The sequence below is a fragment of the Aquimarina sediminis genome, from assembly GCF_002895435.1.
GTDB classification, from domain to species: Bacteria; Bacteroidota; Bacteroidia; order Flavobacteriales; family Flavobacteriaceae; genus Aquimarina; species Aquimarina sediminis.
Genome location: NZ_POYJ01000003.1, coordinates 288,357 through 346,027, shown reverse-complemented (window position 1 = coordinate 346,027; position 57,671 = coordinate 288,357). Strand labels below are relative to the sequence as shown.

At 33.4% G+C, this 57,671-nt stretch carries 48 protein-coding genes and 1 tRNA gene (2 of these 49 cut by a window edge); 32 read left to right on the top strand and 17 right to left on the bottom strand.

From position 1 onward, the window contains the following. The 13 genes from C1X07_RS10100 to C1X07_RS10035 all read left to right on the top strand — a co-directional run. Positions 1-141 carry the 3' portion of a hypothetical protein gene (locus C1X07_RS10100; RefSeq protein ID WP_103069890.1) on the top strand. Its footprint begins 906 nt before the window's first position, so only the last 141 of its 1,047 coding nucleotides appear in the window; its start codon lies beyond the left edge, outside the window; it ends in the stop codon at positions 139-141. 24 nt (positions 142-165) lie between these two features. Continuing rightward, complete coding sequence (locus C1X07_RS10095; protein WP_103069889.1) at positions 166-882, top strand: hypothetical protein; 717 nt, start codon at positions 166-168, stop codon at positions 880-882. Positions 883-888: 6 nt separating this feature from the next. Further along, positions 889-2,955 carry a flotillin family protein gene (locus C1X07_RS10090; protein ID WP_103069888.1) on the top strand — a complete coding sequence of 689 codons (2,067 nt, stop codon included), beginning with the start codon at positions 889-891 and terminating at the stop codon, positions 2,953-2,955. Positions 2,956-3,091: 136 nt separating this feature from the next. Further along, positions 3,092-3,409 carry a hypothetical protein gene (locus C1X07_RS10085; protein ID WP_103069887.1) on the top strand — a complete coding sequence of 106 codons (318 nt, stop codon included), beginning with the start codon at positions 3,092-3,094 and terminating at the stop codon, positions 3,407-3,409. Between the two features lie 10 nt (positions 3,410-3,419). After that, the gene (locus C1X07_RS10080) at positions 3,420-8,417 is read left to right on the top strand and encodes a DNA repair ATPase (RefSeq protein ID WP_449371670.1); all 4,998 of its coding nucleotides are present in this window, start codon (positions 3,420-3,422) and stop codon (positions 8,415-8,417) included. A gap of 46 nt (positions 8,418-8,463) precedes the next feature. Further along, on the top strand, positions 8,464-9,054 hold the full coding sequence (locus tag C1X07_RS10075; RefSeq protein WP_103069886.1) for a hypothetical protein: 591 nt from the start codon (positions 8,464-8,466) through the stop codon (positions 9,052-9,054). A gap of 93 nt (positions 9,055-9,147) precedes the next feature. Then, positions 9,148-9,630, top strand: coding sequence for a MarR family winged helix-turn-helix transcriptional regulator (locus tag C1X07_RS10070; protein ID WP_103069885.1), 483 nt, complete (start codon positions 9,148-9,150; stop codon positions 9,628-9,630). A 12-nt stretch (positions 9,631-9,642) separates the two neighbouring features. Further along, complete coding sequence (locus C1X07_RS10065; protein WP_103069884.1) at positions 9,643-10,104, top strand: GNAT family N-acetyltransferase; 462 nt, start codon at positions 9,643-9,645, stop codon at positions 10,102-10,104. A gap of 423 nt (positions 10,105-10,527) precedes the next feature. Next, positions 10,528-11,217 carry a hypothetical protein gene (locus C1X07_RS10060; protein ID WP_103069883.1) on the top strand — a complete coding sequence of 230 codons (690 nt, stop codon included), beginning with the start codon at positions 10,528-10,530 and terminating at the stop codon, positions 11,215-11,217. A 637-nt stretch (positions 11,218-11,854) separates the two neighbouring features. Continuing rightward, positions 11,855-12,649: a sensor histidine kinase gene (locus C1X07_RS10050; RefSeq protein WP_103069881.1), complete on the top strand. Its 795-nt coding sequence runs from the start codon at positions 11,855-11,857 to the stop codon at positions 12,647-12,649. A gap of 155 nt (positions 12,650-12,804) precedes the next feature. Then, complete coding sequence (locus C1X07_RS10045; protein WP_103069880.1) at positions 12,805-13,443, top strand: response regulator transcription factor; 639 nt, start codon at positions 12,805-12,807, stop codon at positions 13,441-13,443. A gap of 269 nt (positions 13,444-13,712) precedes the next feature. Continuing rightward, a complete protein-coding gene (rpoN, locus tag C1X07_RS10040; RefSeq protein WP_103069879.1) occupies positions 13,713-15,173 on the top strand; it encodes an RNA polymerase factor sigma-54 in 1,461 nt (486 codons plus the stop codon). After that, positions 15,173-15,778: a hypothetical protein gene (locus tag C1X07_RS10035; RefSeq protein WP_103069878.1), complete on the top strand. Its 606-nt coding sequence runs from the start codon at positions 15,173-15,175 to the stop codon at positions 15,776-15,778. Before rpoN ends, C1X07_RS10035 begins: the two co-directional genes overlap by 1 nt. Here C1X07_RS10035 and C1X07_RS10030 read toward each other — a convergent pair. The 11 genes from C1X07_RS10030 to C1X07_RS09980 form a co-directional block, all read right to left on the bottom strand. Next, the gene (locus C1X07_RS10030; protein WP_103069877.1) at positions 15,773-16,429 is read right to left on the bottom strand and encodes a porin family protein; all 657 of its coding nucleotides are present in this window, start codon (positions 16,427-16,429) and stop codon (positions 15,773-15,775) included. The two genes, C1X07_RS10035 and C1X07_RS10030, sit on opposite strands and share 6 nt — an antisense overlap. A gap of 73 nt (positions 16,430-16,502) precedes the next feature. Further along, the gene (locus C1X07_RS10025) at positions 16,503-18,725 is read right to left on the bottom strand and encodes a response regulator (RefSeq protein ID WP_103069876.1); all 2,223 of its coding nucleotides are present in this window, start codon (positions 18,723-18,725) and stop codon (positions 16,503-16,505) included. A 386-nt stretch (positions 18,726-19,111) separates the two neighbouring features. Further along, positions 19,112-19,585, bottom strand: coding sequence for an ExbD/TolR family protein (locus tag C1X07_RS10020; RefSeq protein WP_103069875.1), 474 nt, complete (start codon positions 19,583-19,585; stop codon positions 19,112-19,114). Positions 19,586-19,599: 14 nt separating this feature from the next. Further along, complete coding sequence (locus tag C1X07_RS10015; RefSeq protein WP_103069874.1) at positions 19,600-20,211, bottom strand: ExbD/TolR family protein; 612 nt, start codon at positions 20,209-20,211, stop codon at positions 19,600-19,602. A gap of 292 nt (positions 20,212-20,503) precedes the next feature. Beyond that, on the bottom strand, positions 20,504-20,986 hold the full coding sequence (locus C1X07_RS10010; RefSeq protein WP_103069873.1) for an ExbD/TolR family protein: 483 nt from the start codon (positions 20,984-20,986) through the stop codon (positions 20,504-20,506). A gap of 23 nt (positions 20,987-21,009) precedes the next feature. Next, positions 21,010-21,618, bottom strand: coding sequence for an ExbD/TolR family protein (locus C1X07_RS10005; RefSeq protein ID WP_103069872.1), 609 nt, complete (start codon positions 21,616-21,618; stop codon positions 21,010-21,012). A 2-nt stretch (positions 21,619-21,620) separates the two neighbouring features. After that, positions 21,621-22,094, bottom strand: a complete 474-nt coding sequence (locus tag C1X07_RS10000) for a hypothetical protein (RefSeq protein WP_103069871.1) — start codon at positions 22,092-22,094, stop codon at positions 21,621-21,623. A gap of 117 nt (positions 22,095-22,211) precedes the next feature. After that, positions 22,212-23,012 (bottom strand): MotA/TolQ/ExbB proton channel family protein, encoded by an 801-nt coding sequence (locus C1X07_RS09995; RefSeq protein WP_103069870.1) that lies wholly within the window; start codon positions 23,010-23,012, stop codon positions 22,212-22,214. Between the two features lie 82 nt (positions 23,013-23,094). Continuing rightward, positions 23,095-23,182 (bottom strand) — tRNA-Ser (locus C1X07_RS09990). A gap of 68 nt (positions 23,183-23,250) precedes the next feature. Continuing rightward, positions 23,251-24,285, bottom strand: coding sequence for an asparaginase (locus C1X07_RS09985; protein WP_103069869.1), 1,035 nt, complete (start codon positions 24,283-24,285; stop codon positions 23,251-23,253). A 38-nt stretch (positions 24,286-24,323) separates the two neighbouring features. Further along, a complete protein-coding gene (locus tag C1X07_RS09980; protein ID WP_103069868.1) occupies positions 24,324-25,112 on the bottom strand; it encodes a TatD family hydrolase in 789 nt (262 codons plus the stop codon). Positions 25,113-25,297: 185 nt separating this feature from the next. On the opposite strand from C1X07_RS09980, the gene C1X07_RS09975 reads away from it, so the two are divergent. The 7 genes from C1X07_RS09975 (at position 25,298) to C1X07_RS09945 (ending at position 35,086) form a co-directional block, all read left to right on the top strand. Next, a complete protein-coding gene (locus C1X07_RS09975) occupies positions 25,298-25,735 on the top strand; it encodes a retropepsin-like aspartic protease (RefSeq protein WP_103069867.1) in 438 nt (145 codons plus the stop codon). Positions 25,736-25,931: 196 nt separating this feature from the next. Further along, the gene (locus C1X07_RS09970; RefSeq protein WP_128755241.1) at positions 25,932-26,519 is read left to right on the top strand and encodes a hypothetical protein; all 588 of its coding nucleotides are present in this window, start codon (positions 25,932-25,934) and stop codon (positions 26,517-26,519) included. Between the two features lie 68 nt (positions 26,520-26,587). Further along, positions 26,588-27,607 carry a methionyl-tRNA formyltransferase gene (locus tag C1X07_RS09965; protein WP_103069865.1) on the top strand — a complete coding sequence of 340 codons (1,020 nt, stop codon included), beginning with the start codon at positions 26,588-26,590 and terminating at the stop codon, positions 27,605-27,607. Between the two features lie 43 nt (positions 27,608-27,650). Further along, positions 27,651-28,205: a phage tail protein gene (locus tag C1X07_RS09960; protein WP_103069864.1), complete on the top strand. Its 555-nt coding sequence runs from the start codon at positions 27,651-27,653 to the stop codon at positions 28,203-28,205. Positions 28,206-28,262: 57 nt separating this feature from the next. Then, on the top strand, positions 28,263-28,817 hold the full coding sequence (locus C1X07_RS09955; RefSeq protein ID WP_103069863.1) for a phage tail protein: 555 nt from the start codon (positions 28,263-28,265) through the stop codon (positions 28,815-28,817). 54 nt (positions 28,818-28,871) lie between these two features. Then, entirely contained in the window at positions 28,872-29,882 is a 1,011-nt protein-coding gene (locus tag C1X07_RS09950; protein WP_103069862.1) for an SAM-dependent methyltransferase, read from the top strand. A gap of 29 nt (positions 29,883-29,911) precedes the next feature. Then, positions 29,912-35,086 (top strand): Ig-like domain-containing protein, encoded by a 5,175-nt coding sequence (locus C1X07_RS09945; RefSeq protein ID WP_103069861.1) that lies wholly within the window; start codon positions 29,912-29,914, stop codon positions 35,084-35,086. Between the two features lie 224 nt (positions 35,087-35,310). Here C1X07_RS09945 and C1X07_RS09940 read toward each other — a convergent pair whose 3' ends face one another. Further along, positions 35,311-36,564: an ABC transporter permease gene (locus C1X07_RS09940; RefSeq protein WP_103069860.1), complete on the bottom strand. Its 1,254-nt coding sequence runs from the start codon at positions 36,562-36,564 to the stop codon at positions 35,311-35,313. 150 nt (positions 36,565-36,714) lie between these two features. Here C1X07_RS09940 and purH point away from each other — a divergent pair, with 150 nt between their 5' ends. From purH to rodA, 6 genes are all read left to right on the top strand, one after another. After that, complete coding sequence (gene purH, locus C1X07_RS09935) at positions 36,715-38,247, top strand: bifunctional phosphoribosylaminoimidazolecarboxamide formyltransferase/IMP cyclohydrolase (protein WP_103069859.1); 1,533 nt, start codon at positions 36,715-36,717, stop codon at positions 38,245-38,247. Between the two features lie 42 nt (positions 38,248-38,289). Then, a complete protein-coding gene (locus tag C1X07_RS09930) occupies positions 38,290-39,318 on the top strand; it encodes a rod shape-determining protein (RefSeq protein ID WP_103069858.1) in 1,029 nt (342 codons plus the stop codon). 134 nt (positions 39,319-39,452) lie between these two features. After that, positions 39,453-40,265: a rod shape-determining protein MreC gene (gene mreC, locus C1X07_RS09925; RefSeq protein WP_103069857.1), complete on the top strand. Its 813-nt coding sequence runs from the start codon at positions 39,453-39,455 to the stop codon at positions 40,263-40,265. A 3-nt stretch (positions 40,266-40,268) separates the two neighbouring features. Continuing rightward, entirely contained in the window at positions 40,269-40,775 is a 507-nt protein-coding gene (gene mreD / locus C1X07_RS09920) for a rod shape-determining protein MreD (protein WP_103069856.1), read from the top strand. Next, positions 40,772-42,643 carry a penicillin-binding protein 2 gene (gene mrdA, locus C1X07_RS09915; protein ID WP_103069855.1) on the top strand — a complete coding sequence of 624 codons (1,872 nt, stop codon included), beginning with the start codon at positions 40,772-40,774 and terminating at the stop codon, positions 42,641-42,643. The genes mreD and mrdA overlap by 4 nt, the downstream gene beginning before the upstream one ends. Further along, entirely contained in the window at positions 42,643-43,896 is a 1,254-nt protein-coding gene (rodA, locus tag C1X07_RS09910) for a rod shape-determining protein RodA (RefSeq protein ID WP_103069854.1), read from the top strand. The genes mrdA and rodA overlap by 1 nt, the downstream gene beginning before the upstream one ends. 8 nt (positions 43,897-43,904) lie before the next feature. On the opposite strand, the gene C1X07_RS09905 is transcribed toward rodA, so the two are convergent. Beyond that, a complete protein-coding gene (locus C1X07_RS09905) occupies positions 43,905-44,708 on the bottom strand; it encodes a DNA/RNA non-specific endonuclease (protein WP_103069853.1) in 804 nt (267 codons plus the stop codon). A 735-nt stretch (positions 44,709-45,443) separates the two neighbouring features. Between C1X07_RS09905 and C1X07_RS09900 the strand changes: the two genes are divergently transcribed. Genes C1X07_RS09900 through C1X07_RS25225 form a run of 3 tightly spaced genes read left to right on the top strand, consistent with a single transcriptional unit; the run spans position 45,444 to position 47,468 of the window. Next, the gene (locus tag C1X07_RS09900; RefSeq protein ID WP_103069852.1) at positions 45,444-47,033 is read left to right on the top strand and encodes a vitamin K epoxide reductase family protein; all 1,590 of its coding nucleotides are present in this window, start codon (positions 45,444-45,446) and stop codon (positions 47,031-47,033) included. A 59-nt stretch (positions 47,034-47,092) separates the two neighbouring features. Next, on the top strand, positions 47,093-47,269 hold the full coding sequence (locus C1X07_RS25015) for a hypothetical protein (protein ID WP_164914136.1): 177 nt from the start codon (positions 47,093-47,095) through the stop codon (positions 47,267-47,269). 31 nt (positions 47,270-47,300) lie between these two features. Beyond that, entirely contained in the window at positions 47,301-47,468 is a 168-nt protein-coding gene (locus C1X07_RS25225; protein WP_206604226.1) for a hypothetical protein, read from the top strand. Positions 47,469-47,548: 80 nt separating this feature from the next. On the opposite strand, the gene C1X07_RS09895 is transcribed toward C1X07_RS25225, so the two are convergent. Next, entirely contained in the window at positions 47,549-48,661 is a 1,113-nt protein-coding gene (locus C1X07_RS09895; RefSeq protein ID WP_103069851.1) for an ABC transporter permease, read from the bottom strand. A 9-nt stretch (positions 48,662-48,670) separates the two neighbouring features. Continuing rightward, positions 48,671-50,806 carry a carboxy terminal-processing peptidase gene (locus tag C1X07_RS09890; RefSeq protein ID WP_103069850.1) on the bottom strand — a complete coding sequence of 712 codons (2,136 nt, stop codon included), beginning with the start codon at positions 50,804-50,806 and terminating at the stop codon, positions 48,671-48,673. A 261-nt stretch (positions 50,807-51,067) separates the two neighbouring features. On the opposite strand from C1X07_RS09890, the gene surE reads away from it, so the two are divergent. The 3 genes from surE (at position 51,068) to lpxB (ending at position 53,335) form a co-directional block, all read left to right on the top strand. Continuing rightward, the gene (gene surE, locus C1X07_RS09885; protein WP_103070006.1) at positions 51,068-51,850 is read left to right on the top strand and encodes a 5'/3'-nucleotidase SurE; all 783 of its coding nucleotides are present in this window, start codon (positions 51,068-51,070) and stop codon (positions 51,848-51,850) included. Continuing rightward, complete coding sequence (locus C1X07_RS09880) at positions 51,843-52,139, top strand: hypothetical protein (protein ID WP_103069849.1); 297 nt, start codon at positions 51,843-51,845, stop codon at positions 52,137-52,139. Before surE ends, C1X07_RS09880 begins: the two co-directional genes overlap by 8 nt. Before the next feature lie 80 nt (positions 52,140-52,219). Further along, the gene (lpxB, locus tag C1X07_RS09875; protein ID WP_103069848.1) at positions 52,220-53,335 is read left to right on the top strand and encodes a lipid-A-disaccharide synthase; all 1,116 of its coding nucleotides are present in this window, start codon (positions 52,220-52,222) and stop codon (positions 53,333-53,335) included. A gap of 4 nt (positions 53,336-53,339) precedes the next feature. On the opposite strand, the gene C1X07_RS09870 is transcribed toward lpxB, so the two are convergent. Together C1X07_RS09870 and C1X07_RS09865 are read right to left on the bottom strand one after the other, a co-directional pair. After that, entirely contained in the window at positions 53,340-55,496 is a 2,157-nt protein-coding gene (locus C1X07_RS09870) for a hybrid sensor histidine kinase/response regulator (RefSeq protein WP_164914135.1), read from the bottom strand. Between the two features lie 379 nt (positions 55,497-55,875). Further along, a protein-coding gene (locus C1X07_RS09865) for a response regulator (RefSeq protein ID WP_103069846.1) crosses the window boundary here: on the bottom strand, positions 55,876-57,671 show its 3' portion. The gene runs 421 nt beyond the window's last position; only the last 1,796 of its 2,217 coding nucleotides appear in the window; its start codon lies off the right edge, out of view; it ends in the stop codon at positions 55,876-55,878.

Sequence of the window (57,671 nt, the reverse complement as noted above, 5' to 3'; positions counted from 1 at the left end):
CCAATGACAATTAATGAATCTGCAGATGACTCATCTAGTTGGTTTGACTTTAGTGACTGGGATACCGATTTTGACTCAAGCTCGTTTGGCTGCTCATCTTGTTCGTCATGCTCGAGTTGTGCTTCATGTGGAGGAGACTAATATTTAACTAATAAAAACATACCATTGAAAGAATTATATGACATAGCGATTTCTATAGTTAACCTGCCATTAACTATTCTTTTTGGACTACTGATCCTTTATTGGATTTTGACCACATTAACTGGGTTAGATTTAGATTTCTTTGATGCCGACATTGATATCGATATAGATGCTGATGCTGACGCCGATTTGGACACAGAATTTGATGCAAGAGCAAATCTGGATATACAAGATATATCAAATACGGAGGTGAAAAAAGAAGATGTAATTAGGCGTCGGGGTAAACTTAATTTTTTTCAAATTTTCCTGATCTATTTCAACTTTGTAGGACTTCCTTTTATGTTCACTTTTTCATTCTATGTACTGTTTTGGTGGGCGATCACAATGACCGGAACATCAATAACACATAGTTATGATAATGATTTTGGCTTTATATTCTTCTTTGGAGGTATTATTCCAGCCTTGTTTTTAACCAAAATATTTACACTCCCTTTTAAAAAGTTTTTTACCAATTTTAATAATAAGGGAGAAAGCGCATTAGAATTGTTAGGAAGACAAGGGGTCTTACAAAGTCCGCTCTCTGGAGAAAAAGTGTCTACTCTAGAAGTAAAAATTAAATCTGATCCTATAAAAGTAATGGTTAAATCCAAAGAAGGAATGAAAATTCCTGCCAACACACCAGTAGAGATCGTAAATCAAGTAAAAAACAAACAACTTTATATCATTCAACCTTTAAATTAATTTTTTATGAGCAATATTGCCAATATAGCCATCATCGTGGTGGTTGCCTTAGTACTTCTAATTGTACTATATTTTATAATCATAGCCATCTTCTACCGAAAGATTCCTCAGGGAGAATCTTTGGTACGTACCGGTTTTGGAGGAACCGCAGTTGCCTTCGACAAAGGTCTGTATGTGATCCCCGTACTTCACAAAGTAGAAATAATGGACATCTCTATCAAAAAAATTGAGATAGAACGTACCGGAGTAAACGGATTAATCTGCAAAGACAATATCCGTGCAGATATCAAAGTAGCTTTCTTTGTGAGAGTCAATAAATCTGTAGAAGATATCATCAATGTTGCTCAAACCATTGGTTGTAATCGTGCTTCAGAAATCGATACCTTACGTAGCCTTTTTGATGCCAAATTCTCTGAAGCTCTTAAAACAGTAGGTAAAAAATTCGAATTTGTAGAATTGTACGAGGCTAGACGAGAGTTTAGAGATGAAATAATAAACATTATAGGAACCGATCTAAATGGGTACATCCTGGATGATTGTGCCATAGATGATCTGGAACAAACTTCCCTTAGCGTACTAAAACCAGACAATATTCTTGATTCTGAAGGGATTAAAAAAATTACAGAATTAACTGCTGCGCAAAACATAAAATCTAATCTTATCAAACGTGATGAAGAAAAAGTTATTCGTAAACAAGATGTAGAAGCCCGCGAAGCAATTTTAGAATTAGATAAGCAACTAGCAGAAAAAGAAGAACAACAAAAACGAGAGATTTCTAATATTAAATCTCGCGAAGAAGCAGAAACTTTGAAAGTAGCAGAAGAAGAACGGTTAAAATCTGAGACCGCCCGTATAGCTACCGAAGAAAAAGTAAAAGTTGCAGAAGAGAATATGGAGCGACAGATTATTGTAGCTGCCAAAAACAAACAACGCACAGATGCCGTAGAAACTGAAAGAGTAGAAAAAGACAGAATGCTCGAAGCCACAGAACGTGAACGTATAGTAACACTTGCCCAGATTGAAAAAGAAAAAGTTGTAGAAGTAGAGAAAAAGAATATTCAAGATGTGATTCGTGATCGAGTTACTTTGGAAAAAGGAGTAGTAGAAGAGCAAGAAAACATGAAAGATATTGAAGCTTTCAAAACTGCAGATAGAGAAAAGCAAGTAAAAATTACCATTGCAGAAGCCAATGCACAAGAAGCGTTGATTGCAACGATCAAAGCCGCAGAAGCACAAAAAGAAGCTGCCAAGCAAAAAGCTGAAGAAATCAACATAGAAGCGCAAGCCCAAAAAGAAGCTAGTGAAAAAGAAGCTGAAGCCCGTAAAACGCTGGCAGAAGCACAAGCTAAAGAAGAAGCCACAATGGGTATATCTGAAGCACAAGTAATGCACGCAAAAGCTGATGCTCATGAGCGTGAAGGTCTTGTAGAAGCATCTATTATAGAGAAAAAAGCCAAAGCAGAAGCAGCGGGAATTGAAGCTAAAGCCGAAGCAATACGTAAAGAAGGTATGGCAGAAGCCGAAGTAATCAAAGAAAAAGCACTTGCAGATGCTGCCGGAATCGAAGAAAAAGCAGAAGCAATGAAAAAGCTTGATGGTGTCGGTAAAGAGCACGAAGAGTTTAAACTAAGATTAGATAAAGAACTACAAGTTGATTTAGCTCATATCAATATTCAAAAAGAAATTGCCGATGCGCAAGCAGATGTAATAGGAGAAGCATTAAAAGCTGCCAATATTGATATTGTAGGTGGTGAGACAATGTTCTTTGATCAGATTATCGGTCAAATTACCAAAGCAAAAGGAGTTGATAGGCTAGTACAACATTCTGACAATATTCAGGATGTAAAAGATGCAATTTTAGGCAGCGAAGATGTAAAAGGAAATCTTTTACAAAAGATAAAAGAATTTGCCACTCAATACGGCATTTCATCAGAGGACATTAAAAATCTAACGATTGCCAATCTATTAATGGATTTAAAACAAAAAACAACAAATCCATCAGAAAATGACCTCTTTACCAATCTGTTTAACCTTGCCAAAGGATTAGGGTTATCTGACAAGAAATTATCTTAAAACCAAAAAATGAGGTAACACAACCTTGTAATTATATTTATGAATCAAATCATAAACACATTTTTAAACCCATAAAAGTCTCCTATCCTAGGGAGACTTAGGATGGGATTTGTTTAACTTTTAATACGGTTTAATTATGGGATTTGGAGGATCAGTAGCTGCGATGATAACATCGCTCAAAAACAATAGCAGAAGATCAAAAAGAGAAGCTTTTGATGGATGGACAGAAAGAGATCAAGAAAGTCAAGGAATCAAAGTAGAACCTGTTTCTGAAGAACAACTACAGGAAATAAGAGATAAGTTAAAGAAGCAAAGAAAAAAAGAAAGGATTAAAATGTCACTCGCTGTCTTATTAGGAATTATAATCGCTATCCTCTTTATTTATTACTCTTTTGCTTACTTCGAAAATGATCCCGGAATATCCGACGATTTTTTATACAGACAATCCAATTGACAAAAACTCAATGCAAAACATGCAAGAAGAAAACAATACCCAACATACTCAATTAGATGGAGGAACCTATGAGATCATCCAAAACCGATTACAAAAACAAAAAGGAGAGCTACAAAATCGCTTAACTCTACTTAATGAAGCACGTAAAAAAGTTTTTGGAAATGTAGAAACCAAACTAATTGCCAATAATCGCATAAATACAGAACACAATTGTATTGCAAGAGATGTTGTTACTATTGATGAGCTTTGCCTTTTTGGATACAATGTGCATTTTGGACTCCGTACTGAGGTTACGCTATCAGATGTATTTAGTGTTTATAGCTATTCAAATGATCATTTTGTGTCAAAACCATTAGATCTCATTAATGATCCTATTTTTATTAGTGAGTTCACTAATCTTTATAAATATTACCGTAATACCATTTTTTCAAAATTTGCTGTTGTAGGGAACTATTTGCACATGGTATTTCAGTTAAGTGATAGTGTTTCTGATATCAAAACTTTTAAGTGGTTAATTAATGATGGAAAATTAACCTATGTAGATAATCGTAGTGAACATGAGTATAAGTTTCCCAAACAACATGAGTTTAATTGGACCCAAGTCACTCGCGACATGCACCGATATGGAACACATCCACATATTTCAATTCTAGACAAAGTATTTGTTGAAACCATAGGAGGTGATTTAACAATTAAAATCGAAGACAACACAGACGAAGGAAAGGGAATTCTGGATGAAGTTGTAGAACATATAGATCAGACATTAGATGATGGACAATACAGATTTGCCGATATTGGTAATTTGATCGCCTTAGAGATTAAACCTTTTCAAGAACCACCACGCTATTTTGTATATAATCACAAAATTCAAGAAGTAAAAAAAATCAGCAGTATCAAAGATGCATGTGTTTTGCTTCCGGATGATCAGGGAATCATTTATCCTAACGGATATTACCTCCAAACAGGAGATTTTAAATTGTTTACCAATAAGGTTTCTAATGTAAAATTTCAAGAAAAAATCAGCTCTCCAAATGGAGAAGATTTCTTATATGTCTTTTATGAAAACGAAAAAGGGTTATACACCCTTATGTCGTATAATGTAATCGAACAAGAAGTAAAGACACCAATTATATGTAATGGTTTTACCATACTCGAACATGGTGAATTATGTTACTTTAAAACTGAAGATGAACAAACAAAGCATCATGTCATCCAAATATGGCAAACACCCTTTGTAAAAGGAAATACACTACCATCTGAACATACTGATACTTTACTTTACAAAATCGGAAACAAAGACATTGTAAAAGCCATGGCAGAGAGCAATGCTCTCATTACCCTACTTAATAAAGAAGATAATTACGACGGACTATACGATGACATTTCCAAATTCTCTAATGATATCATTGATAGCTATTATTGGATTCAGGAAGAAGACACTTATAGATTAGACATTCCTCTCAAAGAAATTAACGGAGCGGCTAATGCTGCAATCGATGAATTCGAAAAAGTAGTTCAGTTAAGAAAAACAGCAGTACAGGTAACCAAAGAAACCAAAGACAAATCCGAAACTGTTTTTAGCAAAATCAAAAGCAGCTCTTTTAGGTCTATAGATGATTTTGTTTTGGTATTATCACAACTACGCACCTTGCGAGGTGAAGTCATAGGTCTTAATGATATTAGATATGTAGACAAGAGCTTTACCGCGGAACTAGAAGCCGAAATAGCTGAGTATACTGAAACAATATCTCAACGATGTGTTCAATTTTTATTAGACGATAAAGCACTACTCCCCTACCACACTCTTGTAAAAAACAAACAGCAATTACTCGAAGAAGTTAAAAAAGTAATTGATGCAAAAAAGCTTGAGGAAGATGTAAATCAAATTGCTACCGATCTGGAAATGTTAATCGATATCGTATCAAATCTACAGATAGAAGACACTTCGCACTCTACCAAGATCATAGACAACATTTCTTTAATTTTTGCCACAATTAATCAACTTAAGGCAGGAATCAAAAACAAAACAAAATCTCTAGGAAGTCAAGAGGCTACTGCAGAGTTTGCAGCACAGATTAAATTGGTAGACCAAAGCATTATCAACTATCTTGATATTGCAAACACACCAGAAAAAACCGAAGAATTACTAAACAAAGTCTCTGTTCAATTAGAAGATCTCGAAGGAAGATTTGCAGATTACGAAGAGTTCATCACATTGATTATTGAAAAGCGAGAAGAAGTATACAACGCCTTTGAAGCTCGAAAAAGTAACCTAATAGAATCCAGAAACAAAAAAGCTGTTGCCTTAGAAAATGCAGCAAATCGAATTCTAAAAGGAGTTGCAAAAAAGGCACTGGGTTTTTCTACCGTTTTAGACATTAATGGCTATTTTGCCTCAGATCTCATGATCAATAAACTGAGAGACATTATTGATCAATTGCAAAAGCTTGATGATGCTGGTAAAGCTGAAGCCATCGAAACAGCCTTAAAAGTAGCAAAAGAAGACGCTACTCGAAAACTTAAAGACAAACAGGATCTATATGAAGATGGCGAGAATATTATTAAACTAGGAAAACATAAATTTGGAGTAAACAAACAACCTCTTGACCTAACAATTGTGTATAAAGATGGTACTTTAAACTACCACCTGACCGGAACAGATTTTTATCAAGAAATCACCAATGAAATACTACTGCAATCAAAAAAATATTGGGACCAGGAACTAATATCAGAAAATCAAGAAATTTATCGAGCAGCATATCTGGCTTACAAGATTTTCAAACAATACTCTGTAAAAGCTACCAAAACCAGCCTTGATAGCTCTAAAGAAGCTTTGGACAAAACTGACCTCATAAGTTTGAATAATGAAGAACTATTGGATCTTGTAAAATCTGAAAGCAGTAAAAACTATTCTGAGGGCTATGTAAAAGGAGTTCATGATGTTGACGCTTCTAAAATTTTAAAAGTACTTATCACCAAAGATCACGATCTAGGATTACTGCGTTTTACACCAAATACTCGTGCTTTTGCTCAATATTTCTGGTATAGTTTGGATGCCGAAAAACAAACTAAATGGAATACTACCATAAAAGCTTCTGGAGAAGTTCTACAAACATTTCCCAATAGTACAGAATACTACAATGTAATTTCGGATTTAGAAGAAGAGATTAAAAATTCTATTTTTCTAACTGAACTAGTTCAAAAAAAAGAAACTCGGCAAGCTTTATCTGAAAATGACAATACTGATTCTGCATCAAACTTATCAAAATCTGTTGCCAGCTATTTGTTTAATGAATTACAAAGTGATCACACTTTCTGTATAAGCCAAACAGCTAATGAATTATGTGATGCTTTCATAACCGAAATAAAAAAGAAAAAAGTATTTGCTAAACTTAGCAAATCACTTCAACTAGACAGTAAACCTCGTTCTAATAACTTTGTTAATTGGGTAGATAAAATCCAGCTTGCTTTACAATGGGTTACTTCATTTCTAAAAATAGATCACTCTGCGCAAATAGCATATGCTCATGAGATTGTTTGTATCCTGTTGTTCAAAGATGAATCAGTTTCTGATATTGTTCATGTAAATCCTTCTCAGGATATTGAAAATTTAAATGGTAGCCATAACTCGATTTCAGAAGGTGTTTTTAAATTTAATTATCACGAATTTACTTTAAAAATGGAGCTGTTTTCAACCATAGAAGTTCCAGATTTTGAAGCATATCGTGAAGCAAAGCATTCGGTAACAGAAACCTTAAAAGAAGAACTAAAACTCAGTGAATTTAAGCCCAAAGTATTATCCTCTTTTGTAAGAAATAAACTGATTGATCAGGTATACCTTCCTCTATTTGGAGACAATCTATCCAAACAACTAGGAAGTGTAGGAGATAATAAACGAACAGACCGAATGGGAATGTTATTACTAATCTCTCCCCCTGGTTATGGTAAAACAACATTGATGGAGTATATGGCCAATCGACTAGGGTTGGTATTTATGAAAATCAACGGTCCTGCTATTGGTCATGAGGTAACCTCTGTAGATCCAATGGCTGCCAATAACTCTGCAGCGAGAGAGGAGCTAAAAAAGCTCAATCTTGCTTTTGAAATGGGAAACAATGTAATGCTATATCTTGATGATATACAACACTGCAATCCCGAGTTTTTACAAAAATTCATCTCTTTATCAGATGGTACCCGTAAAATAGAAGGGGTATACAATGGCAACCCTAAAACTTATGATTTACGTAGTAAAAAGTTTTGTGTAATTATGGCAGGAAACCCATATACCGAAAGCGGAGATAAGTTTCAGGTTCCGGATATGCTTGCCAATCGTGCTGACATTTATAATCTGGGGGATATTATTGGAGATACGGCTAATCTATTTAAATTAAGCTTAATAGAAAACTCTATGACTTCTAATCCAATACTACACCAATTAAGCAGTAAATATTTTGAAGATATTTACCATTTGATCGAAATTGTAGAGACTGGCTCTCAAGATGGTATCGAACTAAAAGGAAACCATACAAAACAAGAAATACAAGATTATCTTGCTGTCTTAAAAAAAGTAGTAACAATACGAGATACCGTATTAAAGGTTAATGAAACCTATATTAAATCTGCAGCCATGGAGGATGCATACCGTACCGAACCTTCTTTCAAGCTACAAGGTTCCTATCGTGATATGAGTAAACTAGTAGCCAAAGTAGTTCCTATTATGAATAAAAAAGAATTACAAACGGTACTACTATCACATTATGAAAGCGAATCACAAACCCTAACCAGCGCTGCCGAAGCCAATTTATTAAAATACAAAGAAATGACAACTACCATCTCAAATGAAGAAATGACACGATGGGAGCAAATCAAAGAAACCTTTGTAAAAAACAACAAGCTTAAAGGCCTTGGAAACAAGAACGAAATGGCACAAGTATTAGCACAAATGATGCAGTTTAGCGAGCATCTAGCTGGGATCCAGGAAGTACTAAAAAAGGGATTAGAGAAGTAAATTAATTCCTTATATTCGCTATAACACCCCTATAAACCATAGTTGAATGAAAAAGAAAATAGATCCAAATTTATTAATAGCTATTGGAGTACTCATTGCTAGTTTTTCTGCACTTTTTGTATATATGAAGCAGGCTAGTATTATGAGCCAACAAACAGAAATTTTACTAGAACAAACCAAAGCAAATGCTTGGCCAAGAATATCAGTCGAATCTGACCTGCAATGGAATGATAAAAGCCTTGAATTTTTAAAACTCAAAATTCATAATAAAGGAACAGGTCCTGCCCTTATAGAAGGTGTAAGAATTACTTATAATGGTAAGCACACAAGCAACTGGGTAGATTTATTCGAAGAGATGAAACTACCTGACTCTATTAGTAATTCTATTTCTAATAAAAATGTTTACAACTCAGTACTATCTGCAAATGAAAATTTTTACTGGGTACAACTCATTAACGATCCTAACTTAGCTAAATGGGTATATGACAACAGAAACAAAATCATGATTGAGATTTGTTATAAATCTGTTTTTGATGATTACTGGTTGTTAAAAGTCGTAGAAAATGGCTATAACTCTATAGAAAAATTAGAAACTAAAAAATCCCCTATCTCTCTCGAAGAAATGTTTAAACAATAAAACCGTCTACTCGCAATTACATTATTTCTTATCATTTCAAAAATTGTAATGCAATTTTTTACTACATTTACATAAGTACTTATATAATCACTTATGAAAGATAAATTGCAACAATACGGAGAATTAGGTCTAGGGTCGAGATTAAAAAGACTTAGTGATGTGATGATGAAGGAAATTCAAATCGTATATACCTCTTTGGATATCGATTTTGACCCATATCTATTTCCTGTTTTCAAAGTGATAATTGATCTTGAATCAACTACTACAACAGATATACAAGAAGCTCTTCAATACACTCAGCCCGCAATCACCCAAGCGCTAAATAAATTAATCAATAAAAAATTGGTTACATATAAAATGGACAAAACTGATAAAAGAAAAAAACTCTTTAGACTTTCGGCAAAAGGAAAAACAATTCACCAAAAAATGATTCCTCTATGGCGGGTTATTGATGAGCAGGTAAAATGGCTTACTGAAGGTAGTGCATCTGGCTTAACACGACACCTTACATTTATAGAAAATCAGTTAAGAGAGAAATCTTTAAGCCAAAGAATACTTGAAAAGTATAACATATAAACATATTCAGAAATGGAAACAACAATAATCCCCTTCGAGACGACCTATGCAAAAGACTTTGCCAACCTTAATATAGAATGGTTAGAAAAATATTTTGTTTTAGAACCTCACGATATTGATTTACTAGAACGTTGTGAAGAGACCATTATCAATCAAGGTGGTCATATCTTTTTTGCAAAAACAGACAATCAAATAGCTGGAACGTTCTCATTGATCAAAATTGAAGAAGGAACGTATGAGCTCGGAAAAATGGCTGTATCACCAAAATTTCAAGGTCAAAAGATAGGGCAGCAATTGATGGAGTTCTGTATTGATTTTGCCACAAATCAAAATTGGACGAAGCTACTTTTGTACTCTAATAGAGTTTTAGAAAATGCCATCTATATTTATAAGAAATATGGTTTTAAAGAAATTGTAATGGAAGAAAAACCACCATATCAACGAAGCAATATCAAAATGGAACTTAATCTATAAATAAAGTTTGATAGGCTTTTTGTTCATTCCAAATTGAAACAAATTCCTATCAAAACATTCTTTATTAAAATAGAAGGCGGTATAACAAAAGAGTTAAATACCTCAAATAAAAAGGGGTAAAACCCCTTTTTTTTCTAACACCTACTAACAAAAAAACATCTCAAAAATCTCCTAAACATAGTTGTTTTCAAAGCTTTACCTCCGTTTTCTTTTAACAAATCTTATCAATATCTTTTTAAAACTGCATAATAATAGTATTTTTAATTGCAGGTAAACTCCCTTTATTACTGGGTGATACCAAAAATTTGTCATTCCAAATAAAAGCTGGAATCTGATACACCCCCTCAACGCAAGTTGAAAAACTAACTAATTTTATTTCGGTAACGACCGAAATCTTAACAAACATCTTAAAAAGCTTAAAAAATGGACAAAAAAACTAACTTAATCAGCTACCTAATCGTTATTATTCTAACTGCAATTATCACCTATTTAATTGTCGGAAATTGTGACAAACCTGACCCTCCGATAGTTGACCAACCTAAAGAGATTATTTCACTAGATGATGCCATTGAACTCTATGATACTTATACAGAAAATAGATCGTGCGTAATTGAAGTTTTTGAAAAGAAAACTGATAGCATATTAACAACACTATGTCGATCAGACAGAAAACCTGATCCAGAATTTATTCCATCACGGTCTTTTTTCTTAACCAAAGAATTCTTAAATCAATACTTAGCGTACATTAACCAAGTAACCCCAGATACAGTTAATGTCACAGGGTATCGATTATACATAGGAAACTATCCTGATAAGCAAAAATTTGTAAGTGGCAAACCAATACCAGACCCAAGAAGAAACACGTTTTTTATGGCACCTACCACCCTAAGCGATGGTTCAGATCTACATCGTGGCTTTACGTTTATGGATAAAAATGGCGATGGTATACCTGAGATATTGTTTTTAGAAGACGAATTAGAAGATTCACAATCACCAAATCAAAAACCATCAAAAGCTAAAATAAACACTGCTAGTTTCTTCTCCTTTACACAAGGAAATGGAGGAAATAGCACCATAGCTAACGAAATCGGAGGGCATCCACCTCAAAACTAAGAAGAAGTATAATGAATTATTTATCTGAACTCGGAATATTTGTAATTATTTTTCAATTAGTAACTGCAATTATAGGTTCTATATATTTATACAAATACAAAAACACTTTTTTAAAATATTTTTTAATAATACTCTGGTATATCGGAATTAATGACCTTACAGGTTATATTTTAAAAAATCAATTTGGTATTAACAGTGTTACTATAATTTACAATATATACTATCTCGTAGTATTTAATTATTTTATGTTTTTATTCAGAAATTATGTTACCAACACAAAGCATAAAAAAATAATTTTTACTTTCATTATTATTTATTCCTTATCATTCTTAATAAATAGTTTCGTTGAAAATTATCTAGTGGAATTCGCGATTACGCCTTATATTATCGGTGCTAGCTTTGTTATTATTAGTATTATTTTTTACTACATTGACATTTTGAATTCCGAAAAAGTACTTAATGTTAATAGGAACTTGCTTTTTTGGATTAGCACTGGAGTATTAATCTATTATAGTGGCAATGTACCTTTTAGAATTGTTCGTAATTATGGAGGTGAACTTGCAGATGCATCAATTCAATTTTTGGTGCTTTGCATTTTAACCATTATAATGAATCTTTGTTTTATTATTGGCTTTATATGGAGCAACAACAAACAGCAATATTAGTCGCAAGCATTGTTCTTGTTATAATCATTATACTATTAATCGTATTATTTACCATCTTTCAAAAAAGGAAGAACAGTTTACTACTGCAACAAAAAGAAACAGAAAAAAAGTTTGAAAAAGCAATAGCAGAGACTCAGATCGAGATTAGAGAAGAAACCTTGCGCAACATCAGTTGGGAGTTGCATGATAATATTGGTCAACTCCTTACGCTGGCCAAAATACAAGTAAACATTGCCCAAGACGACCCTAGTAAATTAAAAGAGGTAACAGAGACAATAACCAAAAGTCTTACAGAACTGCGATCCTTGTCAAAACTGATTAACCCTGACACTATAAAAAATCTAAATCTCACAGAGGCAATCACATTAGAGATAGAACGATTTAATCGTATGCAGTTTATTAAAGCTACAATCACCAGTAATGATGAAATAGAACATCTAGATGACAAAGCAGAAGTAATTATTTTTAGGATATTACAAGAATTCTTTACCAATACCATCAAACACTCTAAAGCTTCGAATCTAAATGTTAATGTAGATTATAGTAGAGATAAACTAATTATACAAGCAAAAGATGATGGTGTTGGCTTTGATCACCTGGATTGCCCATCCAAACGAGGAATAGGACTAAGCAATATGCAAAACAGAGGTAAACTAATCGGTGCAGATATACAATTAACCTCAGAAAAAGGAAAAGGAACAGCCATAACATTGGTTTATGAATATAAAAAAGAAAGTTCGGGTGCATTAGACAATGAACTTGATTAACTTTGTATATATTAAATTATTTCACACTAATTACCTATGACCATTATAAAAAGAACATAAATAAGGATTTAGATACTCACCAACATTCTTATATACTCTTAACAGAGTACTTATGCTAATTCTTTCTGGTTATACAAACTAATAAATCTAAATAGATGAAATATTCAGTAGTAATCGTAGAAGACCACATCTTGCTATCCCAGGCTTTGTCAGGACTGGTTAACGGGTTTGCTAAATTTAAAATCCTATACATTTGTAAAAACGGGAAAGAGCTCTTAACTCGTTTTAAAGACCCCAAGAATATTCCAGATGTTGTACTAATGGATATTAATATGCCCATTATGAATGGAATTGAAACTACAGCAGCTCTAAAAGATCAATACCCACATGTTAAAGTACTAGCGCTCTCTGTAGAAGAAGATGAAAACACTATCCTAAAAATGTTAAGAGCGGGAGCAAAAGGATATCTTTTAAAAGATACAGAAAAAAGTATTCTCGAAAATGCCCTTCTGCAAGTTCAGGAAACTGGATTTTATCACACAAAAGATGTAACAAAACTATTATTAGGTTCTCTTAATAAAAAAGAAGAAAAAAGCATTGCACTTAAAGATCGGGAAATCGAATTTATCAAACATGCTTGTACTGAGAAAACATACAAAGAAATTGCAAATGATATGTGTCTAAGCCCAAAAACTATTGAAGGATATCGGGACTCTATCTTCGAAAAATTAGGTTTAAAAAATAGAACCGGACTGGTAATTTATGCTATAAAAAGTAAATTATTCGTTCCTTAAAAACCTCTAACATCACAAAAATCTTTTTACTAAACTTCAAAAAAACCAAATCATCTTACAATAAGAGGTGACACCCGTTTTTAAAGTTAAAAAATCATCTTTGACACATATTATAATTACTTTTGGCTCGTTTATTGATCAAAGCGAAAAATAAAATCGTTACAATTCGTGATTTTATAGCATTTTTTAAATAAACTAACCATCTTATACTTCTTTAAAAACAGTGTTTTTTGTTTATTTTTGTGAGTAGAAGAACATTGATAATTTTTATGCTAAAACAACAACTAAATTTTAAGCTTTCTCAAAAACTTTCTCCACAACAGATTCAACTGATGAAGTTGATCCAATTACCTACTCAGGCATTTGAACAACGTCTAAAACAGGAAATGGAAGAAAACCCGGCACTTGATAGTGGCAAAGAAAAAGCTGATGAGTTTGAAGATACCTTTAGTAATGAAAATACAGCCGAAGACGATTATGGGACTGAAAAAATAGAAGCTGAGATCAATGTAGATGAATATCTAAGTGATGATGAAATCCCAAGTTACAGACTAAGTTCTAATAATTATAGCGCAGACGATGAAGAAAAAAGCGTACCCTATGCTTCTGGCACGTCATTTCACCAACACTTAGTTAACCAGTTAAATACATATCGACTTGATGATGAAGAACGTGAGATAGCTGAGTTTCTTGTAGGGAGTGTAGATGAAAGTGGCTATATAAGAAGATCGTTGTCTGATATTTTAGATGATTTAGCATTTACTCAAAATGTATATACAACTGAAGAAAAAATAGAAAGCGTTTTAAAAATAGTCCAGCAACTCGACCCTGCCGGTATTGGTGCCCGTAGTTTGCAAGAATGCCTATGGATTCAACTGGATAGAAAAGAAACTACTATCCCGATAAAACTAGCTTCTGAAATACTTAAAAAATCGTTTGACCATTTTAGCAAAAAACACTACAACAAACTCTTATTAAAATTTGAGGTTACCGAAGAGCAATTAAAAGAAGCAATTGACGAGATTGAACACCTTAATCCAAAACCAGGTGGAGCATATGCTGGAAACAATCGCTTAATAGAACATGTTGTCCCTGATTTTACCATTAGAATAACAGATGGTGAGCTTGAATTATCACTAAATGGTCGAAATGCTCCAGAGCTTCATGTATCAAGAGAATACAATAACATGCTTCAAGGGTACAAAGCCAGTAAGGAAAAATCCAAATCTCAAAAAGATGCGGTTTTGTTTATCAAACAAAAATTGGATGCTGCCAAATGGTTTATCGAAGCTGTAAAACAGAGACAACAGACACTTTTTATTACTATGAGTGCAATAATGCACTACCAAAAAAGTTATTTCCTTAGTGGAGATGAAAGAAATCTGAAGCCAATGATCTTAAAAGATATTGCCGATGAGATTGCAATGGATGTAAGTACTGTCTCTAGAGTAGCAAATAGCAAATATGTAGACACTCCTTACGGAACAAAACTTATCAAAGAATTCTTTTCTGAATCAATGACAAATGATCAGGGTGAAGAAGTCTCTACAAGAGAAATAAAGAAAATACTGGAAATAACTATAGGAGAAGAAGACAAGAAAAAACCTCTAACAGATGAAAAACTTGCTAAAATCCTAAAAGAAAAAGGATATCCTATAGCCAGAAGAACTGTTGCCAAATACAGAGAACAATTAGACATTCCTGTTGCAAGGTTACGAAAGAAAATTTAATGAACTATTTTCTAAGAAGCGTTTCTTATATCCTACATCCATTATTGATGCCTCTTATTGGTGCGGTAATCTATTTTAAGACAGCGCCAAGATTTATCCCTGATGAAATTATTAGAGCCAAAGTATTTGGTCTCGTTGTTCTGACAATCTTAATACCTGTTGTTTTATTTTTTTTACTTAAAAACATGGGTGCCATTACATCTATTCATCTCGAAAATGTAAAACAACGTAAAATCCCGTTGCTGCTTCAGTCTATTTTACTAATTGTTGTAATTAAAATGGTAATTGATGTATACCACTACCCCGAACTATACTTTTTCTTTCTGGGCGTATTATTCTCATCATTGAGTGCCATTTTTATGGTGTTTTTCAACATTAAGGCAAGCCTTCATATGATTGGAATTAGTGGGATTACAATGTTCACCATAACCCTTAGCATCCACTTTGGGCTGAATTTAACTTTACTCATTGCTTTATTAATGATTTCAAATGGATTAGTTGCAACTTCAAGGTTACATTGCAAAGCACATACTAATTTAGAACTCGTTCTAGGTTTTCTAATCGGAATTATCCCTCAACTTACCTTGGCCAATTTTTGGTTATAATATATAGAATGTTAGCCCCACTTTAGCAGTATTTAATTCTATAGCCTCTCCTTCTACCATAGCATTATCCCCAAATAAAGTATTCAAACTATAGTAAAAGGAAAAATTAAATGTGTTCCAGCCAAAAGTAAAAGTAGCCCCTACTCTCCAACGGTTTAAGTCTTCAATTTTTACTTGTTCCAGAGTGCTAGAGTCCATTTTTTTAAATTCAGGATTAAGAGAATGCATATAGCCCATTCTAATACCGGTGTAAATCCTATAAAACTTATGTGTTTCGGGAACAGATGTTCGCCACCTGAATTCGAAAGGAGCCTCTACCAGATGGGTAGTAAATCTACTAATATCATACCCTACAACATCCATATTATACACATTGAAAGAATACCCTAACCCTAAACCAAAAGCAACATTTCGCCTCTTATTAATAGGCATATCTCTTATAAACCCTAAGTGCAGTCCCCCAGAAAAACCTGATTGGCTAAGGTTCTTTGGTCGGTTAAAAAGTAAGTTGTATGTAACTCCAACATAAAATTGATCCTCTCTGTAGAGAGAATCTAACACAACCTCTTTCTCAGAACTCAATTCGATATCCTGTCCAAAGGAAATAAACACGAACAGGTAGCAAATAACAAATACAAATAATCTCTTCATATAGATCACTAAAATAAATCTATTTATTTAGAAATAAGAGAAACTTTATAAAAACAATATTAGCATTATAAACTTATAGGCGCTTTGACAAAGAAGCCTCAATTTCTCTCTTTAATACGATTGGCTCAAATGGTTTATTAACAACAACAGAAATACCTACTTCTCTAAAACGATCTTTATTCTCTTTTTCAGAAATTGCTGTTAATGCGATAATCGGTATTTCAATACCCATATTACGTATTCTTTTAGTTGTTTCGAATCCATCAATCCCATCCATCATTATATCCATAAAAATAAGGTCATATTGATTATTTTCATTTTTTTGAACCGCCTCATAACCATCTGAAGCCACATCACAATAGTAGCCAAAACCAGAAATAATCTTTTTGGTAATCAATTGATTAATTTTATCATCTTCTACAACAAGTATTTTAGTTTCCCGCTTACGTTCCTCTTCATCAAACAATTCCTCTATATCAGAATTCTGATCTATCTGGAAGGTAATTTCAAAATCAAAACTTGTTCCTTCTTCTAAAGTAGAATCAATTCTCAAGGTTGTATTGTATTTGTCCAATAGTTTATTTGCTACTGCAAACTCTAAGACTGCTTTGTTGTTTTCATCAGAAATTGCTAAAAAGACTGCAGATTCTTTATCCTTTAGAACTCTTTTTAATTCATTTAACCTTTCTTCTGAAAATTTCAAGTCCTTATTTCTAACAGAAAACAATATCTTATTCTCAACATCATTAACGTCTACATCTTGCACAAAAAACTCAATAGTATTAGAATTAGAACAACGTGAAACTCCTGAAATGGTACTTATAAGTATTCTAGATAAACACTCAGAATCACCAATAAGCTGATGAGAAGGGTTAGAATCTATGAAAAACTCAAAAGCATTATCATTATCTTCAGTAATAAAAAAATTGATAGAATCTTTTACCTTGTTCAAAAAAGAAGTAAGATCAAAAGAAGTTTTTTTTACTGAGAGTGTATCATAATCATCAGAAGTATTCATTTCTATAATATCATTAACAAATCTCAACAAGTATTTACCAGAAAACTGTAAAATCTCCAATTGTTTTTTGCGTTCTTTCTTTGATGCTCCCTCAGTATTCAACAAATGTGAAATCCCCGTAATCGCATGCAACGGTGTTCTAAGTTCGTGAGTAATACTATTTAAAAATAATGTTTTTTGTTTGTACGCGCTTTCTACTTTTTCTTTTGCTTCTTGTAATTCGATATTTTTTTGAGCAAGCAAAGAGTTATTCTCATTTTTAAGTTTGGAATTGTTATACTGTAAGAATACGATTATTATCAAAGTCAAAATAACACCCACAGCAGCAAAAATTAGATACTTGCTAAGCCTTAATTGCTTCTTTTGATATTCATTCACCAAAACAATCTTTTCATTTTCCTTTTCTGCTAATTGCAAATCTTTGTAAGATTTTATACTTCGGCTATATTTTTCTAAAAAGGCATTATTCCTTTCGGACAACTGCCCCATATATTCATTATAGTATTTATTTGCTTTTTTATAATCTTGCTTTTTATCATACACTTTTGCAAAACCTACAATATACAAAGGATAATTATTACTAACTTTAGATGTATCCGTAATTTGATTTGTTATCGCTTCCCCTATTTCTAATTGAGAAATAGCCCCATCATAATCCCCCATATTGGTTAAGGAAACTCCAGAATAATAATAAAGATAACTTAGTCTAATTTTTTTATTATACTTTTTTGCTAATTCAATGGTTTTTTGAGCATACAAATTGCATTTTTCCCAATCTCTTTTTTGGTAATACACAGAAGTGACATTAAAGTAAACATCTATAATCTGTTCTTCATACTTGGGTTTGCCTGCTTCTTCGATTGCCTTATTTAAATATAAAATAGACAGATCGTAGTCCTTAGTAAATCTTTTATGATATAATCCTTTTAAATTATTTACAAAAATCCCCCCATATTCATCCTTAACTTTATCCTGCCAATCTGATGCCAGATCTAAATACATTTTAAACCCCTCTGGATCATTAAGATATAACAATAAAGCACTACGTAATCGGTAGATCCGGGCTCTATGCTTATCACTTCCACTCTGCAAAACGGTTTCCTCTGTTTTATCTATTATCTTAAGAGCTTTATTCAAATAATCATTTTCTATCCAATACTCTATTGAATCCAATGTAGTCTTTATCTGATCAATTTTGGTATCAGATTCTATTTTCTGAAACCCCTGTCCTTTTAAAACAAAAAATAAAAAGAGAATACTAAGGTAATGTAATCTCATTCTTCTGATATTTCTCCTGAATTGTTAGTAATGTAAAATAAGAAAAAAGAATGATTTTCATTACTTCCCAAACCAATAAGTTAAAATATTCATAAAAAAACTACTCTTTTACCTTAATTCACACTTCTTTTTATTTAACCACTCGTCAGAAGCTACTTACAAAAAAAGACTATCACTCCCCTCTTCTCCTATACCATGGTATAATAAACACTTTGACTTACTAGAGTTTTTCTTCAAGGTAACCTATAAGGTATTCGTATAATTTTCTATGAGTTTCTGAGCTTTCTTAAGAAAGAGAAATTCAACATCAAAAAGCCCTATAAGACAATAGAGCTTTAAGAATCAAATTTATTAGTATGCCTTGCACTAACAATTATACTTAATATCTAATCAGGATTATTATCTATTCTAGTATTATAATTAATTTTTAGAGCATTAACTTCTCTTAATTCATTTTTAATATCTCCTACAAGCCCCATATTAGCAAACTTATCTATCCTTAGGGCAGTTGTTAAAAACGGAATCATTGTCTCTGTCCTAGAAGCTCTTTCCGCCATAACAAACGCTTTTATATCACCTACATCAGCAAACTTATCATTAAGCTGAATTCTTGCTTGGTCACCTACCCTAGACCTATATCTAGAACTCGGTTTTCCTGCATAAATATACATCACTAAATCACTTTTATCTAGCTTTTCTATTTGATTAGCCATGGGCATTTCATTTTCAACCATTAAAACATTCTCTCTTATTACTGTTGCTACCATAAAGAAAAATAACAACATAAATACAATATCCGGTAACGAAGCAGTTGAAATTTCTGGCAACGCTTTGTTTCTTTTATTTTTAAGTATAGACATGATAAAAAATTAAATTAATATGAATCAACAGGCATTATCTCAGAAATTCTTTCTGGATACAAAGAGCGAATAGCTTTTATCTTTTCATTCAATTCTAAAATCTGATCTCTATTTCGTGTCTTTTGTAAATTTGATTTCATTTCTGAATATGAAACTCCGTACATCCGTTTCGCTTCTCTATTTCTTAATTTTGTGTATGCAGCGGTTAATTCATTTTGCACAGCTATATAAGTAGCATAATTTGTTTCGCGACTATTGGCAAGAGATATTACCGCCCGACCGGGGTTATCCGAAGAAATAGCATCATGTTTTCCCCTACAATATTCGCAGCTCTCATTTCCTGATCCACCACCGTTATCCAGAAAAGCCACAACAACCTCCTTTAACTTAGAAATATTCATTTTAACACCGTCAACAGAGATTTCGTTGTTTTGGTTCAACCTTACTTCGAGCAGGTTCTTTTCTTTAATAACAATATCTGTTTGAACATCCTCTATTGGTGGCAATTGTTTACCTATTCCATAATCAGTTTCTATTGTTGTCGAAACCAGAAAAAAGATAAGTAACAAAAATGCAATATCAGCCATAGATCCCGCATTTACCCTGGGTACAAGTCTTCTTGTCATAAAAAAATATATTTAATTAATAATTACATACAAAATCAGCAGATCGCGATCATGTGTGACAAGAACTAAGTAGAAGAAAAATATGTAAGCAAAACACCCTTTTTTTTATCCAAAAATTCAATATCACTTTGGATGGTTAGATATTGACATGATAAATGTGAGATCGCAATAATGGCAATAAACCTCAATTGTTGTGCCAATTTGAGGAGATTGTAAAAAGTATATAACTAAAAAATCCCGCTATGAAGCGGGATTTTTTATATCATTTTGACTATTCTCTATGTAACAGCTATTATTTGAAATTATCTAAAGCATTACCTGTTCTGGTAGTATAATTAATCTTTAACGCCTGAACATCTCTTAATTCTTTTTTGATATCTCCTACGAGCCCCATATTGGTTTGCCCGTCAACTTTTAATGCTGTTGTTAGGAAAGGAATCACTTCTTCTCTTTTAGCAGTTCTTTCTGCTAAAATAAAAGCTTTGATATCACTTACATCAGCAAATTTATCATTGAGCTGTACTCTAGCCTGATTACCTGCACTAGAGCGGTATCTCGAGCTAGGCTTCCCTGCATAAATATACATTACCAAATCTTTTTTATCAAGCTTCTCTATTTGATCAGCTACTGGTAATTTATTTTCAATCATCAAAGTATTTTGACGCATTACCGTTGCCACCATAAAGAAGAATAATAACATAAATACAATATCCGGTAACGATGCCGTAGAAATAGCAGGTAATTCACCACCTTTTTTCTTTTTAAATTTAGACATAAGAATTCTGTTTTATGTTATTATTATTTTTTTGGTTCTGCTTCTGAAAGCTTTTCAGGGAACAAAAGTTGTACCTTTTTGATATTTTCTTTTAAAGTTTCCTTATTTCCAGAATAATTTACATCCTTAAGGTCTTTTTTCATTTGAACGAAAGACTTTCCAAAAAGACGTAAAGACTCTCTATTACGCAAGGTAGTATATGCTGCAACAAGCTCATTCTGAACTGCTATATATGTAGCATAATTTGTTTCTCTGTTATTTTGCAAAGATATTACCGCCTTCGTTGGGTTATCTGATGAAGAAGGATCTCTTTTTCCTTGACAAAAGTCACAAGCCTCTTCTCCACGTCCACCTCCGTTATCTAAGAATGCGATAGCAGCTTCTCGAAGATCTTTTAATTCCATAGGAACTTCTTCGACTAATAAGTCATTATTCTTATTCAGCTCTACAACAAAAATATTCTTTTGCTTAAGAACTGGTGGTTCTACATTCTCTTCCTGCGGTGGAGGAAGCTTACGGCTAATCCCACTATCGGTTTCGATAGTAGTAGTAACCAGGAAGAATATAAGAAGTAAGAATGCTATATCAGCCATAGACCCTGCATTTACTTCTGGTGCTGATCTTCTTGCCATAATTATTTACCTATTAGTTTTCTAATACCAGAAAGAAACATCAATCCTACTGCTATTGCAGCCAAGAAATAAAATGCATACAATCCAGTTCCTACCCATTTTGATCCGCTAGCGGAAAGTACTTCACCATCTTTTAACGGAGTTTCTACTCCAGTTGCAAAAACATAACCGATTGCAAGGATAACCAAAAAGGCTACAATTCCAATTGCTGTATTTTTAAGACCAGCCGGATTCTTTGCTAAAGTTGAAAATATGGCAATTAAAGTAGCTATAATAGTGATAACAAAAATCACTAATGTAAGACTGTACAATGGAGTCACAGTAGACTCTGCGATATCTAAAGGAAGCTCTCTAGCCTCTGAAACACCATTTTCATCCATCAAAGTACTGATTGAACTACTCATAACATACCAAAGAAGTCCTCCTAAGATTCCCACACCTAGTACAACATATGATAATATTTTTGAAATTTTCATGTGTCTGTTTTTTTACTTTGGAATACACATTTTGTATTCCGATTAAACAATAAGAATATAAATTTACCGAATACACTCATTCTGGCAAATATGAGGTTTAACAAACCTTCATTATTCTTATTTTTTGTTCTTGTAAGCTACTAACATATCGATTAAAGTAATCGAAGCATCTTCCATATCATTTACAATTCTATCAATTTTAGCAACGATATAGTTATAAAATATTTGAAGAATAATTGCAACAATAAGTCCAAATACAGTTGTAAGAAGTGCTACTTTAATACCTCCTGCAACAAGTGAAGGCTGCATATCTCCTGCTGCTTCAATTTTATCAAATGCTTGGATCATACCAATTACCGTACCCATGAAACCTAACATTGGTGCAAGAGCGATAAATAAAGATACCCATGATACATTTTTCTCTAGTTGTCCCATCTGAACACCTCCGTAAGCAACAACTGCTTTTTCAGCAGCATCGATACTCTCATCTGCACGATCAAGACCTTGGTAATAGATTGATGCAACTGGACCTTTTGTATTTCTACACACTTCTTTTGCTGCTTCAACACCACCACTATTTAGAGCGTCTTCTACATTTTGTTGTAATTTCTTAGTGTTTGTTGTAGAAAGACTTAAAAAGATAATTCTTTCAATTGCTATCGCAAGACCTAAGATTAAACATAAAAGTACGATACCCATAAATCCAGGACCTCCTTCAATAAAACGCTTTTTAAGGTTTTGATGGAAGGTTAGTTCTTCTGCAGCAGGTGCCGCATCTTCTTGAGTTGTCGTCGTAGTTATAGGAGCAATCAATAATTGCACATTAGCTGTTAATAACTGGGCAGGTGCAGTAGACGCTTGTACGTTTCCAAAAGTCATTACTGCTGCGATTGCCAGAATAGAAAATAATCTTTTCATTGCGCTGATTCTTAATTTTAATTAGTTAAAGGGTTAAAGATATAAAAATATTATAAAATTTATTAAAAAATTGATAATAATGCAGAGAGGAAGGGATTCGAACCCTCGATACGCTTTTGACGTATACACACTTTCCAGGCGTGCGCCTTCGACCACTCGGCCACCTCTCTAGGTTTTTCCTATAAAAATAAGGATGGGCAAATAACAAAAAAAATGTTAAAGTGTAAAATTTGAGGCGTTAATTTTCTGACATTTCCCCTCGAATAGAAGTTTCATAAATGGTTTTGAGGACTTTAAGCGGCAAATTTTCCCCTAATAAATACATCAATTTTGCTATTGCAGCCTCTGTAGTGATGTCTTTTCCCGAGATTACACCCGCTTTTTTAAGGGCAACACTGGTATCATATTTCCCCATTTCTACACTTCCTCCTATACATTGAGTAACATTGACTATTGGAATTCCCTTCTTTATAGCCTCAGAAATCAATGATATAAACCATGCTTTGGTCGTCGTATTACCCGCTCCATACGTTTCTAAAATGATACCTTTTACTGTTTTGAGCGAAAAAATACTCTTCAAAATATCTTCATTAACCCCAGGAAACATTTTAATAATTACAATATTGTTATTAAAATGAGTATGATATACCATCTTTTTTCGCCTATTCACAGTATGTAAAAAAGAAGTATTAACTTTAAGATGCACTCCTGATTCAGCTAATGAAGGGTAATTAAGAGATTTAAACGCTTCAAAATGTTCTGCATTAATCTTTGTGGTTCTATTAGCTCGAAGTAATTTATACTCAAAATAAAGTCCAACTTCCGAAATTACCGGCTTCCCTTTTTTTTGTAATGCAGCAATCTGAACAGCAGTAATTAAGTTTTCTTTTGCATCTGTTCTCAAATCACCAATAGGCAATTGAGAACCCGTAAAAATAATAGGCTTAGCCAGGTTTTCAAACATAAAGCTAATAGCCGAAGCTGTATATGACATAGTATCACTACCATGCAACACTACAAACCCGTCATATTTTTTATAGTTCTCATTAATAATATCGCCTAATTCTTTCCATCTATCTACATTCATATCAGAAGAATCAATAGGGGATGAAAAACTAATAGTATCAATATTACAATCCAATTGCTTAAGTTCAGGAATATTCAACAATAGCTCATCAAAATCAAATGAAACCAGTGCCCCTGTTTCAAAATCTTTGATCATTCCGATTGTTCCTCCTGTATAAATCAGGAATATGTTTGGTGAAGTACTCATACAACAAATGAACTAAATTTATATTATATCTAATATATTCAAACCCCGAATATATCAGTAGAGTTTTGGGTAGTAATCGCTGCTATTTCTTTCTCAGACTCTCCATATATACCTGAAAGCTTTTCTAGGACATTTACTAAATAAGAGCTTTCATTGCGCTTACCTCTATAAGGAACCGGAGCCAAATACGGCGCATCAGTTTCCAAAACAATATGATCCAGGGATATCTGATTCAAAAACGTATCTATTTTACCATTTTTAAAAGTGACAACACCCCCGATACCCAATTTCATATTATAACCTATGGCCCGATTCGCATCTTGTATTGTTCCTGTAAAGCAATGAAAAATACCAAATAGATCATCACCTTTTTCTAATTCCAACACCTCAAAAACCTCTTCAAAAGCATCGCGGCAATGTATCACTATAGGTAATTTATATTTTTTTGCCAATTGAATCTGGTATCTAAAAGCTTCTTGTTGTTCTTTTAGAAAAGTTTTATCCCAATATAAATCTATACCAATTTCTCCTATCGCATAAAACTTTCTATCACTACTTTCTACAAAACGTTTTTTTAATTCGTTTTCTACATGTAATAATTCTTGTTGATAATTCTCTTTGACATGTGTAGGGTGCAGTCCCATCATTAAGAACACATGTTCCGGATAACTTGCTTCTATTGCATACATTGCATCGGTATATGTAGAATCAATCGCTGGCACAAAAAAGCGTGTCACCCCATTTTCGATAGCGCGTTGCATCATTTCATCCTGATCTGTTTCAAAAGCTTCGCTATAAATATGTGTGTGAGTATCTGTTATTATCATGCCGCAAAAGTATTAAAATTCAATTTATATGTATATGTACAATTATAGCTTTTGTCCTAATTATATTTTAGTCCCATATAGTTTCTATCAATTCTGGAATACGAGTATTTTTGTGATCGCACATTAGCGTTATATTATTCATATTAATTGTACTATTTTTACCCAAGTTTTTCTAAAAATAAAACATGAGTACGCTCCGAAAATTTTTAATCGAAAAAGAGTTCTTTAGAATCAAACTGGTTTATACCAAGACTAATCATTTTGAAGTTAAAGCATCTATTAATAATGTTGAAGGAAATTTTATTGTAGATACGGGAGCTTCTAACTCATGTGTAGGATTTGAGGCGGTGCAAAAATTTAATCTTTTTACTCAAGATAGTGATATTAAAGCTGCAGGAGCGGGAGCTACCGATATGCTTACAAAACTTTCTAAAAAAAATTCGATACAAATAGGAAATTGGTTCAAAAAAAGGATATCTCTTGTTTTATTTGACCTCAACCATGTAAACACGGCATTAATTGCACATCAAGCAGAACCTGTGGATGGTATAATTGGTGCCGATATTCTCAAAAAAGGAAAGGCAGTTATTGATTATGAAAAAAAATGTTTGTACCTAAAATAGACATTATAAATCTCTCAAAATCATACAAAAAGACAATATTGTTTTAATTTAAAAGCCGAGACATCACTTTTTCTCATAAAAAAGCATCAGATACTAGTTTTATTGTATTTTTTGACTATTTTAGATTTTTTTAACATTCAAAAAACAACTTTTAAAACCCAATAAGCCTATTGTTTAACCTTACTTTATACCCTTAATGAATAGACGAAATTTCCTAACCTCCAGTACACTACTCGGAATAGGCACTTTATCAATGTTTCCATCCACTATCATTACTAATAGTAGTTCTATCTCTATTTTTGATATGGGAAATGGATTTCGCAAACTATCAGATCAGACAATAGATATTCCTGTCGAATTTCTGTCCTCAGATGCTCTGAATGCTCATAAAAAATTAATTAATATACTTAACACGAAAGAATATTATTATAATAACCTAAAAATTACTAAATTAACAAATAATTGTTACGCCATCCCACTAAGTAAAAAACCCCTGGTTGGCTTTAAAACAAAAGAACTTGCTTTACTAGTAAAAGAACAAGATAGTTTTAAACACTACATTCTTAATGAAAGAATTAGTGCTGGTTTTAACTCTTTGATCGAAAATTTTAGTAAAAACATAGACTCAAACAAATTAAATATTGATATCCTTTCTTTTATCTCCCCCGTAAAAATAGTTAAGGAATCACATGGGGTAGAAAGTGTCTTTATATATGAAAATGAACAAAAAAATAAAATTACCCTTAAAAGTTCATCAAAAAGACAACTAGCTATTATAAGTTAACATATTCGTCAAACTTAAAACAGTTGTACAACTTCAATCTGCTTTAGTTTTTAGTAAAAAAACTAGAGATGTGTCGTTTGTATGATATTAATAAACCTAATGAGTTGAATGCAATGAATATGAAAATAGTACTTATCGGTAATTTTCCGGTTAGCATATCTCTATACCAATACTTGCAACAGAATAAATATTTACAGGCTGTTTGCACACAAAAAACGGGAACCGAACAATCTAATCAGGATTATCTCGATCTAATTCAGAAAGAAAAAATAGAAACATTTGTTGTTACTAGTCAGAATATTTCAAATGACTTTAAGGATTGGCTCAAAGAAAAATCTCCAGATTTGGTTATGGTATGCGGATTCTCATTAAAAATCCCAGTAGATATATTAAACATTCCCAATTATGGTTTCTTAAACATTCACTTTGGAAAACTTCCTGAAAATCGAGGTCCTGATCCTCTTTTCTGGTCTATTAAAAAAGGAGATAAAAACACTGCCATTACCATTCATAAAATGGACGAAAACTGGGACTCTGGAAAAATACTTACACAACAAGAGGTTCCTATAATACCCGGTGAAACATTAGGTATGATAAACTCTAAAATGAGTTTTATGCTAGGTCAATTGACTGAAAAAGTTTTAAAATTAGTTGAAGCCCCTAAGAACTACTACATTCAATCTTCCAGCAATTCTAACACATACAACAAACGTCCTGATATAGTAGAAACTACCATAATCTGGGAAGAGCAGACTGCAGATGAAGTTGAAAACCTAGTAAATGCCTGTAACCCAAAGTACGGTGGAGCCACCACATATTATCAGGGTTCAGTCATAAAAATAGTAGAGGTATCCCCTGTTGATGCTCAAGTACCATTGTTAGGCAAAACACCTGGAGAAATTATTCATGCACATCCTCAAGAAGGTCTGTATGTATGTTGCAAATATGGAAAATTAATTAAACTAAACATCATTAGTTCTGATGCAGGAATCCTTACAGGAACAAAATATGTTCATCTTGGGATACGGCAAGGTCATTTATTTACCACTACTGCAAAAGCAACACCTAAAAAACACATTCAAATATAAAACCAATTTATTCATTAAATATTAATCTTAAAATCAACACACTATGGAAGGAATGATCGGAGAAGTTCGCATGTTTGCCGGCAATTTTGCTCCAAGATCCTGGGCTTTTTGCGAAGGGCAATTACTAGCCATCTCTCAAAACACTGCTTTGTTTTCAATTCTAGGAACCATTTACGGAGGAGATGGTAGAACCACTTTTGCATTACCCGATTTAAGAGGTCGTGTTCCTATTGGTCCTGGAAATGGTCCCGGTTTACCTTCTTATCGAGAAGGGCAAAGAGGAGGAACACCAACCAATACATTAAATATCACTCAACTACCTTCTCATAATCACGTTGGAGCAGTAAAAGTGAGTTCTGGAAATGCAACACAGAATGTAGCGACCAATGGATCATCAATAGCGACTCCCGGAACTGGATCTGGCAGATCATTCGTTCCGACCGCAGGATTTAATGAAGCATCTCCTGATGTAACATTAAATTCAAACTCTGTAGTAACGGGAAACACAGGAGGAAATCAATCTATTAATAACCTACAACCCTTTTTATCTGTATACTACATTATTTGCCTTCAAGGAGTTTTTCCTTCTAGGAACTAAAAAATCTGTACTCATCGCTTAAACACAAAAAGAACATCAATTTTAAATCAATAATTTATGGAAGGAACAATAGGAGAAATAAGAATGTTTGCAGGTAATTTTGCCCCAAGAACATGGGCACTATGCCAAGGACAATTACTACCGATTTCTCAAAACTCTGCTTTATTTTCGATTTTAGGAACCATTTATGGTGGTGACGGCAGAACCACTTTTGGATTACCCGATCTAAGAGGGCGAGTACCTGTAGGTCCTGGAACAGGTCCCGGACTACCTTCTTATAGAGAAGGACAAAGAGGAGGTGCAGCGACAAATATTTTAAATATTACTCAAATACCAGCTCACAGCCATACAGGGGCTGTAAAAGTAAGTTCTGGAAATGCAACTCAAGATGCTGCAACAAACGGAGCTTCTATCGCAACACCAGGAATAGGATCCGGACGTTCTTTTAAAGCAACAGAAGGCTTTAATACTGCTTCTCCGGACATCACTTTAAATGCTAACTCAATCCAAACAGGAAACACAGGAGGAAATCAATCTGTAAATAACATGCAACCCTTTTTATCCATACACTATATCATATGTCTTCAAGGAATTTTTCCTTCTAGAAATTAAAACAGATACAAAAAGGGATGCTCTTTTGCATCCCTTAAATTCATTCAAAGAACGATGACGAAAAGTGCAAGAAAAATACATGATATAACAGAAAAATTGTTGTTTTCTCCTTTAAAAAAGGATTCGGAGTATATTTTAGAACTCTTTGACTTTTTTACCTCCTTGCCTATTGAAGAGGATCATCAAGGTGATATCTCCTTAAAAAATGGAATCGCACTATCTAATAAAAACGCATCAGATTGTATTAAAGACTACAAAAGAACCGCCACTTTTTTAAGAGGCACCTATAAAAGTATTATGGAATCAACGAAAAGATTCCCAAACATCCGGTTAAACATTCTTTATGCTGGCTGTGGTCCTTATGCCACTCTATTAGTACCTTTATTATCTTTTTTTGAACCTAAAAATATAAATATCACTTTGATAGATATTAATCAAAGTTCAATTGCTTCTGTAAAAAACTTAATTTCAAAACTAGGTTACGAAGACTATATTTCGGATATCATTGTAGCAGATGCAACACAATTTCAATACCCAAAAAACACCCCATTACATGTTGTTGTCACCGAGACTATGTTTCACGCATTAACCAAAGAACCTCAAGTAGCCATCACTCAAAATTTAGCTCCACAGTTAACAGAAGGAGGACTTCTCATTCCAGAAGAAATTACCATTTCTCTGGGATATTCTTTTTTTTCAAAAGAGCCTTATCTCAATCAATATGATGACACATACCAAATTGCCAACTCAGCAAATAAAAATGTAAAAAGAGAAACAATCAACAAATTGTTTTCACTAAATAAAAATGAAAGAACAAACCAGAAAGACCTACTGCATTTTTTTGAAAGCAAATGGCACTTAATCCCAGAAAATTATGAAGAAACACCAGACATATGCATCTATACACATATTAAAATTTTTGACACCTTTCAATTACAAGATGCAGATTCATTAATTACAAATCCATATTGTCTGACCTCTTTATATAATCTACAAGACCAGAATAAATTCAAAATAAAATACAATACACAAAATATTCCCAATTGGGAAATAACTGTGAGTTAAAAAAACAATAAGCCTTTAAAATCGATATTATGAAACATTCATACCTTAAAACCCTTTTCATATTCTCCGCCCTATTTTGGGGAACATATGAAACACAAGCCCAGTTTACAGAAACTTTTGAATCCCTATCGAATAATCAAACTACTTTTACCAGTAACACCCAACCCTTTGAAACTACAGGAGGTTTTAGATCTCAAACTAGTTTTCCTGGAACAGGTGCAAGTGGTTCTCATGTCTATTTAGATAACGATTCTAATCCTGGAGTTGGAACGATATATACAATAAAAACAACAAACAGTGCCAATTTTACAGCAAGAGATGTTGATATTTTTCTTTCTGTGGATAGTGGAGCCACTGTTGGAGGTAGTGGAGGAGTAATCATTAGAGGAAAGCAAGGTGCAACCACAATTTTTACGGTGGTAAAAAACTCTGGAATTCCTACAGATTTCACTTCAGATAATGGTTTTTTCAATATCGATTTCTCAACAGAAGGCGGAGTCGATAACACCTCAAAAAACATAAACACTTTAGAATTTGAACTAACCGGAAGCTTTGTTTATATCGCTGTAGATGAATTTACATTTGGTCCTGAAGATATTCCCGTGGATACAAACCCACCGTTCATTCAAACCATTGCATTAAGTGGCACCCCACCTACTACATCCAATCAGGTTGATTACATCGTTACTTTTAATGAAAATGCGAGTAATGTAACCATGGATGATTTTACTACAGATCCTACTGGTAGTGCTACAGGAACAATATCTGCTATAAGTGGCTCTGGAACTACCTATACCGTAACTGTAAATAGCCTATCAGGAGAAGGAACAATGAGTATAGATCTTAATAGCGGAACAGACATTATTGATGATCTGGGCAATGGTAATGGCACCAACGGTAACACTAGCGCTTTTACTGCCGGAGAAACACACACTATATCTTCTTGTTTTGAAGAAAGTTTTGAAAATTTTAATGTTGCAGATAATACTTTTGGCAGTAACGGATTTCCATTCTCCTCTACCAATGGGTTAGATGTATTTTTCTTAAGTAATGCTGGAGCTAGTGGATCTCACCAATATTTGGACAATAATGGTAGTGGCTCGGGAGCATATTCAATAAAAACTACTGGAGGAGAATTATTCACCATGAAAACTATTGATTTATACCTCTCATCTATAGTAGCCGGCACTACTCCAACCAACGATGGCACATTAACCATTAATGGTAAAGTTGCTAATACTACCGTATACACAATTACCAAAACTTCAGGTTTCCCTACCACAACAGTAGGTGACAATGGTTTTTTTAACCTTAACTTTGCTACAGATGGCGCTGCTGATTATACCACCACCAATGTAGATGAAATAGAGATAGTAATAGGTTCTGCATTTGTCTATCTCGCCGTTGATCATTTTGAGTTCTGTGAAGATGGTATTGTAGACACATTAGCTCCAGAAGTACAAAGCATAGCCGTATCTGGCAACCCAACAACATTAGACACTACTGTAAACTTTGTTGTAACCTTTAATGAAAATGCAGTTAATGTAACGGCTGATGATTTTTCTGTAGACACAACAGGAACTACTGGAAATATCACTGGAATTACAGGGTCTAACAACATATACACAGTAACCGTAGATAATATTTCTGGAGAAGGAACTATTAGCATTGACCTAAAAGCAGGTACGGATATCGAAGATGCATTAGGAAATAGTGGTTCTCTGGCTTTTACCAGTGGAGAAAACCATACTGTCTCTGCTTGTTTTGTTGAAGATTTTGAATCTTTTGCAGATGGCGTTTCTACTTTTACTAGTAATGGAATTCCTCTTTCGTCAACCAATGGATTGGTAGTAAAAAATCATGTTAATGCTGGAATAGGTGATTCTGACTACTTTTTGGAGAACAATGGAGCTGGAGCTGGTTCATATTCTATCAAAACAACGGATAGTTCTATTTTTACCGCTAGCACAATGTTCTTATACCTTTCCTCATCGGCTACAGGCACTGCACCGACCGCAGATGGTACTTTAACTATAAAAGGTAAAGTTGCGGGAGCGACTGTTTACACCATTACCAAAACAACAGGTTTTCCTACAATAATTGCAAATGGTAATAATGGATTTTTTCAATTAGATTTTGCTACAGCTGGAGCTTCTGACTTTAGTATCGTAAATGTAGATGAAATAGAAATAGAGATCCTATCAAGTTTTGTTTATCTGGCAGTAGATAATTTTGAGATTTGCTCAGATACCACAGCACCTAGAGTGCAGTCGATTACTCGCCAAACTCCATCAACATCACCAACGAATGCCGACACTCTTGTCTTCTCAGTTTTATTTAATGAAGCTGTTACAAATGTGGATACAGCTGATTTTTCTGTCTCGGGAACTACAGCTACTCCAACGTCAGTCGTTGATGAAGGAAGCAACACTTACTCCGTTACTATTTCAGGTGGTAATCTAGCTGCACTTAACGGAACTGTATCTTTAAGTCTGTCAGGGTCTCAAAACATTGTAGATTCTGCAGGAAACGCACTGGCTAACACAACCTCTATAGACACTCCTGAAAACTTTGAAATCGACAATGCGGCACCAACAGGTTACGCAATTGCTATTAATCAAAACCCAATCAATGCTGGCAATGATGACGCAGTAAGTTATACGTTTACCGGCGCAGAAGTAGGCACTACCTACAACTACACCTTTAGCACTTCCGGAGGTGCAGGTACTGTCACTGGGTCTGGAACCATAACTAGTGCAGGACAAACCATTTCAGGAATTGACTTAAGCGGTATTGCAGATGGTACAATAACACTTAGTGTAACACTAACTGACATTGCAGGAAACACAGGTAGTGCAGTCGCAGACACAAAAACCAAAGAAACTGTAGCGCCTACAGGATACTCTGTAGTGATTAATCAAAACCCCATCAATGCAAGTAATGATGATGCGGTAAGCTATACATTCAGTAGTGCAGAAGTAGGTACCACATACAACTACACTTTTAGTACTTCTGGAGGTGCCGGAACTATAACAGGATCTGGAACAGTAGCATCAGTTGGAGCAACTATTTCATCAATTGACCTAAGTAGTTTAGCAGATGGTACAATAACACTCAGTGTTACACTAACTGACATTGCGGGAAACACAGGTAGTGCTGCTACAGATACCGAAACCAAAGATACTGAAGCACCAACAGGATATACTGTAGTCATTAATCAAAGTCCAATTAATAGCAGTAATGATAATACCGTGAGCTATACATTTGCTACAGCAGAAGTAGGTGCAACTTATAACTATACCTTTAGCACATCTGGTGGAGCAGGAACCGTAACGGGATCTGGAACTATAACAAGCACCGGGCAAACTATTTCAGGAATTGACCTTAGTAGTATAGAGGATGGAACCATTACACTAAGTGTTACACTTACTGATATAAATGGGAACACAGGTAGTGCCGCAACCGACACAGAAACCAAAGATGCCAATGCTCCTGCCGGATATACTGTAAGTATTAACCAAAATCCAATTAACAGTAGTAATGACAATGCGGTGAGCTATACATTTACTGCAGCCGAAATAGGCGCAACTTACAACTATACCTTTAGCACATCTGGTGGAGCAGGAACTGTGAGCGGATCAGGAACCATAATAAGCTCTGGGCAAACTATTTCAGGAATTGATCTAAGCGGTATAGCAGACGGAACCATAGCACTAAATATTACACTTACTGATGTAAACGGAAACACAGGTAGTGTTGCAACTGACACGGAAACAAAAGATACTGAAGCACCAACAGGGTATTCGGTAACAATCAATCAAACACCTATTACGGCTACAAATGATACTGCCGTAAGCTTCACCTTTACAGCCGCTGAAGTTGGTGCAACTTACAATTATACATTTAGCAGTGATGGTGGCGGAACAAATATAACCGGATCCGGCACAGTAGCTAGTAGCGGAGAGACTATTTCTGGAATTGATTTGAGTACATTAGGTGACGGTACAGTAACTATAAACATTACTCTTACTGACAGCAGTGGTAACACCGGAGCCACAGCCACTAATAGCACTACAAAAGATGCCAAAAATCCAACAACCACCATTACATCATCAGAAAGTTCTCCTACAGGAGCTAGTACAATTCCTATAACAGTTACTTTTGATGAAACGGTTGGAGGTTTTTCTATAAATGATATAATAATAGAAAACGGAACCGCAGGAAATCTTACAGGCTCGGGGACGACCTATATGATAGATGTAACTCCTATTTCTTCAGGAATAGTTACCATAGATATTCCTGCAGATGTTGTAATAGATTTTTCTGGAAATGGAAATTCTGCAGCGCAACAATTCGCAATTACTTTTGATAATATACGACCATCTGTAGTAATTCAAAACGCACCTACACTCACCAATATGGTTTATACAACTACTTTTGAGTTTAGTGAAAACATGAATGGTTTTACTCTGGAAGATATAATTGTAAACAATGGAACAGCTAGTAATTTTACAATTATCGATCCGAATACCTATACTGCTGTCATTACACCTACTACAGAAGGAGAGGTGACCATTGATATTAATGAAAATATAGCTACTGATGCTGTTGGCAATACTAATCTTGCAGCTACACAAGTTGTGAGTAATTTTGATGAAACCGCTCCAGAAGTAACCATCTCCTCTACAGAAACCTCGCCAACACGCAATAGCTCGATAACTATAGATATTGAATTTACAGAAAGTGTAATTGGTTTTCAAGAAGGAGATCTTAGTATCGTAAATGGATTAATCTCTAACTTCTCTGGCTCAGGCACAAATTATACTGCTGTAATAACCCCAATAGCTTCAGGAAGTATAAGTATAGATATCGCTATTGCAGTAGCTAATGACGAGGCCGGGAATGGAAATATTGCAGCAACACAGTTTAGCATTGTATACGATGGCACTTCCGATACTAAACTTAATGAGTTAAAAGTATACCCCAATCCAAATAATGGAATTCTTAATATTTCAGGAAAAACGAATAGTCTGATCAGAAATATCGAGATATTCGACATGTTCAATAGACGAATCTTTACTCAAAGAGTAACTAGATACAACACTATTAATTCTTTTGACATCACAAGTCTTCCTGCAGGGTTATACCTTGTTAAAGTAAACACTGCAAATACATCTATAACCAAAGAATTTATCAGACAGTAGTAACTATAAATTACCATTTAAGAAGTAAAGCTAGGATAATTATCCTGGCTTTACTTTTTTTGTTGCGATAAACTCAAATAACAACAAAGGCTATTCCCTACAGATATAAATCTGAAAATGAGAAAAGCTTAGCACAGCCCCGAACAACTACAAGTAATTTTTACCTCAAAAAATCAAGTAACACAAAGAGGTCTAATCGGGGTAAGTTCAAATCAGAAAGACATTTACATTCCTGTCCTAATAGCCTCAACAGGATCAAGTCTTGATGCTGACACCGCAGGCAAAATACCAGCAATCAAACCAATAAGTGTAGAAGAAAACATCCCCCAAAACATATTTGCTCCAGAAAGCACAAATTCAAAATCTCCTGTAAATTGAGACGCAAAAATAGAAATCAACCAAACCAACAATAATCCAATTAACCCTCCAAAAATTGCAAGAATAATAGCTTCAAATAAGAATTGAAATAATATAAATCGCTTTTTAGCACCAAGGGCTTTTTGAATCCCTATCAAATTAGTACGTTCTTTTACACTCACAAACATTATATTGGCTATTCCAAAACCTCCTACTAATAATGAAAACATTCCTATAAACCCTCCTATTGTAGACATTGTACTTGTTATGTTATCTATAAAATCAGTAAACCCTTGTAGTTGATTTACAAAAAAATTATCAGACTCATCTGGTTTTAATCCTCGATACGCTCTCACTTTTTGTTTTAAGGCAGCTATAAACTCAGGCACATCAATACCAGATTCTGGTTTAATGATTATAGCAGGAAAAGTAGATTTATTATTATCACCAAATATTCTTCTAACCAAATTAACAGGAAGAATCACCAACGTATCTTTACTATTTCCAAAAAGCCCAGACCCTTCTTTTTGTAGCACTCCTATCACTGTGAGCTTTCTTCCATATAGGCGTACTTTTTTCCCAATTGGATCACTAGACCCAAACAAGCTATTGGCTATTTCATCACCTATTACTATTACAGGTGCACCAGCAACAGATTCTTGCTCATTATAAAACCTTCCTTTTACAACTTGCAACTCTTCAATATCGTAATAATCATTTGTTACAGGAGCAACCTCTACATTGCTGATACTTTCATCCTTGTACTTTATTGTTTCGGGAGAGACATTTAAAATAAAGCTAGCCGCTTTAAGATCTGGCATCGACCTATTTATATGCTGATATTCTTCAAAAGTAACATCAGGAAACTGTTCTCTTTTCCATTGGGGTATATTTGTAGGGCCAAACGAGAAACGCATCAAATAAATAGTACTATTATCCAATGAGCTAATACTGCCTTTTATCTCTTCTTTTAAAGAATCTACTGCAGCCAGAACCCCGATAATCGAAAAAATTCCAATAGTAACACCTAATAAAGAAAGAAATGTACGCAATTTGTTATTTCTAAGCGCATTAATTGCGAAATTAAAACTTTCCTTAAGTACTCTAAGATAGATCAGCATGCTCTATTTTTTGAATCGGATTTTGTATTATTTAAAGATAGGACGTTTTCCTTATGTTTTTGTTACAATATATTAAAAACAATTACACATAATTGGTTGTCTAATTGGATACTAAATTGCTATTTTTGCGTTTTATAACTAAATTTTCTCATGAGCAACACTAAAACTGCTAAATCAGCATTAATTTCTGTATTCAGTAAAGACGGATTAGCACCTATTGTAAAAAAATTAGACGAACTTGACATTACTATCTTCTCTACTGGTGGAACCGAAAAATTTATTAGAGATTTGGGTATTAATGTTATACCTGTAGAAGATGTAACTTCTTATCCTTCAATTTTGGGAGGAAGAGTAAAAACCCTTCATCCTAAGGTTTTTGGAGGAATTCTAAATCGTCAAAACAACGATGGTGATGTTGCTGAGCTAGAGCAGTACGAAATCCCGCAAATAGATATTGTTATTGTAGACTTGTATCCTTTTGAAAAAACTGTAGCTTCTGGTGCAGAAGAGCAAGATATTATTGAGAAAATTGATATTGGTGGAATTTCGTTGATTAGAGCTGCTGCCAAAAATTTTGCTGATGTAACCTGTGTTGCTTCTGTAGATGACTATGCAGAGTTTTTGACTGTTATTTCTGAAGGAAACGGTAGTATTTCTCAGGAAGACCGTAAACGTTTTGCTGCCAAAGCATTTAACGTATCCTCTCACTATGACTCTGCTATTTTTAATTACTTCAATAGTGATCATGAGATAGCTTCTCTTAAAGTAAGTGAAACCAAAGGTAAAGTATTACGATATGGTGAAAACCCACATCAAAAAGGATTTTTCTTTGGAGACTTCGATGCTATGTTCGATAAACTACATGGTAAAGAGTTATCTTACAACAATCTACTTGATGTAGATGCAGCGGTTAACTTAATGAGTGAGTTTAAAGGAGAATCTCCAACCTTTGCTATTTTAAAACACAATAATGCCTGTGGTTTGGCTCAAAGAGAAACTGTACTTCAGTCTTATACCGATGCATTGGCAGGTGATCCTGTTTCTGCTTTTGGAGGGATCTTAATCAGCAACTCCGAAATTGATGTAGCAACTGCAGATGAAATTCATAAATTGTTTTGTGAAGTAGTTATCGCTCCTTCTTTTAGCGATCAAGCTTTAGAAGTTTTAAAAGGAAAGAAAAACCGAATTATTTTAGTTCAAAAAGATATCGCACTACCAAAAACTCAAATGAGATCATGTCTTAATGGAGCCTTGGTACAAGATAAAGATCTTAAAACTGACACATCAGAAGATTTAAAAACCGTTACAAAAATAACTCCTACAACAGAGCAAATAGAGGATCTTTTGTTTGCTTCCAAAATATGCAAACACACTAAATCAAATACCATTGTTTTTACTAAAGGGAAACAACTGTTTGCTAGTGGAACAGGCCAGACTTCTAGAGTAGATGCATTAAAGCAGGCTATAGAAAAAGCGCAATCATTTAATTTTGATCTAAGCGGAGCAGTAATGGCTAGTGACGCCTTTTTTCCATTCCCTGATTGTGTAGAAATAGCAGACAATGCAGGCATTAAAGCAGTAATTCAGCCTGGTGGTTCTATCAAGGATCAATTGAGTATAGATTACTGTGATCAAAACGGAATTGCAATGGTTATGACAGGAACACGTCATTTTAAACATTAATTTTATTACATTTACTGAATTTTAACCCCTTTTTTGACTTTTATGGGATTTTTTGACTTCTTTACCGAAGAGATCGCAATAGATTTAGGTACCGCCAATACATTAGTAATTCATAATGACAAAGTAGTGGTGGATAGCCCCTCGATTGTAGCCAGAGATATTATGACTGGTAAAATTATTGCAGCTGGAAAAGAGGCTGCCATGATGCAGGGTAAAACCCATGAAAACATAAAAACTATTCGCCCTCTTAAAGATGGAGTAATAGCCGATTTTGACGCCAGTGAAAAAATGATAAGCATGTTTATCAAAGATATCCCGGCATTGAAGAAAAAGCTTTTTGCTCCTGCTCTTCGTATGGTAATATGTATTCCTTCGGGAATTACAGAAGTAGAGATGCGTGCGGTAAAAGAAAGTGCAGAACGAGTAAACGGAAAAGAGGTTTATCTTATACACGAACCTATGGCAGCTGCCATAGGTATTGGTGTAGACATCATGCAACCAAAAGGGAACATGATTGTTGATATAGGTGGGGGTACTACAGAAATTGCCGTTATCGCCCTAGGAGGAATTGTTTGTGACAAATCGGTTAAAATTGCGGGTGATGTGTTTACCAACGATATTATCTACTATATGCGAACACAACACAACCTATATGTTGGAGAGCGTACCGCGGAGAAAATAAAAATACAAATTGGAGCCGCAACAGAAGACCTAGAGTTACCACCAGAAGAGATGAATGTTCAAGGACGTGACTTACTAACTGGAAAACCAAAACAGGTTCAGATCTCTTTTAGAGAAATGGCTAAAGCACTTGACAAATCTATCCTACGTATAGAAGATGCCGTGATGGAAACACTATCACAAACACCTCCAGAACTAGCTGCAGATATCTACAATACTGGTATTTATCTTGCTGGAGGAGGCTCTATGCTTCGGGGATTAGATAAGCGTTTATCACAAAAAACTGATTTGCCAGTGTATATTGCAGAAGACCCGTTAAGAGCAGTAGTAAGAGGTACAGGAATTACACTTAAAAACTTAAACAGATATAAAAGTGTACTTATTAAATAATGTCATAAAAAAACATTCCTTGTAACATACCTAAATTTCTGATTTTACGTTATCCTGCTTTAATACTTGTCAAGTAGTAACTCTTGGCTATATAAAATAACGTTTAACCAAAGAAGTTATCATATTTTAAAATTATGCAGCAGATTATTAATTTTTTAATTAAGAATAAACATTTTCTGCTATTTCTTTTATTATTATTTCTTTCGCTAGTATTCACTATACAATCGCATTCATATCACAAATCAAAATTTGTAAGCTCAACCAATTTTTTAAGTGGCGGGATATATGGCTGGCAGCATTCTATTAGTGATTATTTTGGGTTAAAAAATGAGAATAAGAGGTTATTAGAAGAAAATGAACGTCTTCATAATCAATTAAGCGCTTTGGGGGTCGACTCTGTTGCTACCCAGTTTTTGGACACAACATCATTTAACACCCCTTATACATATACAAAAGCAAGAATAATCAAAAATGATTATAGCAAAATTGACAATTACATTCTAATAAACAAAGGAGAAAAAGACAGTATTTTTGCGGATATGGGAGTGATAACTGACAAAGGTATTATCGGGATAATAGAAAACACTTCAAAAAATTATAGCAGAGTAATTTCTATACTTAACAGTAACTCTCGTATTAATGCTGGATTAAAAAAATCCAATCAATATGGTTCTTTGGTCTGGAACGGAAAAGACCCCAATATAGTACAACTGGAAACGATACCTCGACAAGCACTTATCAAAGAAGGAGACACCATAATAACACACGGGCGATCAACTATTTTCCCGAAAGGAATTGGGATTGGCACAATTGCATCCTACAGATTAAATCAAAATAAAAGTTATTATCTTATCGATGTTAAACTATTTAATGACATGAGTAATATTGGCTTTGTCTACGCCATAAAAAACAATAATGCTGATGAAATTAAAAGTTTGGAAAACTAAATTATGAATAGAGACACACTATTACATATTATACGGTTCATTGGTTTGATTTTGGTTCAGGTGATTGTCCTGAATCACGTCAATTTTTTAGGTTTTCTAAACCCTTACATCTATATTATTTTTATCCTTCTTGCTCCCATTAATATTAATAGGAGTCTATTTCTTGTAATTAGTTTTTTACTTGGGCTAACCATTGATATGTTTGGAGATTCTGGTGGCGTACATGCAGCAGCTTGTACAATTATTGCATTCTTCCGTCCAATAGCTCTAAGATCAGTGTTTGGACTTAGTTATGAGTTTCAGACCGTAAAATTAAGTAATGTAAGATTTGGAGAACTATTTGTCTATGTAATCATAATGGTTTTAACACACCATATTGTGCTTTTTTCGTTAGAAATTTTTAACTTCTCTCACATACTATTAATCACCAAAAAAGCGTTATTCTCCAGTCTATTCACAATAGTGACAACCATGCTGGTTTTGGTATTGTTTAGAAGAAATAATTCATGAGAAAGTTACTACTCTACCTAATAATTATTACCACTGGTATTGTATTTGTTGCAAGATTATTTTATTTGCAAATTTACAACACCTCTTTTGCTTCTTTATCAGAAGACAATGCCATCAAAGTAATTTATGACTACCCTCAAAGAGGTTCTATTTACGACAGAAACGGCAAACTACTTGTCACAAATCAACCATCATATGATGTTATGGTTATTCCTCGAGAGTTAAAACCTTTTGACACCTTAGAATTTTGCTCTATTCTTAATATTAAGAAAGACAGACTTATCAAAAGGCTAAAGAAAGCCAGAGTTTACTCACCTCGAGTACCTTCAATTGTGATACCTCAATTAACCAAAGATGAGTATGCCTACCTTCAAGAAAAAATGCGAAAATTTGAAGGTTTTTATATCCAAAAACGATCCCTGAGAGATTATCAAACTACGAATGCGGCAAATGTATTAGGATATATAGGTGAAGTAAATGAAGCTTTGATACAAAAAAACCCATATTATCTTTCTGGAGATCTTATTGGAATTGATGGTGTAGAGAAACAATATGAAAATGAGCTTAGGGGGATCAAAGGAGTAAAACGTATTCAAAAAGATAGATTTAACAGGGATATAGGACCATATAAAGAAGGTAAGTACGACACACTTCCTGTAAACGGGAAAGATCTTACACTAACCCTCAATGCAAAATTGCAAGCTTACGGTCAAAGACTTATGCAAAACAAAAGAGGAGGAATTGTAGCGCTCGAACCTTCTACCGGAGAAATATTAGCACTTGTAACAGCGCCTACTTACAAACCTGAACTATTAGTTGGAAGAAAAAGATCCCCTAACTTTACCAAATTATATTATGACACTATAGCCAAGCCACTTTATGATAGAGGTCTTCAAGGCGAATACCCTCCAGGGTCTCCTTTTAAAACAATAAACGCCTTAATAGGGTTACAAGAAAATGTTATCGATATCAAAGAAGGCGTCTCTTGTAGAATGGGATATTATTATGGTAAAAATGGACGTAAATTAGGATGTCACTCCCATAGAAGCCCATTAAGTATGATTCCCGGTATAGCCAATTCCTGTAATGCTTATTTCGCAACAGTATACAGAAGAATAATCGAAAAATACAATACTCCTCAAGAAGGAATGGAAAATTGGAAAAAACACGTTGAAAGTTTTGGTCTAGGAAATTATCTGGGATACGATTTGCCTACAGGAAAAAAAGGAAAAGTACCCACCGCAGAATATTACAATAGGGTATATCAGTACCCAACTTATAAATGGTATGCTTCGGCTACTCTATCTAACTCGATTGGACAAGGAGAGGTTCTTGCAACCCCCATTCAATTAGCCAACATGACAGCAGCAATTGCAAATAGAGGTTATTACTACACCCCTCATATCATAAAAGCAATCAATGGCAACCCTATTGAAAACGAAAACTACACTATCCCTAAGGTTACCACTATAGACAAAGAGCATTTCGAACCTGTAATAGAAGGAATGCACCAAGTATACACCCAAGGTACCGCTAGCTCTCTACAAGTTAATGGGATTGAAATTTGTGGGAAAACAGGTACTGCAGAAAACTTTACTAGAATAGATGGAAAGAGAGTTCAACTTACAGATCACTCTGTCTTTGTCGCTTTCGCCCCAAAAGATAACCCCAAAATTGCGATTGCAGTATTTGTAGAAAATGGATACTGGGGTTCTCGCTATGCGGGTAAAATTGCATCTTTAATGATTGAACAACATATAAACGGTACAATTTCTAGAACAGATTTAGAAAATTGGCTACTTACTCACAGTCTCGAAGAAGAATATGCCAAACCATATAGTGGTGAACCCTTTAATATCAACCAATAATGGCAAGATCTAGTATAGCTGCAATAGATTGGATAACAGTCCTATTATTTCTATTATTAGTGGGTTTTGGGTGGATTAATATATACTCCGCATCATACCAAGATGGAAGTTTCTCTTTAACAGATTTCTCTCAACCTTATATCAGGCAAATCTATTGGATCTTATTAAGTATCGCTCTGATAATTATCACTCAAGCCATAGAAGCTAAATTTTATGAACGTTTCGCCGGATTGATTTATGTGGTATCATTACTTTCTCTTCTTGGACTCTTTGTTTTTGGAAAAAATATAAATGGTGCCACTTCGTGGTATCAAATTGGTCCTGCTGGCTTACAACCCTCAGAGTTTGCCAAATCCTGTACTGCATTGGCTTTAGCCAAATTCTTAAGCGATATGCAGACTAACATAAAACTACTTGGTTACCAGGTAAGAGCTTTTTTAATTATTGCGATACCTGCAGTTCTCATTATACCACAACCCGATCCTGGAAGTGCCTTAGTGTATGCTGCATTTTTCTTTCCTCTTTACAGAGAAGGTTTAGCCGCTATATATCTTATTGTAGGAGCTTCTGCTGCCGGGTTATTTATACTTACTTTACTTTTTAATCCAGTATGGGTTGTTCTTGCGATTGCCTCAATTATGCTGTTTATATTAATCAAAAACAGAAAACGAAAACCAAAATACTCTAGGTACCTACTCACTATTGCAGTAGTAGCTGGATTCTGTTTTTCTGTAAATTACATCTTTAACAATGTATTTGAGCAAAGACATAGAGATCGTTTTAATATTGTTTTAGGCAAAGAAGTAGACTCAAAAGGTATTGGGTATAACACAAACCAAAGTGAAATTGCTATCGGTAGCGGTAGCTGGACCGGTAAAGGATGGAAAGAGGGAACGCAAACTAAAGGAGGTTTTGTACCAGAACAACATACTGATTATATTTTTAGTACTGTTGGAGAGGAATGGGGCTTTCTGGGAGCCTCTATGGTGGTAATACTCTTTGTTTTATTACTTATCAGGCTGATTCATTTAGCCGAAAGGCAAAAATCTCAATTTAGTAGAGTCTATGGATACAGTGTTATTGGTATCCTCTTTATTCACTTTGCAATCAATATAGGTATGGTTATTGGTCTTATGCCTACTATTGGAATTCCTCTACCCTTTTTTAGTTATGGGGGGTCTGGATTATGGGGGTTTACTATTTTGCTTTTTATCTTTATCAAACTAGATTCTAACCGTGTAAATGAGTGGTAAAAACAGCATCAAAACTTCCACTCTTTTGCCATTGAAGAAGCCTCTAATCGATCTTCAATTTTATCATCCAAAGCGGTAAAAAAATCGATTCCGGTTAGCTTTTCTAATTTATCAACAGCTACTACAAATTTTTCTAAAGGTTTCTTTGTATCCTGATGAGGCACTAAAAAAGCTACCATCTTGGGATTACTCGAAGATTTATCTAAAACAACTTTATAAAAATATTTTGGCACAGATACATGCTCATATCCTATTGTAGGAAGATCATCCGTTAAAACACCACCCGTTACCACATATACTCCATCATATACTTTTGCCCAATATCTTATCTTTTGTTCCAAATGATTCCAAACACCACTATTAAACTCATGATTTTGAGGTGATATATTTGAGGTAAGAAAAGTTTCTTCAAAAGCATCATATGTATACCTCCTATCAGCAGCAGGGCATAAATGCCCCTTATCATATCCCGACTTTTTGTAGTTACGCCAATCTGCAGACATTGACTTTACTTTTTTATCCTCCTCAAAATAAGGTCTCTTAAAATCATTAGAGGAGACATGTTCTCTTTTTAATTCATACGCAACCCACTCTGCTTGTTCATGCTTTTCTGAATAAGATAACGTATAGTTATTATGAACTACAACAGCTCCTGTTGTAGAAGTAGGCAAATAGAAAAACCCAAGTTCTGAAGAGTCTCCATTTTCCTTAGTAGAATAACTCTTTTGATTATCTACATACCCTTCAAAATAATAAAATCCAATCGTTACTATAATTATCAATAACGGGTATACATATTTTCTTTTGTTCATCCTGTATGGTAACTTGTATTAAAGCAAATGCGAAATTATTAAAATAAAAGGACATCTTGAATCAGTATTAACTAATAATATTATGCACAAAGCACCAAAATTAACCAGCTCAAAATCATTAACTTACATAAAACATATGGTAAAACCGTAAAAAAAACGATGTAAACTCACATACGACATAAAGAATTATCTTCTATATTTACATCGTCTTAAAACGTTTACTCAGTTACAAGGGCTTTGTAATTAAACTGATTAAGTTGTTTAGGATTATAATTCACACAAATCATCTTAATACCTTTATAAAGGTATTAAAACACAAAGTAAATCTTATCATTATCTTTGATAAGATTTTTTTTTTACTTTTAACATTCCATATTCATTCGGCATTTCTAAATATTAATCGGTAAGGAGCTAAGAACCAATATTATCACTAGTAATTTAACATGCTTTACAAAAAATTAACAGTATTCATCAATGTTAATTCTTCGCAACAACAAACCACAACAAATACCTCAATATCAACAATTTAAATCGTTTTTACTTCAAACATAAGGTTTTACCTTATATTTTTTGAGCTAAAAACCCCTGCTGTTACCTAATAAAATCTTTACTTTAGAGTGAAGGTAATTTTCTGAAGTGAATTGACCAGCACAACTTATTTCTAACGTAGTTATATTCCCCCATAATCTAAATCCCTCAGAAAATTACTATTTATTATGACCTAATCAGATACAAATGACCAATACTATAGAAAAAATTGTTGAAAGTGTTCTTATTCAAAACAGAATAGGTAATTATGATAAAAAGGATCTAGAGCTACAACTACAAATACATCCTAATTATCCAAGTTTTCAATCTATAACTGACACTTTAGATTATTTTAATATTGACAATATTGCTGTAGAGATTCCTATTGATGCATTAGATCAGCTACCAAAAAGTTTTATCTCGCTAATATCCACGGAGACTGGAGAAGAAATTGTTGCTATAGTCAAAAAAAATGACAGCGTAGAACTTAAACACACAAGTTTAAAAAAGAAGAAATTCACACTCGAAGAATTTAAAGAAATTTGGATTCCTAAAGTAATAGCTGTAGAGTACAATGCAAAACAAAAGTTTATTTCTAACCAATCTATCCTTCAAAATGTGCTATTTGCGGGATTAGCAATAAGCATTGTTTTTCTTCTTTTCAATAGGCACTGGAGTATCAACCAAGTCATTTTCATGATTCTGTCGTTTTCAGGTGTAGTTTTTAGTTTTTTTGCTTTACGAGAAAGTTTAGGAATACAATCTCAGGCCTTACATCAATTTTGTACATCAGTCGGAAACACAAGTTGTAGTGATGTTATAAACAATAATAGCGGAAAAATACTAAAAAACTTCACTTTAGCAGATGCTGGAATGGCTTTCTTTGGCTCAATACTATCCTACCAATTATTCTTTGGGTTCAGTAATATTCTGTTAATTCTTTCATTAATGGGTATTCCGTTTATTCTGTATTCTTTATACTCTCAAGCATTTATTATAAAAAAATGGTGTGCTTTATGCTTGGCGATAAGCTCAATATCCATAGGATTAGCTATTGTAGCTATATATAGCACATCATTCAACCTTGACACCCAGTCAATTGTGAGTTTCGTTATGATATCTTCGTTATTTACTTTGACTTATTTGTACACCAAAGAAAAAATAAAAGAAAACAAAAAATACAAAAGTGAAAATTTAAAGCTAAACCATTTCAAGCGAGATGCTCAGATTTATAGCCATTTATTAAATATCTCTGATAGAATTGAAGAAAACGCAACTATTGAAAATGAAATTGTACTAGGTAATCCCAATGCCAGTTTTAAAATTATCAGCCTTACAAACCCTATGTGCGGCTATTGTAAAGATGCTTTTGAAGCCTATACTCGTGTTTTAAAAACTATGGGAGATAAGCTTCAAATAATTATTAGACTTAATGTAAAAACTGATGATATTGATAACGAAGCAACGCAGATTGCACTAATCCTTTTTGAGATCTATCGTAATCAAGGAGCTAATGAATTTATCACCGCCTATAATAAATGGTTTACGGACAGAACCTATAGTAAATGGGTAAAGGAGTATGGTTTGCCTCAAAATAATATGAATACTATAGAAATTTTTAATAAACAATATGCCTGGGCCGAAAGGAATAACCTGTATTACACTCCGGCATCACTCATAAACGACACCTTATACCCTAAAAAGTATAGTTACGAAGAGTTTTTTCATTTTATGAATATCATGATTGAAAATCATGGTGATAGTGTTTCTGAGTCACAGGAACAAGTAGAAATTTAAGTTAATATATGCAAAAGCTCTATCGTAGAATTAATTATTAATCTTAAAATCAATTTCACATGAAAAATTTAAAATTAAATGGTGCTAAGCCACTTTCTAAAGAGCAACAAAAAGATGTAAACGGAGGAAAAACACCTCTTGTTTTTATGTCAGCTAAAAGGCGTGGTTGTAATCCTGCGTTAAGCTGCTGTTATCATAATGGAACTACTTGGGTACAAGGACCTCCTTGTTTCTAAAAATATTCTTTCTGATTCAAAACTAAAAGTCATGAAAGAGATTGAAAACTTAAAAAATATTAAAACACTTTCAAAAAAAGATCAAAGCCATATTAGTGGTAATGGTCTCGTTATTTGTCGTGTTTTTTGCCCGACATATTGTATTTGTTTAGGTGACAGATGCGAATATCCAAATGGTGCTTATTGTTCACCTTTATAAAGTTAAAACTAACAACAAGAGGGTTTAGACCATGTCTATAACTCTCTTGTTTTAATGAGAATCAATCTACTCCCTTCGAATTACTCCTTTACATCTAATGCATCTCGTAGGGCATTACCTATCAACATAAATGCCATTACTAAACTCATAATACCTAACCCTGGAATAATTGCGAGATAAGCTTTACCCAAAATAATATAAGAGTAATGATCTTTTATCATTGCTCCCCAACTGGGCATTGGTGGTTGCGCTCCTATACCAAGAAAACTTAGCCCGCTTTCAATAAGAATTGCACCGGCAAAATTAGCAGCGGAAATTACAATTACTGGCGCCAGACTATTGGGTAATATATGTTTTGTAATGATTCTTAAATTGGTAAATCCCATTGCTTTTGCAGCGGTAACATATTGCATGTGTTTTACACCTAATACCTGCCCTCTAACCACTCTTGCTACCTCAACCCACATTGTTAGCCCTACGGCGATAAAAACCTGCCAAAAACCTTTTCCTAATGCCAAAGTTATTGCAATCACCAATAATAAAGTAGGTATTGACCAAGTAACATTAATTAACCACATAATTAGAGTATCAATTTTCCCTCCAAAATAACCCGCTATAGCTCCTAATGATATTCCCAGAATTAGAGAGATTAACACTGCAACAAAACCAATTGAAAACGAAATGCGAATACCAACCAACATCCTGCTTAGCAAATCCCTACCATACTTGTCGGTTCCTAATACAAAAGTCTGAGTTTTGATATACGTATTGGATATATCATCAGGAGTGGAACCTTCAGGAAAACGTTCGAGTTTTATTTCTTTAGATAGTTCCACAACTTCTCCTTCACTATATGGGAATACTTTTAAAACATTATTTTTAAATACATATTGCTCTATAGGTATTTCTGTATCCGTATTTTTTTCTCCAAAAAATATCTTATTAAAAAAGGATTGTTCAGAAGAATCATGAGAAGGAATGGTTAGCATTTGTACTTTGAAACCTGGAGGCTTTGAGTGAATAGACAAATGCATCTGGTTTGCATTCTGAGAATTATCAGGAGCAAAAACGTAAGCAAATATTGCTACAATTGCACAAAAAACGATAAAATAAAAACTCAAAACGCCCCAAAAATTCTTTTTAAATTTTTGGAGCGCTAGTTTACTTAAAGAATTTGATTTTGTTTCTGGCATTAATACATATTAATTCTTTAGTGTAAGTGGATTTTTAGATCGTCGAATATTATTAATCTTTAAATCTTCAAGAACACTAATAGCCTCTTCTACATACACATCTTTGCTAAGGCTTGCATGCCATCTTTCTCTCTTTTCTTCCAAAATAGAATCTGCTTTCATCAATTCTTTTTCATAAGGCAAAGATTCAAAAGTTAAGTTTGTTTTATAATCGTTAATAGCTTCAAAACGTTCTGCTTGTTTCTCATTAAGAGCAATATTCAACTTATACTTACTATATTGTAAAGAGTACCTATTTATATCTCTCTTTTCCCTAACCCATTTTGCATTTTCATCAATCAATTTTAATTGATCATTTTTAGACATTCGATCTTTACTGTTATTAATAGTTTGGTCAAAATCAATATAACCATCCCAAAGCGAGTAATCCGCGGGAGCAATCTTATCCCAAGGCAATGGATTTTCCTGATCTTTTTCACCAATATCAATATAACTATATCTATCTGGAACCACTACATCACTCTTTACTCCTTCTAACTGAGTTGATCCTCCATTAACTCTATAAAATTTTTGGGTCGTAAGTTTTAATGCTCCAAGATCTCCAAAATCATTACTTCTCATCCATCTGTTTAGATCCATTACATTTTGCACAGTCCCTTTACCATAAGTCTGCTTACTTCCTATAATAATTGCTCTTTTATAATCCTGCATTGCAGCTGCCAGAATTTCTGAAGCCGAGGCTGATAATTCATTAACCAAAATGACTAAAGGACCATCCCAAAGGATATTTCTATCTTTATCACTTAAAACCTCTGGAGATTCTCCCTTTGTTCTTACCTGAACAATTGGTCCTTTTTCAATAAATAATCCTGCAATATCTACTACAGTTTGCAAAGACCCTCCTCCATTATCACGTAAATCTATTACCAAACCATCCATATCTTCTTCTTTCAAGCGGATAATCTCTTGCTTTACATCTTTTGCAGCATTACGCTGATTGTAATCTTGCATATTGAAATAAAATTTTGGAAGATTAACTATTCCAAAAGTTTTATCATTCTTTTTAACAACGGATGATTTTGCATAGGTTTCTTCAAGCTCAACTACATCTCTAACAATATCAATTACTTCGGTAGTACCATCTACTTTTTTTACGGTTAGCGACACTTTAGTTCCTTTTGGACCTTTTATTAAGCTTACAGCATCATCAAGGCGCATCCCAACAACACTTACCGGTTCATCTTCATCTTCTTGTTTTACCTTCATTATAAAATCCCCAACCTCAACTTTGTTTCCTCTCCAGGCTGGACCACCAGAAATAATCTCTACAATTTTTACATTATCATTTTTCTTCTGTAGCCTTGCACCTATTCCTTCTAATTTTCCTGACATTGCGATATCAAACCTATCTTTATCCTGAGGAGCAAAATAATAAGTATGAGGATCAAACTCTTCTACAATAGAGTTGATGTAAATAGAAAACCAGTCTTTACGTTCTAAATCATCGGCAAATTCAAAATACTCTTTTAAAGAAGTTTTGGTAATTTCTCGTGCTTCTCCTTCAAGAATGATTGAGGTTTTACGCTTATACTCACTGTTTTTAGTAATAGAATCTATTTGTTCTTCTACCTTATCATAGTAGCTGGACAATGCATTAAATTTTAATTGTAGCCTCCATCTATCCTTCATTTCCTTTTTATTCTCTACGTAAGGTAATTCTTCATAATCAGTATCAATACTTTCATCTTTTTCAAAATTGAAAGGTTTTTCCAAAATTTCCTTATGCAACACTCTTGCTTGTGCCATTCTTTGTTGCAAGCGGTTATACGTTAAATTAAAAAAAGTGATTTCTTTATTTCTGATTTCGTCATCAATCAGTTTTTCATAGTTCTTGAATTCTTCTATATCACTTTTATAAAAGTAACGTTTTAGAGGATCCAAAGCATCAATATAATCGGAGAAGACTTCCTTAGAAAAATCATCATCTATATCCTTCGCATCATAATGTCCTTTTCCTAAGACATAACTTATTAAATCTATTAATAATTTATCTTTATCCGGATCATTTTCAACTTTAGTAGTAAAACTGCAAGAAGCTGCCGAAACGATCACGGTAAGCATCAAAACCAAAAAACTCTTTTTCATACGCTCATTTAATTTAGGGGATTCAGGGCAAATTACATTAAAAATCGTGCCAATAACAGGTAATATTACTAAATTTTTCTTAAATGAACTAATAATATTTATGACTCATGGGTGGTTAAAAAATTCATTTAACAGTATTTATTGTTTTGTAATAGTAAAATAAAACTATAATAGTAGTTATTTTGGTTAACGATGCTTTTTTTTTACGATGTCCATTTGGCGCAAAAAAAGTGTATTTTTACAATCGAAAAATTAAAAGCTATGGCACATACAAAACCACTAATTTTGGTCACAAATGATGATGGGATTACTGCACCGGGAATACGAGCATTAATTGATGTTATGAATAAAATTGGTGATGTGGTAGTGGTTGCTCCTGATAGTCCACAAAGTGGAATGGGACATGCTATTACTATAAACAGCACTTTGTATTGTGATCCAGTTATCATTAGAAAAGATTCTCCTCAAAAAGAATACAGTTGTTCTGGAACCCCTGTAGATTGTGTAAAAATGGCATCTCGTCAAATTCTAGAAAGAAAACCTGATCTATGCGTTAGTGGCATTAATCATGGATCCAATTCTGCTATTAATGTAATTTATTCTGGAACAATGAGTGCTGCCGTTGAAGCTGGTATTGAAGGAATTCCGGCTATAGGATTTTCATTACTCGATTATGCTATGGATGCTAATTTTGAACCTTCTAAAAAACACATAAAAACTATTGTTGAAAATGTTCTTAAGAATGGCTTACCCAAAGGTGTTGTACTTAATGTTAATATTCCTAAAATATCAGAAGAGGAGATAAAAGGTATAAGAATATGTCGCCAAGCTAATGCGCATTGGGTAGAGGAGTTTGACAAAAGAACCAACCCCATGGGAAGGGAGTATTATTGGCTCTCTGGAAAATTTGTTAATGAAGACAAGGGAGAAGACACAGATGAATGGGCTCTACATAATGGCTATATTTCTGTGGTTCCTACTCAATTTGATCTTACTGCTCATCATTTTATTCAAGAACTTAATAATTGGTCATTACATGATTAAGAAAGATATTTTTATTGGTTTTTTAACAGGTTTGCTTACAAATGGCTTAGGCTTTATTGTTTGTATATTTATTTTTTCTGTTTTAAGCCCTCAGCAATTAACATTTACTGAAACTTTTGAATCATCTATCACTAATGATTCGATTGGAAGTATGATTGTGTTAGGAGCAATTCCTAATTTGATTATTTTCTTCCTTTTTTTAAGAAAAAATGATATCTACAAGGCACGAGGTGTACTTCTTGCCACACTTATTGCTGCTATTTGTATTGCAATTAGTAAATTTGGATAAAATTTTAAAAATCTAACAAATCAATCGTTTTATTTTTAAATTTTGGTATCTCAAAGATCTATAAAACAATAAAATAATTCATGAAATACTACCTTATTGCAGGAGAAGCATCTGGTGACTTACACGGTGCTAATCTCATGAAATCCATTCTTAAAGAAGATCCTCAGGCAGAATTTAGGTTCTGGGGTGGTGATCTGATGCAAGCTGTTGGTGGGTCGATGGTAAAACACTATAGGGATTTAGCTTTTATGGGGTTTGTAGAGGTTATACTAAATCTATTTACTATTTTAAAGAATCTAAAATTTTGTAAACAAGATATCAATAATTTCAACCCAGATGTAGTTATTTTTATTGATTATCCAGGGTTTAATCTACGAATTGCAGAATGGGCAAAGGATAAAGGGTTTAAAACCCATTACTATATTTCTCCTCAGATATGGGCATGGAAAGAAGGGCGAATAAAAAACATCAAACAAAGTGTTGATGCAATGTATGTTATACTTCCTTTTGAAAAATCTTTTTACGAAGACAAACATCAGTTTCCCGTTCATTTTGTAGGTCATCCATTAATTGACGCTATTGCTGACCACAAGCAGATTATGCCCGAAACTTTTAAAGCCATGCATAACTTAGATGATCGCCCTATTGTTGCTGTACTTCCTGGAAGTAGAAAACAAGAGATCCGTAAAATGTTGGAGGTTATGCTTTCTATAGTGGACGATTTTCCTGACCACCAATTTGTTATTGCGGGTGCCCCTAGCCAAGATGCTTCATTCTATGCGCCTTTTATTAAAAAGCAAGGAGTACATCTAATCATGAATAAAACTTATGATTTATTAAGTCTTAGTAATGCAGCTATAGTTACTTCGGGTACTGCTACTTTAGAGACTGCATTATTTAAAGTTCCTGAAGTAGTATGCTACAAAGGAAACTACATCTCTTATCAAATTGCAAAACGAATCATTAATTTGGATTACATTTCTTTGGTAAATTTGATTATGGATAAACAGGTAGTTACTGAATTAATACAAGGAGAATTCAATAAAAAAAGACTTAAAGAAGAACTCACCATAATAATTGATGATTACAAAAGAGCAGTTATGTTTTTGGATTATTATGATCTCGAAAAAAAGCTTGGAGGCAGTGGAGCAAATGATAAAACTGCTAAACTAATTGTAGAGTCTATAAAAGAGTAGTTTCTTAATTATTACTATCATAACAACTTAGTATTGTCTTATACAATAATTCTGGATCTACAGGTTTAGGGAGTACAGTAAACATTCCTACTTGATTAAATTTATCTTTGTTTAATTTCTCTGATATTGCGGTTAATGCAACTACTGTTATTTCTTTATCAAATTGTCTTATCCATTTTGTTGCTTCAAATCCATCCATTTTTGGCATCATAATATCCATTAGAACCATTGAATACTTTTTCTTTTTGACCATATCAACAGCCTCTTCTCCATCGTTTGCACAATCACATCGAAAGCCATAATTAGAGATTATCTTTTTTGTTATTAACTGATTCACTTTATTATCTTCTACAAGTAAAATATCTATCTTTTTCTCAAAAGTATTGAAGCCATTTTTAAAACCAACATTCCCACCATTTATTGATTTAGGAATCTCAAAATCTAATACGAACGAAACCGAAGTTCCTTCTCCCAGATTTGATTCTAGTATAATATCCCTTTCTTGTAGTGTAAGAATCCTCTTTACAATCGACAACCCCAATCCCGTACCACCATATTTTCTATTAATCTTAACAGACCCTTGACGAAAAGTATCAAAAGCCTTGTTTATCTGATCTTCAGACATACCAATACCAGTGTCCTTGATAGAGAATTTAATACTTGCATGTTGGTCGGTAAGTGACATTAATAAAACATTTATAAACACTTCTCCTTCTGTTGTGAATTTTAGAGCATTATCTAAGATATTAAGGAAGATTTGAGAAGTTTTAAGCACATCTCCTTTTAACTTATCGGGAATCTTATGATCAATTTCTTGATGAATCTTATTATTGTTTTTATTCATCATTGCTGAAGAGTTAATTAAATTGTTTAATAGTACTCTCAAATTAAACTCTTCGCTTTTTAATTCTAATTCTCCTTTCTCAAGATCATTTAATTGGATCACATTAGTAATCAAACCCAACAAATAATCACTCGAAAGATTAATCAATTTAATCTGATTCTCTTGATGTGATGTTAATTTTTCTTTTTGCAATAAAAACGTTGTTCCTTTTATCGTATTTAGAGGAGTAAGAAGTTCATGAGTTACCGAATCCAAAAATTCAGTTTTTGCTTTTAAGGCTTTATCTACTTTCCTATTAGCCTTTAAAAGTTTCCTATAATTTCTCTTTAGTATTTTATTTATTTTTGTTTTGTAGAAAGAATTTCTGTACTGAATTACACTTCCTAAAATCAATCCAGCAACAACAAATATTCCTAATAAAATAACATAACGGCTATTTTTTAATTGCTCTGCTTTTAACTCATTCTCTATTTTTATTCTTTTATTTTCCTCTTCTTTTATCTTTAGCTTATTCGCCAGATTAAAAGATGCACTAATAACTTTAGCTTGTTTAAAATTATCCTTATAATAATTATAAGCAGCTATTTCATAGTAATAAGCAGATTTTCTATTATCTCTAATTATCTCATAATACTTTGCTTTCACCCCATAATAAAAAGCCATAAAAGCAAAATTTTCTTTATTAAAAAACTCATCTTGTTCTACCTTTACAAAACATTCTTCGGCTTTTTTATACGCTTCTAAATGATAATAACTTTCTGCTAAGAATAAATTCAAATAAACCCTTCTTCCTTCTTTAGTTTGGGTTTCTTTAATTGATTCTAAAGAGGCTAAACTATGTTCAATTACATCTTCCCGCCTTTGCTCCATTCTACCAACAAAACTAAGATTGTAATAAGCATCAATAAGATCTTTTTTATCTCCAAATCTTTTTAATAATTCAAACGATTTAAGAAACTCTTCCTTACCTTCCCCAATCTTCTTAATATACTTACTACATCCCAAAAGTTCATAATAATAACCTAACTCTTTTTTATCATCAGTTTGATTAATCAACGAGATATATTCCTTCAAATACAGGTCACCTGCCAAAGTATCTCTTAACGTATTAATCAAAAAATCAATTTTATAACGATTAGCTAGTAATTTTAAATGAGGATCTCTAGCACCTTTTAGATAATCTTCTGCCAAATTCAAATAATACAATCTTTTTTGAGGATTAGGGTTTAAAGAAAAATCTGAATATTCTAATGATTTTTCCAGAATTCTAACAACACTATCTTTACTTACCTCATAATAAGATACTTGTGCAGACAAAGAAGTCACGATAAAACACTGGAAAAAGCAAACAATGTAGAGGGGCAATTTGAGCTTCATCTATAAAAGATTAATGAGTATCTATTTAAAAAGGTAGTAAATAATATTTTAAAATATGGTAATACCATATTTTAATCGATGAAAAACCATATTTTCATGCTGTATAAATACTTTTAGGTTTGGCTATAACATCTTTTTAAATCATCAAAGACGGAAGTTTTTATTATTTATTTACAATCATTAGATTTCTATTCAAAATTACTCTGACAGAATATTCTTTGCGCAAATCTTATAGAAAACGAATACATAGGAGATAAAACCTTAATCCTAAGTTAAGCAACTATTCTTTTCACCACAAAACACACAAAGCATCAAGCACTTAATCATCACTATCACAACAACTCATTATTGTCTTATACAATAATTCTGGATCCACGGGTTTAGGAAGCACTGTAAATATCCCAACTTCATTAAATTTATCTTTATTCATTTTTTCAGATATTGCGGTCAACGCTACCACGGGTATTCCTTTATCAAATCGTTTTATATATTTTGTTGCTTCAAATCCATCCATTTTAGGCATCATAATATCCATCAAAACCATTGAATATCTGTTTTTTTTAACCATATCCACGGCTTCTTTCCCATCATTAGCAGAATCACAATAAAAACCATAATTAGAAATTATTTTTTCTGTAATCAATTGATTCACTTTGTTATCTTCTACAAGCAAAACATTTATTTCTTGCGAAAATTCCTCAAAATTGTTTTTAGGAATAGCATTTTTTCCTTGTGCTAATTTCGGGATATCAAAATCTATCATAAACGAAACAGAAGTTCCTTTACCAGGTTTCGATTCTAAAACAATATCATTCTCTTGTAGTCTAAGAATTCTTTTTACGATCGACAGCCCCAATCCTGTACCTCCATATTTTCGATTAATCTTAACCGATCCCTGATGAAATGCTTCAAATGCTTTACGTATTTGCCTTTTTGACATACCAATACCCGTATCTCGAATAGAAAACTTTATTTTCACTTTATGATCAATTACCGAGACCAATAAAACATCAATATAAACATCTCCATCTTTTGTAAATTTTAATGCGTTATCAAGTATATTTAAGAAGATTTGAGAAGTTTTAAGCACATCTCCCTTAATCTTACTAGGAATCTGACTATCTATTTCTCTGTGAACCTTATTATTATTAATATTCATTATTAATGAAGAGTCTATTAAATTGTTTAATAACACTCTTAGGTCAAATTCTTCTTTTCTTAATTTTGACTCTCCCTTCTCAAGATCATTTAACTGTATTACATCTGTGATTAAACTCAACAAATAATCACTTGACAGGTTTATTAGCTTAATTTGGTTTTCTTGATGTGATGTTAATTTTTCTTTTTGAAGTAAAAAAGTTATTCCTTTTATTGTATTTAAAGGGGTTAGGAGTTCATGAGTCACTGAATCCAAAAATTCTGATTTGGCTTTTAAAGCTTTATCAACTTTTTTATTAGCCTTTATCAGTTTTTTATAATTCCTTTTTAATAACTTATTGATCTTTGTTTTATAAAAAGATGCCCGGTATTGAAGAATACTCATTAATACCAGTCCAACAATAACAAGTATACTAAGTAAAATAATATATCTACTATTTCTTAGTTGTTCGGCTTTTAATTCATTCTCTATTTTTATTCTTTTATTCTCTTCTTCTTTTAGATTCAACTGATTTGACAAGGCAAGATCGGTGCTTACTTCTTTTGTTCGTTGAAAATAATACTCCAGAAATTTCTTAGAGGATTGATTATAATAGTATGACGACTTCTTATAATCTCCTATTTTTTCGTAATACGATCCTTTTTGAGAAAATAATTTTCCCTCAAAGTATAATTCATTAAAATATACGGATACCTCTTTTTCAATTTCCGAGAAATAATACTCTACTTTATCAAACTCTTCTAAATTGATATAACATTCAATTAAGAACAGGTAAAGATTCCTTCTTCTGTCTTCTTTTTGTTTGGTTTTCTCTACTGCTTCTAATGATCTCAAAGCATGCTCAATAGCCTCATCCCACCTCTGTAGCCTAATGTACTCCAAACTTAGGTTATAGTTTATATCAATAACATCTCTATCCTTTCCATATTCACGTAATAACTGCTCACCTATGATAT

Excerpts from the sequence above, each read along its gene's own strand:
- C1X07_RS10090 (WP_103069888.1), top strand. The coding sequence starts at position 889 with ATGAGCAATATTGCCAATATAGCCATCATCGTGGTGGTTGCCTTAGTA.
- C1X07_RS10085 (WP_103069887.1), top strand. The coding sequence starts at position 3,092 with ATGGGATTTGGAGGATCAGTAGCTGCGATGATAACATCGCTCAAAAAC.
- C1X07_RS10080 (WP_449371670.1), top strand. The coding sequence starts at position 3,420 with ATGCAAAACATGCAAGAAGAAAACAATACCCAACATACTCAATTAGAT.
- C1X07_RS10075 (WP_103069886.1), top strand. The coding sequence starts at position 8,464 with ATGAAAAAGAAAATAGATCCAAATTTATTAATAGCTATTGGAGTACTC.
- C1X07_RS10070 (WP_103069885.1), top strand. The coding sequence starts at position 9,148 with ATGAAAGATAAATTGCAACAATACGGAGAATTAGGTCTAGGGTCGAGA.
- C1X07_RS10065 (WP_103069884.1), top strand. The coding sequence starts at position 9,643 with ATGGAAACAACAATAATCCCCTTCGAGACGACCTATGCAAAAGACTTT.
- C1X07_RS10060 (WP_103069883.1), top strand. The coding sequence starts at position 10,528 with ATGGACAAAAAAACTAACTTAATCAGCTACCTAATCGTTATTATTCTA.
- C1X07_RS10050 (WP_103069881.1), top strand. The coding sequence starts at position 11,855 with ATGGAGCAACAACAAACAGCAATATTAGTCGCAAGCATTGTTCTTGTT.
- C1X07_RS10045 (WP_103069880.1), top strand. The coding sequence starts at position 12,805 with ATGAAATATTCAGTAGTAATCGTAGAAGACCACATCTTGCTATCCCAG.
- rpoN (WP_103069879.1), top strand. The coding sequence starts at position 13,713 with ATGCTAAAACAACAACTAAATTTTAAGCTTTCTCAAAAACTTTCTCCA.
- C1X07_RS10035 (WP_103069878.1), top strand. The coding sequence starts at position 15,173 with ATGAACTATTTTCTAAGAAGCGTTTCTTATATCCTACATCCATTATTG.
- C1X07_RS10030 (WP_103069877.1), bottom strand. The coding sequence starts at position 16,429 with ATGAAGAGATTATTTGTATTTGTTATTTGCTACCTGTTCGTGTTTATT.
- C1X07_RS10025 (WP_103069876.1), bottom strand. The coding sequence starts at position 18,725 with ATGAGATTACATTACCTTAGTATTCTCTTTTTATTTTTTGTTTTAAAA.
- C1X07_RS10020 (WP_103069875.1), bottom strand. The coding sequence starts at position 19,585 with ATGTCTATACTTAAAAATAAAAGAAACAAAGCGTTGCCAGAAATTTCA.
- C1X07_RS10015 (WP_103069874.1), bottom strand. The coding sequence starts at position 20,211 with ATGACAAGAAGACTTGTACCCAGGGTAAATGCGGGATCTATGGCTGAT.
- C1X07_RS10010 (WP_103069873.1), bottom strand. The coding sequence starts at position 20,986 with ATGTCTAAATTTAAAAAGAAAAAAGGTGGTGAATTACCTGCTATTTCT.
- C1X07_RS10005 (WP_103069872.1), bottom strand. The coding sequence starts at position 21,618 with ATGGCAAGAAGATCAGCACCAGAAGTAAATGCAGGGTCTATGGCTGAT.
- C1X07_RS10000 (WP_103069871.1), bottom strand. The coding sequence starts at position 22,094 with ATGAAAATTTCAAAAATATTATCATATGTTGTACTAGGTGTGGGAATC.
- C1X07_RS09995 (WP_103069870.1), bottom strand. The coding sequence starts at position 23,012 with ATGAAAAGATTATTTTCTATTCTGGCAATCGCAGCAGTAATGACTTTT.
- C1X07_RS09985 (WP_103069869.1), bottom strand. The coding sequence starts at position 24,285 with ATGAGTACTTCACCAAACATATTCCTGATTTATACAGGAGGAACAATC.
- C1X07_RS09980 (WP_103069868.1), bottom strand. The coding sequence starts at position 25,112 with ATGATAATAACAGATACTCACACACATATTTATAGCGAAGCTTTTGAA.
- C1X07_RS09975 (WP_103069867.1), top strand. The coding sequence starts at position 25,298 with ATGAGTACGCTCCGAAAATTTTTAATCGAAAAAGAGTTCTTTAGAATC.
- C1X07_RS09970 (WP_128755241.1), top strand. The coding sequence starts at position 25,932 with ATGAATAGACGAAATTTCCTAACCTCCAGTACACTACTCGGAATAGGC.
- C1X07_RS09965 (WP_103069865.1), top strand. The coding sequence starts at position 26,588 with ATGTGTCGTTTGTATGATATTAATAAACCTAATGAGTTGAATGCAATG.
- C1X07_RS09960 (WP_103069864.1), top strand. The coding sequence starts at position 27,651 with ATGGAAGGAATGATCGGAGAAGTTCGCATGTTTGCCGGCAATTTTGCT.
- C1X07_RS09955 (WP_103069863.1), top strand. The coding sequence starts at position 28,263 with ATGGAAGGAACAATAGGAGAAATAAGAATGTTTGCAGGTAATTTTGCC.
- C1X07_RS09950 (WP_103069862.1), top strand. The coding sequence starts at position 28,872 with ATGACGAAAAGTGCAAGAAAAATACATGATATAACAGAAAAATTGTTG.
- C1X07_RS09945 (WP_103069861.1), top strand. The coding sequence starts at position 29,912 with ATGAAACATTCATACCTTAAAACCCTTTTCATATTCTCCGCCCTATTT.
- C1X07_RS09940 (WP_103069860.1), bottom strand. The coding sequence starts at position 36,564 with ATGCTGATCTATCTTAGAGTACTTAAGGAAAGTTTTAATTTCGCAATT.
- purH (WP_103069859.1), top strand. The coding sequence starts at position 36,715 with ATGAGCAACACTAAAACTGCTAAATCAGCATTAATTTCTGTATTCAGT.
- C1X07_RS09930 (WP_103069858.1), top strand. The coding sequence starts at position 38,290 with ATGGGATTTTTTGACTTCTTTACCGAAGAGATCGCAATAGATTTAGGT.
- mreC (WP_103069857.1), top strand. The coding sequence starts at position 39,453 with ATGCAGCAGATTATTAATTTTTTAATTAAGAATAAACATTTTCTGCTA.
- mreD (WP_103069856.1), top strand. The coding sequence starts at position 40,269 with ATGAATAGAGACACACTATTACATATTATACGGTTCATTGGTTTGATT.
- mrdA (WP_103069855.1), top strand. The coding sequence starts at position 40,772 with ATGAGAAAGTTACTACTCTACCTAATAATTATTACCACTGGTATTGTA.
- rodA (WP_103069854.1), top strand. The coding sequence starts at position 42,643 with ATGGCAAGATCTAGTATAGCTGCAATAGATTGGATAACAGTCCTATTA.
- C1X07_RS09905 (WP_103069853.1), bottom strand. The coding sequence starts at position 44,708 with ATGAACAAAAGAAAATATGTATACCCGTTATTGATAATTATAGTAACG.
- C1X07_RS09900 (WP_103069852.1), top strand. The coding sequence starts at position 45,444 with ATGACCAATACTATAGAAAAAATTGTTGAAAGTGTTCTTATTCAAAAC.
- C1X07_RS25015 (WP_164914136.1), top strand. The coding sequence starts at position 47,093 with ATGAAAAATTTAAAATTAAATGGTGCTAAGCCACTTTCTAAAGAGCAA.
- C1X07_RS25225 (WP_206604226.1), top strand. The coding sequence starts at position 47,301 with ATGAAAGAGATTGAAAACTTAAAAAATATTAAAACACTTTCAAAAAAA.
- C1X07_RS09895 (WP_103069851.1), bottom strand. The coding sequence starts at position 48,661 with ATGCCAGAAACAAAATCAAATTCTTTAAGTAAACTAGCGCTCCAAAAA.
- C1X07_RS09890 (WP_103069850.1), bottom strand. The coding sequence starts at position 50,806 with ATGAAAAAGAGTTTTTTGGTTTTGATGCTTACCGTGATCGTTTCGGCA.
- surE (WP_103070006.1), top strand. The coding sequence starts at position 51,068 with ATGGCACATACAAAACCACTAATTTTGGTCACAAATGATGATGGGATT.
- C1X07_RS09880 (WP_103069849.1), top strand. The coding sequence starts at position 51,843 with ATGATTAAGAAAGATATTTTTATTGGTTTTTTAACAGGTTTGCTTACA.
- lpxB (WP_103069848.1), top strand. The coding sequence starts at position 52,220 with ATGAAATACTACCTTATTGCAGGAGAAGCATCTGGTGACTTACACGGT.